This window comes from Streptomyces sp. NPDC047130 (assembly GCF_040643475.1).
In the GTDB taxonomy this organism is placed as follows: domain Bacteria; phylum Actinomycetota; class Actinomycetes; order Streptomycetales; family Streptomycetaceae; genus Streptomyces.
Genome location: NZ_JBEYUK010000040.1, coordinates 1 through 42,004 on the forward strand (window position 1 = coordinate 1; position 42,004 = coordinate 42,004).

Below are 42,004 nucleotides of genomic sequence, written 5' to 3' on the forward strand. Positions count from 1 at the left end.
CTCCCAGACGCTCGACCGGGGACTGCGTGTCCTCAAGCTGCTCGCCGACACCGACCACGGCCTGACCGTCACCGAGCTGTCCCAGCGGCTCGGCGCCGCTCGGGTCTTCTGGGGTGTTCCCGGGGCGCTGCTGGGCGCCGGGCCGGGTCAGAGCTCCCGGTGCACCTTGGTGTTGGACGCCTGGGCGCGGGGGCGGACCACCAGCAGGTCGACGTTGACGTGGCTGGGGCGGGTGACCGCCCAGGCGATGGTGTCGGCGACGTCGTCCGCGGTCAGCGGCTCGGCCACGCCCTGGTAGACCTTGGCGGCCTTCTCCTCGTCCCCGTGGAACCGGGTCAGGGCGAACTCCTCGGTCTTCACCATGCCGGGCGCGATCTCGATCACCCGGACCGGGGTGCCGACGATCTCCAGCCGGAGGGTCTCCGCGAGCACGTGCTCGGCGTGCTTGGCCGCCACGTAGCCGGCGCCGCCCTCGTAGGTGGCGTGACCGGCGGTGGAGGAGACCACCACGACCGTGCCGTCGCCGCTCGCGGTCAGGGCGGGCAGCAGCGCCTGGGTGACGTTGAGGGTGCCGATCACGTTCGTCTCGTACATGGTCCGCCACTCCTGCGGGTCGCCGGTGGCCACCGGGTCGGAGCCGAGGGCCCCGCCGGCGTTGTTGACCAGCACGCCGACGGCCCTGAAGGCGGTGGCGAACTCGTCAACGGCGGCGCGGTCGGTGACGTCCAGGGCGTACGCGGTGGCGGAGTGGCCGGCGGCGGTGATCTCCTCCGCGAGCGCCTCGATCCGGTCCTTGCGGCGGGCGGTCAGGACGACGCGGTAACCCGCCGCGGCGAGCTGCCGCGCGGTGGCGGCGCCGATGCCGCTGCTGGCGCCGGTGACGACGGCGATGCGGGAGGCGGGGGTGGGGGTGGCGGTGTAGGCGGCGGTCATACGGCGCGGCGCTCCCGTTCGAGTCGTGTCCACGGACCCCGCCACCTTAAGCACCGTCCCCCCGCCCCCGGCACCCCGTCTCACGACCGGCCCGGACGAGGTGCGGCGCGGGGGCCAGGGCGGCGGGGAGCGCGTCGGTCAGCGGCGAGGGGCGTACATGATCACCGCCATGCCCGCGAGGCAGATGAGCGCCCCGGCCACGTCCCACCGGTCAGGCCGGTACCCGTCCGCGACCGCCCCCCACGCGAGGGACCCGGCGACGAAGACGCCCCCGTACGCCGCCAGCACCCTCCCGAACTCCCCCTCCGGCTGGAACGTGGCGACGAACCCGTACGCCCCCAGCGCCAGCACCCCCGCCCCGATCCACGCCCAGCCCCGGCTCTCCCGGAAGCCCTGCCAGACCAGCCACGCGCCGCCGATCTCCAACACCGCGGCCAGCGCGAAGAGCACCGCGGACCTCACGATCACCATCGGGTCACCATGCCATGCCGCGGGCGGCGGAATACCTGTCGCCCCCGCCTGGTTCTCGGATATAGTTCAATGGTCAACAACATTGGAGTGAGCGACCATGACCATGGAGTTCGGGATCTTCTCGGTCGGCGACGTGACGCCCGACCCCACCACCGGCCGGACCCCCACCGAGCGCGAGCGCATCAAGGCCATGGTCGAGATCGCGCTGAAGGCGGAGGAGGTCGGCCTCGACGTCTTCGCGATGGGCGAGCACCACAACCCGCCCTTCGTGCCGTCCTCGCCCACCACCATGCTGGGCTGGATCGCGGCGCGGACGGAGACGCTCACCCTCTCGACCTCGACGACGCTGATCACCACCAACGACCCGGTGAAGATCGCCGAGGACTACGCGATGCTCCAGCACCTCGCGGACGGCCGCGTCGACCTGATGATGGGCCGCGGCAACACCGGCCCGGTCTACCCCTGGTTCGGGCAGGACATCCGCCAGGGCATCAACCTCGCCATCGAGAACTACGCCCTGCTCCACCGCCTGTGGCGCGAGGAGGTCGTGAACTGGGAGGGCAAGTTCCGCACCCCGCTGCAGGGCTTCACCTCCACCCCGCGTCCCATGGACGACGTGCCCCCGTTCGTCTGGCACGGCTCGATCCGGTCCCCCGAGATCGCCGAGCAGGCCGCGTACTACGGGGACGGGTTCTTCCACAACAACATCTTCTGGCCCGCCGACCACACCCGCCGGATGGTCGAGTTCTACCGGACCCGCTTCGCCCACTACGGCCACGGACGGCCGGAGCAGGCGATCGTCGGCCTCGGCGGCCAGGTGTTCATGCGGAAGAACTCCCAGGACGCCGTCCGCGAGTTCCGCCCCTACTTCGACAACGCGCCGGTCTACGGCCACGGCCCCTCCCTGGAGGAGTTCACCCGTGACACCCCGCTGACCGTCGGCTCCCCGCAGCAGGTCATCGAGCGCACCCTGTCGTTCCGCGAGGTGGCCGGCGACTACCAGCGCCAGCTCTTCCTCATGGACCACGCCGGGCTGCCCCTGAAGACCGTGCTCGAGCAGCTCGACATCCTCGGCGAGGAGGTCGTGCCGGTGCTCCGCGAGGAGTTCGCCAAGGGCCGCCCGGCCGACGTGCCCGACGCGCCGACCCACGCCTCCCTCGTCACCAGGGCGAAGGCCGAGGCCGAGGCGAAGACCGGGACCGGGGCCGGAACCGGGGCCGGGACGCCGCTGAACGACACCACGAAGGAGAAGGAGGCCGCACGATGAAGCTCGTCGTCGTCTCGGCGGGACTGAGCGTCCCGTCCTCCACCCGGCTGCTGGCCGACCGCCTCGGCCGCGCCACCGCCGACCGCACCGGCGCGGACGTCCAGGTGATCGAGGTGCGCGACCTCGCCGTCGAGATCGCGCACAACCTCACCAACGGCTTCCCCGGCCGCGAGCTGGCCGCCGCCCAGGAGGCGGTGACCGCCGCCGACGGACTGATCGTCGTCACCCCGGTCTTCTCCGCCTCCTACAGCGGGCTCTTCAAGGCCTTCTTCGACGTGCTCGACAAGGACGCCCTGGACGGCAAGCCGGTCCTGATCGCCGCGACCGGCGGGTCCGCCCGCCACTCCCTGGTCCTGGACCACGCCCTGCGGCCGCTCTTCTCCTACCTGCGCGCCGTGGTGGTGCCCACCGGCGTCTACGCGGCCTCCGAGGACTGGGGGGCGGAGGGGCTCCAGGAGCGGATCGACCGCGCGGCGGGCGGACTCGCCGCGCTGATGTCCGGCCCGGCGGCCGAGCTGCCCGCCGCCCGCTCCGCCCAGGAGGACGACCCCGGCGTCGTCCGGGTCGGCGACCTGGAGACCGTCCCCTTCGAACAGGCCCTCCAGGCGCTGCGCACCTCCTGAGCCGCACCGTGGGGCACGGAACCCGGAATGACAGGATGGGTCCGTGCCCCACACCGTGCTGCTCGCCGAGGACGACCGCGCCATCCGCAACGCCCTCGCCCGCGCCCTCACCCTCGAGGGCTACGCGGTCACCGCCGTGTCCGACGGCGCCGCCGCGCTCGAACAGGCCACCGCGGCCGCGCCCGACGTGCTGGTCCTCGACGTGATGATGCCCCGCGTCGACGGCCTCCAGGTCTGCCGCGAACTGCGCGCCCGCGGCGACCGCACCCCGATCCTGATGCTGACCGCGCTGGTGGAGACCGCCGACCGGATCGCCGGCCTGGACGCCGGCGCCGACGACTACGTGCCGAAGCCCTTCGAGGTCGAGGAGGTCTTCGCGCGCCTGCGCGCCCTGCTCCGCCGGGCCGGCAAGGAACCCGTCCGCGGCCCCGCCGCGCAGGGCCCCGGTACGGGGCGCGACCCGCGGACCCTCGACGCCGCCGGGCTGCGGATGGACCCCTCCGCCCGCCGCGTCTGGCGCGGCGACCGCGAGATCGAGCTCACCCGCACCGAGTTCGACCTGCTGGAACTGCTGCTCCGCCACGCCGGCGTGGTCCTCGAGCACGCCACCATCTACGACCGCATCTGGGGCTACGACTTCGGCCCCGGTTCCAAGAACCTCGCCGTCTACGTCGGCTACCTGCGCCGCAAGCTGGACGAGCCCGGCGCCCCGCAGCTGATCCACACCGTGCGGGGCATCGGGTACGTGCTGCGGGAGGGCTGAGCCGGTGCCCGGACTCCTCGGCCGGCTGGCCTCGCTGCGCACCGGCTTCGCCGTCTCCTTCGCCGCCGTCGCCGCCGCCGTCACCGTGGTGGTCGGCCTGCTCTCCTACAACGCCGCCGCGCGGATGGTCCGGGTGGACCAGCAGACGATATTCGCCGAGGTCGTCGGCGACCTGAAGGCCGAGGTCCGGCAGCGGCGGATGACGCCGGAGGACTTCTCCTCGCACGTCCCCGGGCACGACATCGTCCGCCCGAGCCGCACCGTGGTGCAGGTCCTCGGCCCCGACGGATCGGTGGACGACCCCGGCCGCCCCGCCCTGCCGGTCACCGACGAGGACCGCCGCACCGCACTGCGGCGCGCCGCAGGTCTCACCGTGGAGCACGCGGACATCGTGGCCGGCCACGACATCTACCGCATCGCCACCGTCTCCCTCGGCGACGGACGCGGCGCGGTCCAGGTCGCCCACGAGTTCAGCGACACCGAGGACCTGCTGAGCGAACTCCAGCGCCGCACCGCCTGGCAGATCGTCGCCGTGGTCTTCGCCGCCGGCCTCTTCGGCTGGTGGCTCGCCCACCGCATCACCCGCCGCCTGGTCGCCCTCACCGACGCCGCCGAGGCCGTGGCCCGCACCCGGCACCTGTCCATCCAGGTCCCGGTCACCGGCGCCGGCGAGGTGGGCCGCCTCGGCCGCTCCTTCGACCGCATGCTGGACCGGCTCGCCCGCTCCGAGGAGGACCAGCGCCGCCTGGTCCAGGACGCCGGCCACGAACTGCGCACCCCGCTGACCTCGCTGCGCACCAACATCTCGATGCTCCGCCGGATCGACGAACTGCCGCCCCGCGTCCGGGAGGAACTGGTCGAGGACCTGGCCACCGAGTCGCGCGAGCTGACCGACCTGGTGAACGAGCTGGTCGACCTCGCCGCCGGCCAGTCGGACGCCGAACCGGTCCGCCCGGTCGACCTCGCCGAACTCGCCGAGGACGTCGCCGTGCACGCCCGCCGCCGCACCGGCCGGGACATCCGCGTCTCCGCCACCGGCGACACCACGGTCGACGGCCGCGCCGCCGCCCTCCAGCGCGCCGTCTCCAGCCTGGTGGAGAACGCCGCCAAGTTCGACCAGGACGGCACCGCCCCCATCGACGTCCGGGTGGTCCGCCACCGCGGCGCCGGCCACCTCCGCGTGGAGGTCCTGGACCGCGGCCCGGGCATCGCCCCCGCCGACCTGACCCGCGTCTTCGACCGCTTCTACCGCACCCCCGCCGCCCGCAGCCTCCCCGGCTCCGGCCTCGGCCTCTCGATCGTCCGCGAGGTCGCCGCCTCCCACAACGGCTCCCCCTTCGCCTTCCGCCGCGAGGGCGGCGGCTCCGTCATCGGCTTCACGGTGGACGAGACCGCCGACTGACGGTCGGCCCGCTCCCGCCCCGTGAGAGTGAAGTCCCGTCGAAGGGATCTCCTGCCGGGGAACACCCGGCCTACGCTCGCCTCCTGGAGCACGTCACGGCCCTTGGCGGGTTGCCCCCGCAAGGGGCCAGAACCACGGGAAGGGCTGACTCCCCATGACCGACAGCGAGCCCGACGCCGGACGACCGGGCCTCGACGCATTCCCCGAGGACGCGGGCGCCGCCGCCTTCATGGACCTCACGGTCCCCGACTACGCCTACATGTTCGGCTTCCTTCAGGCCGACGGGCACCTGTCCGGCGCCCCCGGCAGGAAGGGACGCCTCACGGCCGAGCTCAGCGCACGGGACATCGGCATCCTGCGGCGCTTCCAGGAGCTGACTCCCTACCCCAGCAGCATCAGCGAACGGACCCGCCGGACGAATCTCTCCGACGGGCACCATTCCGCCACGTGGACGGTCTGCTCCCTCGCCGCAAGGACCAGGATCAACGAGCTGGGCCTGCCGTACGGAAAGAAGTCGAACCGCATCAAGCCGCCGCGAGTGGACTTCTCCCGCGCCGACTACCTGCGCGGCATCGTCGACGCCGACGGTTCCGTGGGCTTCACCGCGGCCGGTCTTCCGTTCGTGAGCCTCACCACGGAAAGCACTGCCGTCGTGACCTACCTGTGCTACTACGCGCACAAGGTGAGTGGCGTGCTGCGCATTCCGCGCCGCAACACCCGTGACGGCGTCTACAACGTGATGTTCGCGGTGGAGCATGCGCAGAAACTGGCCGCCCAGCTCTACTACCCGGGCTGTCTGGCGCTCGGGAGGAAGCGGGAAGCCGCCGACTCCCTTGCGGCCTGGACACGACCGGAAGGCATGAGGGCGGCACACACCCGACGCGTGTGGACCGCACGCGAGGACCGCCTGCTGCTACGGCTCGGTGACCCGGCGGCCGCCGCGACCGAACTCGGGCGCACACGGAAGAGCTGCACCATCAGATTGTGGCGACTGCGCCGAGGCGAAGCGCCCATGCCGGCGGCGGAGCAGTGAGGCATCCGGGTCACCCCTCCTCCGCGCTCCGAGGAGGAGGGGCAACCCTGTTCAGCCCTTGACGCAGATGAACTGCTTGAGCTTCGCCACGACCTCCACGAGGTCACGCTGCTGGTCCATCACCTGGTCGATCGGCTTGTAGGCCGCCGGGATCTCGTCGACCACACCTGAGTCCTTCCGGCATTCCACGCCCTGCGTCTGGCGCTCCAGGTCGGCCGTCGTGAAGCGCCGCTTGGCCGCGCTTCGACTCATCCGCCGGCCCGCGCCGTGCGAGGCCGAGTTGAAGGCCTTCTCGTTCCCGAGCCCCTTGACGATGTACGTCGACGTGCCCATGGACCCCGGAATGATGCCGTACTGGCCCGGGAGGGCACTGATCGCACCCTTTCGCGTGACCAGCAGGTCCATGCCCTCGTACCGCTCGAGATTCACGTAGTTGTGGTGACAGCTGATCTCCGGCGCGAAGGACACCTTGGCCTTCTTGAACTCCTTGCGGACCACGTCCTTCAGCAGCGCCATCATGATCGACCGGTTGAACCGGGCGTACTCCTGCGCCCAGTAGAGGTCGTTCTCGTAGGCGGCCATCTGCGGGGTGTCCGCGACGAAGACCGCCAGGTCGCGGTCGACCAGGCCCTGGTTGTGCGGCAGGCGCTGCGCCACACCGATGTGGTACTCGGCGAGTTCCTTGCCGATGTTCCGCGAGCCGGAATGGAGGGTGAGCCACACGACACCCTCGGAATCGAGCGTCAGTTCGATGTAGTGGTTGCCCGATCCAAGCGTTCCCGCCTGCTTCGCGGCCCTCTCCTCGCGGAACCTGACCGCCTCGGCGACCCCGTCGAACCGCGCCCACAGGTCGTCCCACGCCGCGGTGGCGAAGCCGTGCAGCCGGCCCGGGTCCACCGGGGAGTCGTGCATGCCGCGGCCCACCGGAATGGCCTGCTCGATCTTCGACCGCAGCCGCGACAGGTCCCCCGGCAGGTCGTTGGCGGTCAGCGAGGTCTTCACCGCGGACATCCCGCAGCCGATGTCGACGCCCACCGCCGCCGGGCACACCGCGCCCCGCATGGCGATCACGGAGCCCACGGTCGCGCCCTTGCCGTAGTGGACGTCCGGCATCACCGCGAGGCCCTTGATCCACGGCAGCGTCGCCACGTTCTGGAGCTGCCGCATGGCGCCGTCCTCCACCGCCGCCGGATCCGTCCACATCCGGATCGGCACCTGCGCCCCCGGCACCTCGACGTACGACACGACAGACCATCTCCCCCGAAAAGCGACAACAGAGAACAGCGAACAAGACCCGACAGGCCCAGCGGATCGACGCAAACGCAACATGCATGACCAACGTCACGAAAGGGACCGCAGACCGGCGTTCCCGGTGGCGTGTGCGATACACATTGTCTGCCGGGACCCCGTTCCCCCGGCAACCGATTAACCCCGAGAGGAGCCCGACCGTGCAGCGGAAGGCGTTCACCATCGGCACCGCCGCCCTGCTCGCGGCCGTGCTGGCCGGCTGCAGCGGCGGCCCCTCCGAGGGGGAGCAGGCCGACGACTCCAAGCCGGGCGCGCAGAACGCCACCACGGCCGAGGCGGAACCGGGCCGCTACCAGACGCTCCCCGAGCCCTGCGGCGTGGTCGGCGAGGAGCGGCTGGAGGAACTGCTCCCCGGCCTGCGGAAGATCGCGGACGCCAGGAAGCGCGAGGCCGCGTACGAGGGCAAGGCCTCGCTCACCTTCGACCTGGACCGCCAGGTCGGCTGCCGCTGGCAGGCCGAGTCCGCCGACGCCACCGCCTCGCTCGCGCTGGACTTCGAGCGGGTGGTCTCCTACGAGCCCGGCGTGAGCGACGAGGACAAGACCGGGGAGCTGTTCGCCGACCTCCGCGACGAGGCCGGGGTGCCCGCCCCCGGCGACGGGCCGTCCACCGGCTCCGACGGCCCGGCCGCGCCGTCCGCGTCCGCGTCCGCCTCCGGTTCCCCCGAGGCCGAGGCCGAGGCGGAGGCCGAGGCGGAGGCCGAAAACGAGGCCGAGGCATCCGCCACCGCCACCGCCACCGGCTCGGTGGACCTCGCCCCGCGCGTCCTGGAGGACCTCGGGGACGAGGCGTTCCTCGACGACGACCTCGGGACCGCCGGAACCACCGCTTCCGAGCGCACCGTGACTGTGGTGTTCCGCACGTCCAACGTCCTCGTGAAGATCGATTACACGAGCCGTCCGACGCGCGCCGGTGAGACCGCGGACAGCGAGGAAATGCAGGACAGGGCGCAGGAACTGGCCGCCGAGCTGGTCGAGGAACTGGTCGGCTGACACCTTGGCACAGCGCTCGCCCGCCCGTCCGGCGAACGCCTCGGCGCGGGCGGCGGGTCCCGCTCACCGCGTACCGTGACCTGTCGGACCGGGATCGAACACCACGCCTGACGTCATCCGCCGGGTCGGGGGTATCCGGGTCCCGCAGGAGCCGAAGCGAAGCCGTGAGTGAAGGAACCATGCAGCGAGCGCACCGAGCCAATCGTCCCGTTCAGCGAGTCGTCCGTGCCCTGACCGGCGCGGCAGTCGTCCCCGTGATGCTCGTCGCCGCGGCCTGTTCCTCGGACGCGGAGCCGAAGGCCGACGCCAAGCAGAGCGCGAGCAGCGACAAGCCCTCCGCGAAGGCGTCGCCGTCCGTCGAGCCGGCCGCCTACCAGGAGCTGCCCAAGGCGTGCGACACGCTCGGCAAGAAGACGCTGGGCGAGCTGGTGCCCAAGGGCTCGAAGACCGAGAAGGCCGGCCGCACCGACGACGCGGGCAACCGGTCGAGCTGCACCTGGAACAGCCTGGACGACAACGGCGTCGAGGGTTCCCAGTACCGCTGGCTGAGCGTCTCCCTGCTGCGCTTCGACTCCGACGCGGTCCGCGGCGCGGCCGCGACGCAGGCCGAGGAGCAGTACGAGGCCATGATCGAGGAGGCGCGGAACACCTCCGACGCCAAGAAGGTCGCCACCGAGCCGGTCGAGGGCGTCGGCACGGAGGCCACCCTGGTCACCTACGACCTGAAGAAGAAGGAGGGCCTCTTCAAGCAGCAGACCGTGGTCGCGCTGGTCGAGAACGTCGTGGTGACGGTCGACTACAACGGTGCCGGTCTGGCGGGCGAGGACGCCCCGAGCATGAAGAAGCTGAGCAAGCAGGCGGTGGACGCCGCCGAGGAGGCCGCCGCGAAGGTCGCCGCGGCGAACGGTGACGGCGGCGCCGGTTCCGGCTCCTCCGCCTCCCCGTCGGCCTCGCCCTCCTCCTCCGCCACCAAGTCCTGACGCCCGGACCGCAGCGCAGGCCGTGACGCCCGGACCGCAGCGCAGGCCGTGACGCCCGGGCCGCGCTCCAACTCCTGACACCTGGCCGGACTTCGCCCGGCGAGCAGCCCCCGCGCGGGTGGTGCGAGACGTCCCCTACGTCCGGCGCCGTCCGACTCGCGCGGCACATCGAGGGTGCTGGTGCGGTCGACCGACCGCCCGGCACCCGTACACATGTGCAACCCTGGTGCGCGCAACAGGACAGTCTGGAAGGGGAGTCGGGTGGCCGCGCCACAGCTCACACGGACGCATCGCATCCTCATCGGGGTGGTGATCGCGGGCGCCGTGGTCATCGCCGCGATCGGCTTCGCGGGGTCGTACGCGGCCGTGAAGGAACTCGCCTTCCAGAAGGGCTTCGGGAACTTCTCCTACGTCTTCCCGATCGGCATCGACGCCGGCATCTGCGTGCTGCTGGCGCTCGACCTGCTGCTGACGTGGATCCGCATCCCGTTCCCGATGCTCCGCCAGACGGCCTGGCTGCTGACGGCCGCGACGATCGCCTTCAACGGCGCCGCCGCCTGGCCGGACCCGCTGGGCGTCGGCATGCACGCGATCATCCCGGTGCTGTTCGTGGTCGCCGTCGAGGCCGCCCGGCACGCCATCGGCCGCATCGCCGACATCACGGCCGACAAGCACATGGAGGGCGTCCGCCTCACCCGGTGGCTGCTGTCGCCGGTCCCGACCTTCCTGCTGTGGCGCCGGATGAAGCTGTGGGAGCTGCGCTCCTACGACGAGGTGATCAAGCTGGAGCAGGAGCGGCTGGTCTACCGGACCCGGCTGCGGGCACGCTTCGGGCGCGGCTGGCGGCGCAAGGCCCCGGTGGAGTCGCTGATGCCGCTGCGGCTCGCCAAGTACGGCGTCCCGCTGGCCGACACCGCCGCGGAGGGCCTCGCGGCGGCGGGCATCGAGCCGGCGGTGGTCCCGGCCGCCGAGGTGGAGCGCGAGGACCGCCGCCGTCAGGTCGGTGCCGCCGCGGCCACCGCCGTCGAGCCGGCCCCGGAGCTGGAGAGCGCCGACCGCCGCCAGGCCCCCGCCCCGCGGGAACAGGACCCGTGGCAGCCGGACCGGCGCGGCCGGCAGCAGCAGCCGCAGCAGCAGCAGGGCGCACCAGGCGCGCTGGACGCGCAGGCGTACGCCGGGCCGCAGCAGATTCCCGCGGACCAGCGGATCCACTACGGCGAGGACGGCAGCGCCTGGTTCTACGACCCGCGCCTCGGCAGCTACAGCCCGGCCACCTACCAGCCGGACCCCGCCACCGAGCAGTGGTACGCCCAGCAGGACCCGCAGCAGCCCGGCCAGGGCACGCCGCAGTTCGCCCAGGACGGCGCGCAGCAGTCCGCGCAGGCCCCGCGGCCCCCGCAGCAGTCCACGCAGGACTTCCCGGCCCAGGACTACCCGGCCCAGGGCTACCCGGCCCAGGACTTCCCGGCCCAGGACTTCCCGCAGGACTACCCGCCCTCCCCCGAGGACACCGGCACCTTCCCGGTCCCCGTCGGCCAGCCCGGCGGCCGCACCCGGCAGCTCGGCGAGGGCGCCCAGCCCGACCCCGAGGCGGCGCCCCAGCCGGCGCCCCAGCCGGCGCCCGGCCCCGCGCCGGAGCCGGAGGTCAGCATCCCCGGCCAGCGCCGGGAGCAGCAGCCGGCCTCGACGCGGACCACCGCGGAGTTCGAGGACGAGAAGGAACGCGAGGACGCGTACTACCAGGTCTTCCGCCGCGCCATAGACGGCAGCCTGCCGACCCCGCGCCAGCTCGGCGAGATCCTCGAGGCCGAGTACGGCCACACCTTCACGCCCAACGAGCTGAAGGAGTACGTGGACCGCTTCGCCGTCCGCTACGACGTCGAACTGGCCCAGGACCACATCGCCTGAGCCTCGCCTGAGCCTCGCCCGAGCGGCCCGAGCGCCCGAGCGGCGCGCGCCACCCCGAACGCACCGGTGCCCCGGTGGTCGTCACGACCACCGGGGCACCGTCGTTCCGCGCCGGCCCGGTCAGGCGGCGCCAAGCAGGCGACGCACGCGGTCCGCGCCGACCGCCAGCAGCAGCGTGGGCAGCCGCGGGCCGGTGTCCTTGGAGACCAGCAGCTGGTAGAGCAGCGCGAAGAACTGCCGCTGCGCCGTCTTGATCTCCGGCGGCAGTTCCTTCGGCGTGGCGTCGGCCGAGAACCCGGCCTGCACCTTGGGCACGCCGTAGACGAGGTGGGTGAGGCCGTCCAGCGACCAGTGGTCGTCCAGCCCGTCCAGCAGGAGCCGCAGCGACTCCCGCGAGGTGTCGTCCAGCGAGCCCAGGAGGTCCGCGTCGGGCTCGTCGCGCACGATGGTGCGCTGGTCCGCCGGGACGTGCGTGTTGATCCACGCCTCGGCCTTGTCGTACCGCGGCCGCGCCTCGTCCAGCGAGGACAGCGGGTGGGCCGGGTCAAGGTCGCTGAGGATGCGCAGCGCCTGGTCCTGGTGGCCGCCGGTGATGTCGGCGACCGAGGCCAGCGTCCGGTACGGCAGCGGGCGCGGCGTGCCCGGCAGGTCACCGGCGGCGGTGGAGGCGGCGCGGGTGTGGGCGGCGATGTCGCCCGGCAGCGCGCTGCCGTCCTCGACCTTGGCCTCCAGCCGGTCCCACTCGTCGTAGAGCCGCTGGATCTCCTGGTCGAAGGCGACCTTGAACGACTGGTTGGGCTTGCGCCGCGCGTACAGCCACCGCAGGATCTGCGGCTCCATGATCCGCAGCGCGTCGGCCGGCGTGGGCACGCCGCCCTTGCTGGAGGACATCTTCGCCATGCCGCTGATGCCGACGAAGGCGTACATCGGGCCGATCGGCTGCTTGCCGCCGAAGATCTCGACGATCTGCCCGCCCACCTGGAAGCTGGACCCGGGCGAGGAGTGGTCCACGCCGGACGGCTCGAAGATCACGCCCTCGTACGCCCACCGCATCGGCCAGTCGACCTTCCAGACCAGCTTGCCGCGGTCGAACTCGCTGAGCAGCACCGTCTCGGTGAACCCGCAGGTCGTGCAGGCGTACGCCATCTCGGTCGACGCGTCGTCGTAGGAGGTGACGGTGGTGAAGTCCTTGCCGCAGTTCCCGCAGTACGGCTTGTACGGGAAGTAGCCGCCGGCCGCGGACGAGCCGTCGTCCTCGTCGGCCGCGCCGGAGCCCTCCGCGGCCTCCAGCTCGGCCTCGTCCACCGGCTTCTGCTGCTGCTTGAGCTGCTGCGCCGGGTCCTTCTTCCTGGTCCGGTACTGCGCCAGGACGGCGTCGATGTCGCCGCGGTGCTTCATCGCGTGCAGGATCTGCTCGCGGTAGACGCCCGTGGTGTACTGCTCGGTCTGGCTGATGCCGTCGAACTCGACGCCCAGCCGGCCCAGCGACTCGACCATCGCGGCCTTGAAGTGCTCCGCCCAGTTCGGGTGCTCGGAGCCCTTCGGCGCGGGGACGGAGGTCAGCGGCTTGCCGATGTGCTCGGCCCAGGACTCGTCGACGCCCTCGACGCCGTTCGGGACCTTGCGGTACCGGTCGTAGTCGTCCCAGGAGATCAGGTGCCGGACCTGGAACCCGCGGCGGCGGATCTCGTCGGCGACCAGGTGCGGGGTCATCACCTCGCGCAGGTTGCCCAGGTGGATCGGGCCGGAGGGCGACAGGCCGGACGCGACGACCACGGGTTTCCCAGGGGCCCGACGCTCCGACTCCTCGATGACCTCATCCGCGAAACGGGAGACCCAGTCGGTGGTCTCGGTGCTCTGAGCCACGATCGGCACGTCCTTCTTTCCTGAGGGGAGACGCCCGGCCGCCGCGACGCCCGCGCGGCCGTGTCGTCCATTCTCCCAGGTGCGGCCCCCACGGTGAAAACGCCTTTCCCTCCAGCCCCACCGCACGGCGAAACGGCGAGGCGGGCGCGGTGTCCAAGATGGGATACTGGCCGGGCCCACCCATCTTCGAGGAGAACGGCACCCACTCCATGACCTCGGTCAAGTCCCTCACCGCCTCCGTCCACGCGCGCCTCGCGGACGCCCTCTCGGCTGCCCTGCCGGAGGCCGCTCCCGCGGACCCGCTGCTGCGACGAAGCGACAGGGCTGACTACCAGGCCAACGGGATCCTCGCCCTGGCCAAGAAGGCCAAGGCCAACCCGCGCGAGCTGGCCACGCGGGTCGTGGAGCAGGTCGTCTCCGGTGACGTGATCAAGGACATCGAGGTCTCCGGCCCCGGCTTCCTCAACGTCACCGTCTCCGACAAGGCGATCACCGAGAACCTCGCCGCGCGCGCCGCGGACGCCTCGGGCCGCCTCGGCGTCCCGCCGCGCGAGGTGACCGGCACCACGGTCATCGACTACGCGCAGCCGAACGTCGCCAAGGAGATGCACGTCGGCCACCTGCGCTCCGCGGTGATCGGCGACGCGGTGCGCCGCATCCTGGACTTCACCGGGGAGAAGACGGTCGGCCGCCACCACATCGGCGACTGGGGCACCCAGTTCGGCATGCTCATCCAGTACCTGATCGAGCACCCGCACGAGCTGGACCACAAGGCCGACCCGCAGGCGGACGTCGAGGCGGCCGGCGAGGAGGCGATGTCCAACCTGAACCGCCTCTACAAGGCCTCCCGCGCGGTCTTCGACTCCGACGAGGAGTTCAAGACCCGTGCCCGCAAGCGCGTCGTCGCCCTGCAGTCCGGCGACGAGGAGACCCTCGCCCTCTGGCAGCGGTTCGTGGACGAGTCGAAGATCTACTTCTACTCCGTCTTCGACAAGCTGGACATGCCGGTGGCGGACGAGGAGATCGTCGGCGAGTCGGCGTACAACCCGATGATGGCCGAGACCGCCCGCCTCCTGGAGGAGTCCGGCGTCGCCGTCCGCTCCGAGGGCGCGCTGGTCGTCTTCTTCGACGAGATCCGCGGCAAGGACGACAAGCCGGTCCCGCTGATCGTGCAGAAGGCCGACGGCGGCTTCGGCTACGCCGCCTCCGACCTCTCCGCCATCCGCGACCGCGTGTTCACGCTCAAGGCCGACACGCTGCTGTACGTGGTGGACGCCCGGCAGGCGCTGCACTTCCGCATGGTCTTCGAGACGGCCCGCCGCGCCGGCTGGCTGAACGAGGACGTGAAGGCCGTCCACCTGGAGTTCGGCACGGTCCTCGGCAAGGACGGCAAGCCGTTCAAGACCCGTGAGGGCGAGACCGTCCGCCTCGAGGACCTTCTCGACGAGGCCTCCGAGCGGGCGGCGTCGGTCGTGCGCGAGAAGGCGGAGAACCTGCCGGAGGGCGAGCGCCTCACCGAGGAGGAGATCCTCGAGCGCGGCGCCCAGGTCGGCGTGGGCGCGGTCAAGTACGCGGACCTGTCCACCTCCGCGAACCGCGACTACAAGTTCGACCTCGACCAGATGGTCTCCCTCAACGGCGACACCTCGGTGTACCTCCAGTACGCGTACGCCCGTATCCGCTCCATCTTCCGCCAGGTCGGCGACCTCCAGCCGGTCGCCCACCCGGAGCTGGAGCTGCACGAGGCGGAGCGCGCCCTGGGCCTCCACCTGGACGCCTTCGGCGACCTGATCACCGAGGCCGCCGCCGAGTACGCCCCGCACAAGCTGACCGCCTACCTGTTCCAGCTGGCGTCCCTCTTCACGACCTTCTACGACAAGTGCCGGGTGAAGGACGCCCCCACGCAGGAGCTCCGGGAGAACCGCCTCCTGCTCTGCGACCTCACCGCCCGCACCCTCCACAAGGGCCTCGACCTCCTGGGCATCCGGACCCCGGAGCGCCTGTAGTCCCACCCGGTCCCGAGACCCCCGGAGGCCCGGCGCGTTCCTCGCGCCAGGCCTCCGGCCGTCGTTGTCGGCGCCGCCCCCTACAGTCCGGGCCCATGGCAAGCCTTCCCAACGCCCTCGCGAACCCGTCCTCCGTGCTCCGGCTGCCGCCGGGCCGGCTCGTCGACGCCACCGTCGACGGGCCGTGGCACGAACCGCTGCTCTGGTGCGGCGACAAGCCCGTGGCCCCCGGCGACTGGGCCTCGCTGCGGGCGGCCGGCCGCGACCTCGGGCTGCTGCCCGTCCTCCTCGACGTCGACACGCCGCGGGGCGGCCCCGAGGACTGGGACCTCGACCCCGCCCGCGTGTCGTACCCCGGCGACCACGACGCCCGCGAGGTCCTGGACTCCTACCGGTCCGACTTCGCGGAGGACGCGGTGGAGGACGGGCCCGAGGCCGAGGACGGGCACGGGGCCGGGTACGGGCACGGGGACGACCCGGTCGGGCGGAACGCCGCCCCCGACGCCTGGCAGGGCCTCGCCCCCGCCACCGAACCCCACCCCGACCCGGACCGCGACGCCGCCGACACCGCGGACATCCTCGCCGACGGCGTCCCGTGGCTCCACCAGCCGCGCCCCGCCCTCGTCCCGGCCCGCCGCAGCGCGGACATACCCGCCGCCATCGGCTGGACCGGCCCGGTGAACCACGACAACGACGTGGCCCGCCTCTGCGCCGTCCTGCGCTCCTGGGAGGACCGCTTCGGCGCCCGCGTCCTCGCCCTCACCTTCGACCAGCTGGTCCTCTCGGTCGCCGCCCCGCCCACCACCCTCCAGCACGCCGAGGCGGTCGCCGCCGAGCACTACGCCTTCTGCCCCGACAACATCGACCAGGGCATCCACCCGCTCCCCCGCTACGCGCGGGAGGCGGTCCTCGACACCCACCTGTGGCGCTTCTGGTGGGACTGAGCCGGCGCACCGCTCCGTGCCCGACGTGCGCCGGAAGCCCGCCCATGACGTCCGGTGCGGCGTGGTGCGGCGCCCACTCGCGGCACACCTCCTCGAAGCGCTCACCCGGCCTCGTCCCACTCGCACCACACCGCCTTCCCCGGCGCCCCCGGCCGCGGGTCGACGCCCCAGCGGTCGCCGAGCGCCGCCACCAGGGGCAGCCCGCGCCCGCCCTCGGCGTCGCCCGATCCCTCGCGGATCCGCGGGCGGCCGGGCCCGCTGTCGTGGACCTCCACCCGCAGCACGCCGTCCCCGTACCGCATCCGCAGCAGCAGGCCGCGGCCCGGCGGCACCCCGTGCAGCAGCGTGTTGGTCACCAACTCGCTCACGCAGAGCGCCACTTCCTCGGTCCGGCCGGCGAGCCCCCACTGCTCGAGCACGCCCACCGCGAACCGCCGCGCCGCCCGCGCCGATCGCCTGTCCCGCCGGTAGAACCGCTCCCGCAGCCCGGCGTGTTGCATCACCTCGTTCACGGGACGACTGTCACCCTGCGCGACTACAGTGCACAGTGCGTGAGCCCGTACTCGCTGCCGGTACGAGCACGACCAGGGAGGCGCCGCATGCCGACGTCGCGCAGGGCCAAGAACCCGTCCGCCATGCGCCTGCTCGGCGCGCAGATGCAGACGGCACGCCGCGCCGCGGGTCTCACCCAGCGGTCGCTGGCCGACGCCGTGCACGTGGACGCGGAGACCATCGCCTCCATCGAGCAGGGCCGACGCCGCCTGATGCCGGACCTCGCGGGGCGGCTGGACCAGGCCCTCGGCACGCGCGGCCTGCTGGCGGCGGGCGTGGAGAACCTGCCGGAGATCGACCAGTTCCCCATGTACGCCGAGCAGTACATGGTTCACGAGCGCGAGGCGATCGCGCTGTCCTGGTACGACGCACTGGTCGTCCCCGGCATCCTCCAGACCGAGGAGTACGCCCGCGCGGTCCTGCGCGAACGCGTGCCGGTCTACGACGAGGACGAGATCGAGGCCAAGACCGCCGCGCGCGTGGCCCGCCAGGAGATCCTCCGGCGCAGGACGCCGCCGATGCTGAGCTTCGTGGTGTGGGAGCCGGTACTGCACCTGGAGATCGGCGGACCCGCGGTGCGCCGCGAGCAGTTGCGGCGACTGCGCGAGTGCGCCGAACTCCCCGGCGTCAGCCTGCAGTTCCTGCCGATGCGGACCTCCTCGCACGCGGGGGTGAACGGGCCGTTCACACTCCTGGAAACGCCGGAGCACCAACTCCTCGCCTACGCCGAAGGACAGCGCGGCAGCCAGTGGGTATCCGACCCGGACGAGGTGTCCATCCTGGCCTGCAAGTATGCGATGCTGCGATCGCAGGCCCTGAGCCCGCGTCAGTCCAGGGACCTGCTCGACCAACTGCTGGGAGGCACACCGTGAGCACCGCACTCACCTGGTTCAAGTCGAGCCACAGCGGCAGCGAGGGCGGCCAATGCCTCGAAGTCGCCCACGAGTGGCGGAAGTCGAGCTACAGCGGGGACGAGGGCGGCCAGTGCGTCGAGGTCGCCGGCTGCCCGCACGCCGTGCACGTGCGGGACTCGAAGAACCCCGACGGCCCCACGTTCCACGTCGGGCCGGCGGCCTGGGCGGCGTTCACCGCCGGGGTCACGCCGCGACGGTGACGGCCGGGTACTTCGGGCTGTCGCCCCACTTGTTGGGGCCCGGCTTCCCGTCGCGCAGGGCGAGCCACCAGAGGACGAGCACGCCGAGCGGGATGAGCGCCCACAGGACCATCAGCCCGGAGTTGCCCGTGTCGTGCAGCCGCCGGATCAGCGTGGCCACGCCCAGGCCGGTGAGGTAACCCACGACGACCGTCAGGGCGAGGTCGAGGGCGCGGACGTCGGTGAGCCCCATGAGCACCAGCGCCAGCTGGTTGCCCGCCGTCATCACCACCGCGTACCGCCAGAACTCCGCCCGGCGGGCGCGCCCTCGGACGGACCCGCCCTTCCTGAACACCGTGGCGATGTGCTCGTGCACCATGCCGTCCCCCTTCTCCGGCGCGTACCCGCGCGACAGGTGACCGGCGAACCGCAGGACACGGTGCTGAAGCTACGACCCTTGTCCGAGGCCCGTCAACGATCTTTCAGCCGTCGCCGTCCCCGCCCGCGTCGGCCTGCCGCTCGGCGTACGCGGCGGCGGCCTCCTCCAGCAGGCTCCAGCCGTCGACCCACGCCTCGCCCCGGACGTCGGGGTCCCAGCCACGCGCCAGCGCCACGTCCAGCAGGGCCCGGACGGCGCCCGGCGTGTGCAGGTTGAGGTGGGCGCCGTGCACCAGGCCGACGTCCCCGCTGCCCGAGGGGAACCCGTCGGCGACGATCCGCCCCGGCCCTCCGTCGAACACGATCCGCAGCGGGCCGCCCGAGCCGGAGGGCTGCGGGGACAGGGTCAGCAGCTGGCTGCAGCGCACGCCGCCGCTGCCGTCCGGCACCCGGTGACGGTGGCGCTGGTTCCACAGGTACGTCCGCCCGTCGGCGGCCAGGCGGCGGGATGCGTTCTCTCGGCGCGGCACGGGGTCGACCGTACCGATCCGGTCAGGCCCGCGCCCGGCCGCTGTGGCGCAGCCGGAGCCGGCGGCGGGGGTGCGAGCGGGGTTGCAGGGTCCAGTTGCGCTCCTCCGCCATCCGCAGGACGTGGCCGGCGCCGACGCCGCGGAAGAAGCGCGCCCGGAGGACCAGTTCACGGTCCCAGGGGCGGAAGCCCGAGGACGTCTCCGCCCGCCGGGTCGCCTTCTCGACGCGCCGGTCCACCCTCGCCCGGTAGTACTCCGTGTCCCCCTCCCGCGTCAGCGAGACCGGGGTCACGCACCAGAGCGGAACGAACGGCATCCGGCCCAGCGTGGCGTCGAGCATCCGCACCGCCCCCCTCTCGGCACGCGGCACCAGGAGGACGAACAGCTCGGCGAACGGCGCCACGCAGTACAGGCAGAACGCCAGGAGGAGCCACACCACCCACCACAGCGGCAGGAACACCAGCGTCAGCGGAAGGAGCACCAGCCAGCGCAGCGCGGCCGAGCGGGCGGGCAGCGGTCCCCAGGCGGGGTCGTCGAGGCCCGGACGCGTGGGCGGGACCGCGGGTGCGGACGGCGCGGACGGCGGCGTGGACGGTGTGGACATGGACGGCGGCTCCCCGGATTCGCCCTCACTCGGGGCGGCACGCCCACGGGCGAGGGCGACTGTACCCAAGCGAGAACACCGCGGGGAGCCCACCCCGGCACCGGCTGCACCGGCTGCACCGGCTACCGCAGCATGCGCGCCGCCTCCACCGCCCAGTAGGTGAGGATGTTCTGCGCCCCGGCCCGCTTGATGCCGGTCAGCGTCTCCAGGATCGCCTTGTCGCGGTCGACCCAGCCCTTCTCCGCGGCGGCCTCGACCATCGAGTACTCGCCGGAGATCTGGTACGCCGCCACCGGCACGTCCACCGCTTCGGCGACCTTGGCCAGGATGTCGAGGTACGGGCCGGCCGGCTTGACCATGACCATGTCCGCGCCCTCCTCCAGGTCGAGGGCCAGCTCGCGCAGCGACTCGCGGACGTTGGCGGGGTCCTGCTGGTACGTCTTCCGGTCGCCCCGGAGCGAGGACCCGACGGCCTCGCGGAACGGGCCGTAGAAGGCGGAGGAGTACTTGGCGGTGTAGGCGAGGATCGAGACGTCCTCCCGCCCGATCTGGTCGAGCGCGTCGCGGATGACGCCGATCTGGCCGTCCATCATGCCGCTGGGGCCGACGACGTGGGCGCCGGCGTCCGCCTGGACCTGGGCCATCTCCGCGTACCGCTCCAGCGTCGCGTCGTTGTCCACCCGGCCCTCGTCGTCCAGGACGCCGCAGTGGCCGTGGTCGGTGAACTCGTCCAGGCACAGGTCGGACATGACGATCAGGTCGTCGCCGACCTCGGCCCGCACGTCGCGCAGCGCGACCTGGAGGATCCCGTCCGGGTCCGTGCCGCAGGTGCCGAGGGCGTCCTTCTTGTCGTCCTCCGGCACGCCGAACAGCATGATCCCGGAGACGCCGGCCTCGACCGCCTCGGCCGCCGTCTTCTTCAGCGTCTCCCGCGTGTGCTGGAAGACGCCCGGCATCGAACTGATCGGCACCGGCTCGCTCACGCCCTCCCGCACGAAGGCGGGAAGGATGAAGTCGGCGGGATGCAGCCGGGTCTCGGCCACCATGCGTCGCATCACGGGGGTCGTACGCAGCCGCCGCGGCCGCGTACCGGGGAAGGAACCGTACGTCGTCATGCCCTCCACGCTACGCCCGCGGGAGAGGACGTTTTGCCGACGCCTGGTCGGCCCGCGGCGGCCGTGCGGCGGTTCGTCGGCGTCCTGGCCCTGGTGATGCTCGCCGTCGCCTCGCTGATCGCGCGGCACGACGGAGGACGGACCGGGGCCCCCGCCCCTCGGCGCCGCCGCTGAGGGCCGCACCTCTTGGTCCGCCACGGGAGGCGGGCCCCCGGCCTCGACGTACGGGACGTCCGGAGGCCGAGGGCCCAGCTCCTCGCCGGCCGAGCCGGCCGAGCCGGCCGGGTCGACCGGCCGGGTCGACCGGCCGGGCGCCGCGTCACCAGGCCAGGGCCTGGTCCATCTCCTGCTGCCAGTAGGTGACCGTGTGGGTGCTGTCGACGTACACGCCGCCCGAGGGGAGGGTGACGGTGGAGGAGCCGGGCCCCGCGTCACCCGAGCGGGCCGCCAGGGTGACCGTCACCTTGCGGGCGGTGCGGCCGCCCTCGCCCTCACCGGTGGCCGCGGCGGTCATCACCCCCGCGTAGGCCGACTCTCCCGGCTCCAGCGTCACCACCGCCTGCGGCACGCTGGCGTCCACCACCGGCACGGCCGCCTGCGCGGCGTCGAACCGCAGGAACGGCGCGTGGTAGGCGAAGCAGGGGACCTTGCCGGTGTTGGTGGCGGTGACCAGCAGGTGGTTGATCGGGCGGGAGACGGAGGTGACGACGATCTTGGTGTTGGCGGCGGTGCAGGCCACCGGGGAGGCGTCGGAACCGGACCCGGAGCCGGAGCCCGAGGCGCCGGCCGAGCCGCCCTTGTCGCCGCCCCCGGTGCCGCCGGAGCCGCCGGTGCCGTTCGCGGATCCGGCGGTGTCCTTCCCGTTGCCGGAGGCGCCGTCGGTCGACCTGTCCGTGCCGGCCGGCTCGGTGTCCGAGCCGCTCTCCGTGTTCTCGGGGGCGGTGGAGGAGTGCGAGCCCTCCGAGGAGGGGGCGGAAGCGCCGGCGTCCGCGCCGCTCTCGCAGGCGGTCAGCGAGAAGGCGGCGAACGCGGCGGTGGCGACGGCGAGGACACGGACACGGGGGCGGCGGAAGGCGAGAACACGCATGGCGAAATACCTCTCAAGGCAGTGGAGTTCGGCAGGCCGCTCGACCTGTCGACCGGAGCGGCGTGCTTGGATGACCACAGCTTGTGGGCAGTTTCGTCCCACCGGCGCCGATGCCGGGGCGTACGGGACGCTGGAACGTTCCCGGCGCCCTGACCAGCCAGAACGCGGTCGCCTGGAACGCCCGGACGGGACGTCCCGGGCGACGGACGACGACGGACGAAGGGGAGAGGGACCGTGACGGGGGAAGAGCGCACCGCCGAGTTCGCCGAACGGCTGCGGGAACTGAAGGAGCGGTCGGGGCGCAGCTACGGCATGCTCGCCAAGCGGCTGCACATGAGCACGTCGACCCTGCACCGCTACTGCAACGGGGATGCGGTTCCGGCCGATTACGCGCCGGTCGAGCGCTTCGCCCGGGTGTGCGGGGCGTCGCCCGAGGAGCTGGTGAGCCTCCACCGGGCCTGGGTCCTCGCCGACGCCAACCGCCGCCGCGCCACGCCCACCGCGGACGACGCGCCGGGGGCCGCGGACGACGCGCCAGCCGCCGCGGGCACCGCTCCGGGGGCCGCGGAGAGCGCCCCGGCCGCAGCGGGCACCGCCGCTCCGGGGGCCGCGGAGAGCGCGAGCCGGCCCGCACCCGCCGACGGGGCCCCCACCGCTCCGGGGGCCGCGGAGAGCGCGAGCCGGCCCGCACCCGCCGACGGGGCCCCCACCGGGGAGCCGGACACCCCGGTGCACCGCCCCTCCGGCGTCCCGGCCGCCACCACGACCGGGGTCACGACCGGGGCCGTGGACGGCGGCGCGGCCGGGACCGCCGCCACGGCCGACCACCCCGTGGCCGGGCCCACGCCCACCTCGGACGCGCCCGCCGACGCCCACCCGCGCGCCCGCCGTCGCCTCCTCGTCGCCTCGGCGGTGGCCGCCGTCGCGTCGGTGGTGCTCGCCGGCACCCTGATCACCCGCCACGGCCCGGACGGCGGCGACGCACCCGACCGCACCGCGGCGGCGGGCGCGCAGGCGTCCCCCACCGGCGCCCGCGCCTCCGCCTCCCCGTCCGTCTCCGCCTCACCGGACGGGAGCCCGGACAAGGACAAGGACAAGGACAAGAACCGGGACGGGAGGAGCGCCGGCCCCGCCTCCCCGTCCGCCGCCCGGGACAAGGCCGACGCCCCCGCCGCCACCGGCACGCCCCTGACCGTCTCCACCCGGCCCCACGTGTGGGAGGGCCCCTGCAGCCAGCACTACCTGGTGAACCGCCCGCCCGCCGAGGTGCCCCCGCCGCCCGCCGAGCCGGACGCCGCCGGGTGGGTCGCCGCGCTGGGCGCGGTGCCCGCGGGCGACCAGATGATCGCGCTGACCGTCCAGGCCTCCGGGAAGGAGACCGTGGTCCTCGACGCGCTCCACGTCCGGGTCCTGTCGTCCTCCGCCCCGCTCGCCTGGAACGACTTCGCCATGGGCGTCGGCTGCGGCGGCAACGTCTCCACCCGGTCGTTCGACGTCCGCCTCGACGATCCGCGCCCCACCGCCCGGCCCCGGAACGGCCAGGGCGCCTTCCCCTACAAGGTCACCGCCTCCGAGCCCCTGGTCGTGTACGTCACCGCGCACGCCGCCGCCCGCGACGTGCGCTGGGCACTGGACCTGGAGTGGTCCAGCGGCGGCCGGTCCGGCACGATCCGCGTGGACGACAGCGGCAACCCCTTCCGCACCAGCGGCAACAAGGGCCGCCCCCGGTACGACTACCCGCTGGGCGGGACCTCCTGGAACGTTCCCCTGGAGTGACCCGCCCGCCCGGGACGACGAGGCCCGCAGGGCACAGGGGGCACGGGGGACGTGGGCGGCGTGGACAGCACGGGGGACACGGGGGACACGGAGGAGACGGACGGCGTGGACGACACGGGGAACGCGGGGAGCCTGGCGGCGACGGCGGAAGGCCGCGGCACCGAGGACCCGGAGCAGGACGCCGTCTGGGACGCCCTGTTCGACGGCACCCGGGGCGAACCGCCGCTGGACGCCTGGGCGGAGGCCTTCGCCTTCCACCCGGACGCCCCGCCCTCCCTGCTGCTCCGCGCCCTGGAGCCCCGCTCCCTGCTCTTCCACCGCCGCTTCCCGCCGCACGTCCTGGAGACCGTACTCGTCCACCGGGATCCCAGGATGCGGCTGGGCGCCTTCGAGCTCCAGCCGCTCACCCCGGAGCAGCGGTCACGGATGATCCTGGCCGAGACGGACGAGCGGACCCGGCGTCAGCTGGCCATGATCGCCGGGGAGTACCGCCACGAGCTCACCGAGGAGGCGTACGAGCGGCTCGCCTCCGACCCGTCCGCCCGCATCAGGTCGGAGGCCGTCGGCCTCACCGGCCTCCCGGTCCGGCTCGCCCTCCGACTCGCCGAGGACCCCGACCCCGGCGTCCGCGCGTACGCCCGCCGGACGGCCTGGGACCACCTGGGACCCGCCGCCCGCCGGGCCGTCCTCGACGACCCCCGCCCCGAGATCCGGCGGGCCGCCCTCCTCCTCCACCACCGGGACCACCCGCTCACCACCGCTGTCCTCGAGGCCGAAGGGCTGGACCGGGAGGCCGTCCGGAACTGCCTCCTCGCGGACGACCTGGTGGACCACGTGCTCCGCCACCCCGACGCCTCCTGGCGCGCCGCCCTGGCCGACAACGTCCGCGTCCGCGCGGAGGACGCGTTCCGCCTGCGCGACGACCCGGACCCGGCGGTGCGCGGATGCCTGGCCCTCCGCCCGGACCTCACCGAGGAGCAGCGCGCCGCGGTGGAGATCGACTTCACCCCCGAAGGGCGCCACTTCCTCCCCCTGTGGGTCTTCGACCTGCACGACGATCCCGGGGCGATGCGCCGCCTCGCCCGTTCCGCCCACCCGCTGGTCCGCCGCGCGGTGGCACGGGCCCGCCGCCTCCCGGCGGACGTCGTCGAGCGCCTCGCCCGGGACGAGGACCGCGTGGTCCAGCTCTTCCTGGCCGAGTCCTGCGACGACGCCCCCGCCGAGATGCTGCTCCGCGTCGCCGCGTGGTGGTCGGGCAGCCTCAGCTTCCCCGGCCGTCCCGGCAACCACCCCAACTTCCCCCGCGAGGGGCTGCTGCGGTTCGCCGACGACCCGAACCCGAACCTCCGCCGGCTGGCCCTTCACGACCCCGCCGCCACCCCGGACGTGGCCGAACGGCTCCTCGACGACCCGGACCCGGACGTGCGGTACCGGGCGGCCGCCGATCCCCGGCTGCCGGCCGCCACCGCGGTGCGGCTCCTGACGCACCCGGACGACCGGATACGGCACGCCGCCCACCACCACCCGGGGCTGCCCGCCGACGTCCTGGTCGGCCTGCTGCTGGATCCGGAAACCGCCGAGTGCGCCACCGACCACCCGGGAGTCCCGGAACGGGTCGTGCGCCGGATGCTGGACCTCGCCGTCCGCTGAGCCCTCGTGGCGGGGCACGCCCTCAGGCGGTTCCCCCGACCGCCGCCCGGTCCGCGCCGGCGAGGATCGCGTCCACCGTCCCGTCCGGGTCCTGCGCCGACGTGTCGAGCCACAGCCCGAGCCGCGGCGTGTCCTCCCGCAGCAGCCGGTCGAAGGCCTCCACCGTCCAGCCGCCGCCGTACCCGCTCTTGGGCCGTCCGGCCTCCCGCTCCCGCACCGCGGCCGCCGACGGGGCGAGCACCACCACGTACAGCGGCCGGGTCCGCACCCGCGCGACGAAGCGCGGCAGGTCGTCGCCGAGCAGGATGTCCTGCACCACGGCGGTGAACCCGGCCTCCGCGTACCCGTCCGCCACCGTCGCGGCGAGCCGTTGCCGCAGGTCGAGCTGGGCGAGCGCCTCGGCCGACCCCTCCGGTGACATCTCCGCGCGGCCGGAGACCACCATCCGGCGGAAGAGGTCGCCGCGGACGTGCGCCGCGCGCGGCAACCGCGCGGCCAGCCGCTCGGCCACGGTGGACTTCCCGGCGGCCATCACCCCCGTGATCAGCAGGACCGCGCCGCCCGGCAGGCCGCCGGTCACTCACGCACCAGGCAGAACGGGTGGCCCACCGGGTCCGCGTACACCCGGAAGGACCGCCCCGGTTCTCCCGCGTCGAGCAGCCGGGCGCCCAGCTCCAGCACCTCCGCCTCGGCGGCGTCGAGGTCGGGGACGCCCAGGTCGAGGTGGAACTGCTGGGGGCGCGACGGGTCGGGCCAGGCCGGCGCCCGGAGGTCAGGGGCCTGCTGGAAGGCGAGGACGGCGCCGCCCGGGGTGTGGAGCGTGGCCCAGGTCTCGTCCGTGGACCAGCGCGGGTCCTTCCTGTCCACCTCCCCGCCGAGCACCCGCTGGTAGAACGCCGCGAGCTCGCGCGGCCGGGGACAGTCGATGACGACGCACTGCAGGGTGGCGATCATGCGTCCGAGCCTAGGGACCGGGCCGTGGCGAAGGCGAGCGAAATGCCGAGGGCGACCACGGTCGTGCCGACCGCCCGGCGCAGCGGGACCTGAGGCCGCGGCGCCCGCGGACCAGCCACCGCGAGCGCGGGTGCGACGGCGGCGGCCGACGGCTCGGCCACCGGAAACCCCAGGTGGGAGGGGGAATGACCACGCGGGACGGGGGCAACCGGATGATCGTGCCGTCCCCCGTACCGCCCGTCCGGTGCCGCCCCGCCAACGGGACGTGCCCCCGTCCCGGGGTCCCGGGGACGGGGGCACGCGTGGCCGGTGCGGGCGGCGCCTCAGCTGGTGGTCGCCCGGCGGCGGCGGGCGCCGGGGCGGCGCTCGGAGGGCCGGGTGACCGGGTCGCCGGCCGCCAGCGCGGCCTCGCGCCGCTTGGCGCCGAAGTCCGCGAGCGCGGCCGCCAGCTTGGTGACCGACGGCTCGGGGGCCATCACGTCGACCCGCAGACCGTGCTCCTCGGCCGTCTTGGCGGTCGCCGGGCCGATGCAGGCGATCACCGTGACGTTGTGCGGCTTGCCGGCGATGCCGACCAGGTTCCGCACCGTCGACGACGAGGTGAAGAGCACCGCGTCGAAGCCGCCGCCCTTGATGGCCTCACGGGTCTCCGCCGGAGGCGGCGAGGCGCGCACGGTGCGGTACGCCGTGACGTCGTCGACCTCCCAGCCCAGCTCGATCAGCCCGGCGACCAGGGTCTCCGTGGCGATGTCGGCGCGCGGCAGGAAGACGCGGTCGATCGGGTCGAAGACCGGGTCGTACGGCGGCCAGTCCTCCAGCAGACCGGCGGCCGACTGCTCGCCGCTGGGCACCAGGTCCGGCTTCACGCCGAAGGCGATCAGCGCCTTGGCGGTCTGCTCTCCGACGGCCGCGACCTTGATGCCCGCGAAGGCGCGCGCGTCCAGGCCGTACTCCTCGAACTTCTCCCGGACCGCCTTGACGGCGTTGACCGAGGTGAAGGCGATCCACTCGTAGCGGCCGGTGACCAGGCCCTTGACCGCGCGCTCCATCTGCTGCGGGGTGCGCGGCGGCTCCACGGCGATGGTCGGCACCTCGTGCGGCACCGCGCCGTAGGAACGGAGCTGGTCGGAGAGCGAGACGGCCTGCTCCTTGGTCCGCGGCACGAGGACCTTCCAGCCGAACAGCGGCTTGGACTCGAACCAGGAGAGCTGGTCGCGCCGGTCGCCCGCGGCGGCGCGCTCACCGACCACGGCTATGACCGCGCGGCCGCCGTCCGCGGACGGCAGGACCTTGCCCTGCTTGAAGACCTGCGCGATGGTGCCCAGCGTCGCCGTCCAGCTGCGCTGGCGGGTCGTGGTGCCGGCCACCGTCACGGTGAGCGGGGTGTCCGGCTTCCGGCCGGCCGAGACCAGCTCGGCGGCGGTCGCCGCGACGCCGTCCAGGGTGGTGGAGACGACCACGGTGCCGTCGGAGGCGCCGAGCTCGGTCCAGCAGCGGGCGCTGGCGGTGCGGGCGTCGACGAAGCGCACGTCGGTGCCCTCGTCGTCGCGCAGCGGCACGCCGGCGTACGCGGGGACGCCGACGGCGGAGGCGATGCCGGGCACCACCTCGTACGTCACGCCCTCCGCGGCGCAGGCGAGCATCTCGCGGGCCGCGTCCGAGTCCAGGCCGGGGTCGCCCGTGACGGCACGGACCACCCGCCTGCCGGACCGTACGGCCGCCATGACAAGATGAACGGCATCGCGTTCCGCCGGAACGGCAACGGTTGTTGACGTGCCGTCAACCACCGTCAGCTGCGGCGCGTCCGCGTCCGTCCCGGTGCTCTCCAGGACGGCGCCCGGCCTGGCGTGTGCCCGCACCACGTCGAGCACGTCGGGCTCACCGACGAGGACGTCCGCGTTCGCCAGGGCCTCCACTGCGCGCAGTGTCAGCAGGCCCGGATCGCCGGGCCCGGCACCCAGGAAGGTGACGTGCCCGTGGTCGTGACCGGCGGGAAGGGTGGTGGGGCTCACTGTGCTCGCTCCCCCATCAGACCGGCCGCACCCCGGGCAAGCATCTCCTCCGCGAGTTCGCGGCCGAGGGCCATCGCCTGCTCGTGCGTCTGGGGTACGGGACCGGTGGTGGACATCTGCACCACGCGGGAGCCGTCGGTCGTGCCGACGACGCCCCGCAGGCGCATTTCCTTGACAATCTGCCCGTCCCCCAGAAGGCCGGCCAGGGCACCCACGGGTGCGCTGCAGCCGGCCTCCAGGGCGGCGAGCAGTGAACGCTCGGCGGTCACGGCGGCCCGCGTGAGCGGGTCGTCGAGCTGCGAGAGTGCGGCGACCAGCTCTGCTTCCGCCGGCGTCCGCGCCGTCCTGCACTCCACGGCCAGGGCTCCCTGGCCGGGGGCGGGCAGGACGGTGTCGACCGGCAGGAAGTCGGTGATCTCGTCCGCGCGGCCTATCCGGTTCAGTCCGGCGGCGGCGAGCACGACGGCGTCGAGCTCCCCGCTCTCCACGAACCCGATCCGGGTGTCGACGTTGCCGCGGATCGGCACCGTCTCCAGCTCCAGGCCGTGGGCCCGCGCGTACGCGTTGAGCTGCGCCATCCGGCGCGGCGACCCGGTGCCCACGCGGGCCCCGCGCGGCAGGTCGGCCAGCTTGGCGCCACCGGCCGCGACCAGCACGTCGCGCGGGTCCTCGCGGACCGGTATCGCGGCCGGCGTCAGGCCCTCGGCCGGCTGGGTCGGCAGGTCCTTCAGCGAGTGGACCGCGAAGTCCACCTCGCCGCGCAGCAGCGCCTCGCGCAGGGCGGCGACGAACACGCCGGTACCGCCGATCTGCGCCAGGTGCTCGCGCGAGACGTCGCCGTGGGTGGTGATCTCGACGAGCTCGACGGGCCGGCCGGTGACCCGGCTCACTGCCTCCGCCACGTGCCCGGACTGGGCCATGGCGAGCTTGCTCCGCCGGGTGCCGAGCCTCAAAGCCTTCTCTGTCATGCTCGCCCTCGGTTCTTGGCGTTGGCGTCGATCAGGGTGCTGCCGACCGGGCTGTCTCGGTCGGTGTCGGTCGCGGTGCGGCCGGCTGCCTTGTCGGCCCGGGAGACGGACGCCACCGTCTCCGGGTCGAGGTCGAACAGGGTGCGCAGGGCGTCCGCGTAACCGGCGCCACCCGGTTCCGCGGCGAGCTGCTTGACCCGCACGGTCGGCGCGTGGAGCAGCTTGTCCACCACCCGCCGGACGGTCTGGGTGATCTCCTGGCGCTGCTTGGCGTCGAGATCCGGCAGCCGGCCCTCCAGCCGGGCGATCTCGCCCGCCACCACCTCGGCGGCCATGGAGCGCAGCGCCACCACGGTCGGCGTGATGGTCGCGGCCCGCTGGGCGGCGCCGAACGCGGCGACCTCGTCGGCGACGATCCGCCGCACCTGGTCCACGTCGGCGGCCATCGGCGCGTCCGCGGAGGCGTCGGCCAGCGACTCGATGTCCACCAGGCGCACACCGGCGAGCCGGTGCACGGCGGAGTCCACGTCACGGGGCATCGCCAGGTCCAGGAGGGACAGGACGGGCTCGGGACGGACGGTCTCCACGGCCTCCGGACGGCGCCGCTCGGGGATCCGGCCCACGACGGCCGCGGTCGCGGCCAGCGCGGTGACCAGCTCCGGGTCGGGCTCCGGACGCACGTCCTGCCCGGCGCGCGCGGCCTCCAGGCGCTCCGCGTCACCGCGGTCCACCCAGGCGCCGTGCTGCTCCAGCGTGGCGGCGTCCATCCCGGCCACGGCCGCCTCGCCGGAGGCCGGGAAGTCGGCGGCGGGCGCGCCCTGCGGCAGCCCGGTGAGCTCGACGGCGTCGACCGGGCAGCCCTCGGCGGGCTTCGCCGCGCCGGTGCGGGCGCGGGAGTCCGTCCGGGGAGCGGCGCCCTCGGCGGCCCCGGTCGGACCGGCCGGGCCGACCCGGCCCTCGACGGCGGCGGCCACCGTCGCGGCGGTGAGCACCAGCCCGGTCGCGCCGGTGCAGGACACGGCGATGTCGGCGCGGGCCAGCTCCTCGGCGACGGCGTCCATCGTCACCGCGCGGGCGCGCACGGAGGACTCGCCGTTCTCGGTGAGGATCTGCGCGAGCCGCTCGGCCCGCTCCACGGTGCGGTTGGCGACCACGACCTCGGCGACCCCGCCCCGCGCCAGCGTGGCGGCGGCCAGCGAGGACATCGAGCCGGCGCCGATGACCAGCGCCCGCCTGCCCTCCAGCCAGGACGGCACGTCGGCGCCGTCCGCGAGCTGCTCCAGGCCGAAGGTGACCAGGGACTGCCCGGCGCGGTCGATGCCGGTCTCCGAGTGGGCGCGCTTGCCGACCCGCAGCGCCTGCTGGAACAGGTCGTTCAGCAGCCGCCCGGCGGTGTGCAGTTCCTGCGCCTGGGCCAGGGAGTCCTTGATCTGGGCGAGGATCTGGCCCTCGCCGACCACCATCGAGTCCAGCCCGCAGGCCACCGAGTACAGGTGGTGGACCGCGCGGTCCTCGTAGTGCACATAAAGATAAGGAGTGAGCTCCTCCAGCCCCACCCCGCTGTGCCGGGCCAGGAGCGTGGACAGCTCGGCGACACCGGCGTGGAACTTGTCCACGTCGGCGTAGAGCTCGATGCGGTTGCAGGTGGCCAGCACCGCGGCCTCGGCGGCCGGCTCGGCGGCCACCGTCTCCCGCACCAGCTTGGCCTTCGCCTCGGCGCCCAGCGCGGCGCGCTCCAGCGCGCTGACCGGCGCGCTGCGATGGCTCAGCCCGACGACGAGCAGACTCATGCCGGCATCACGGCGGGGGCTTCCCCGTCGGTGCCCTTCGGGTCGGCCGCGTCCATCGCCGCGGCCGCGGCGGCGCTCTTGGCGGCGGCCGGGGCCGGCATCGCGCCGGCGTCGCCGGACGCGTCCTCGCCGGCCTTCCGCTGCTCGTGGAAGGCCAGGATCTGCAGCTCGATGGAGAGGTCCACCTTGCGCACGTCGACGCCGTCCGGGACGGTCAGCATGGTCGGCGCGAAGTTCAGGATGGAGGTCACCCCGGCCCCGACCAGACGGTCGCAGACCTGCTGGGCGGCCCCCGCGGGGGTGGCGATGACGCCGATGGAGACGCCGTTGTCGCGGACGATGTCCTCGAGCGCGTCGGCGTGCTGGACGGGGATGCCGGCGACCGGCCGGCCCGTCATCGCCGGGTCGGCGTCGATCAGCGCCGCGACCCGGAAACCGCGGGAGGCGAAGCCGCCGTAGTTGGCGAGCGCCGCGCCGAGGTTTCCGATGCCGACGATGACCACGGGCCAGTCCTGGGTCAGGCCCAGCTCGCGGGAGATCTGGTAGACGAGGTACTCGACGTCGTATCCGACGCCGCGCGTTCCGTAGGAGCCCAGGTACGAGAAGTCCTTGCGCAGCTTCGCGGAGTTGACCCCGGCGGCGGCCGCGAGCTCCTCGGAGGAGACCGTCGGCACGGAGCGCTCCGACAGAGCGGTCAGCGCACGGAGGTACAGCGGAAGCCGGGCGACGGTGGCCTCGGGAATCCCTCGGCCACGGGTCGCCGGTCGGTGAGTTCGGCCAGTTGCCACGATGCTCCTGCGGGTAGAGCGGGGCTGGGGGCGGCCACACGTCCCCGGACCGCCTCGTCGGATGCAGGCTATGTCTTTGTGAACGTGTGCACAAAGATGGTGTCCGTTTTGCCCCACCGACGTGACCGGGGTCACGCGATGTTCGCGTACGCGCGCGGAACCACCGGCAGGACGCCCGGGTCCCTCACTCGACGGGGACAAAGCAGCACACGCTCCTCTTCAGATGCACGCCCCCGCAAGCAAATTCGTGGTAAATCCTATGCGACCGAAGGGAGTCGACCGCACGGTTACGGAGCGCGAAACCCCAGGTCAGCGGGTTTTTCCCGGTCCGGGTGAGAGCTATCTCTCCCCCCTCGGGCCTCTCCTGCCTCCTCAGCGGCGCCCCATTCGTGAAGACGATCACGACCTCGTCACGATCCGCGCGGTCGTCACGCCTGCGCGTGACCGCCCCGGGGGGCCGGTCCGGACGCCCCGGGGACGCGGGAGAATGGCGGGCATGAGTGGTCTGGTGACATTGATCGGCAAGCCCGGGTGCCACCTCTGCGAGGACGCGGAGAAGGTCGTGGCCAAGGTCTGCGACGAACTCGGCGTGCCCTGGGAGCAGAAGGACATCACCCAGGACGAGGAACTCCACCGCGCCTACTGGGAGCAGATCCCGGTGGTCCTGATCGACGGGCGCCAGCACACGTTCTGGCGGGTCGACGAGTCCCGCCTGCGCGCCGCCCTGACCTGACCCCGGGGGCTGCGGGGGCGGCGTAAGGGCGTGTTCACAGCACGACAACCTCACCGCCCCGAACCCGTCCCACGATGTGGATATGCTCACCGCATGGCCGCTCTTGGATGGCTCCTCCCTAGGAAGCGCTTCGCCACGGCGCGCAGCGTCCTGGCCGGCGAGGCCGCGGCGGAGGCCGCCCGCAAGTCCTCCCGCGCGCTCGAACAGCAGGACCGGTTCCCGGTCCTCGGCGACACCCGCGCCGCCGCCTTCTTCGACCTGGACAACACCGTGATGCAGGGCGCCGCCCTGTTCCACTTCGGCCGCGGCCTCTACAAGAGGAAGTTCTTCGACACCCGCGAGCTGCTCCGGTTCGCCTGGCAGCAGGCCTACTTCCGGCTGGCGGGCATCGAGGACCCGGCCCACATGCAGGAGGCCAGCGACGCCGCCCTGTCCATCGTGAAGGGCCACCGCGTCGAGGAACTCCGCGACATCGGCGAGGACATCTACGACGAGTACGTGGCCGGCCGCATCTGGAGCGGGACCCGCTCGCTGGCCCAGGCCCACCTGGACGCCGGCCAGAAGGTGTGGCTGGTGACCGCGGCCCCGGTGGAGATCGCCCAGACCATCGCCCGCCGCCTCGGCCTGACCGGCGCCCTCGGCACCGTCGCCGAGTCGGTCGACGGCGTCTACACCGGCCGCCTGGTCGGCGAGCCGCTGCACGGCCCCGCCAAGGCCGAGGCGGTCCGCGCCCTCGCCGCCGCCGAGGGCCTGGACCTCGACCGCTGCGCCGCCTACAGCGACTCGTACAACGACATCCCGATGCTCTCGCTGGTCGGCCACCCCTACGCGATCAATCCCGACACCCGGCTGCGCAAATACGCACGCGAACGCGAATGGCGACTGCGCGACTACCGCACCGGCCGCAAGGCGGCCATGGTCGGCATCCCGGCCGCCGCCGGAGTCGGCGCCGTGGCCGGCGGCACCGCCGCCGCGATAGCTCTGCACCGCCGCCGACGCCTGGTCTGACCGGCGCTTTTCCCGCCCCTCCCGGACACCCCGCGCCCGACGGCGCCCGGCCCCATCGGACCGGTCCCCCGTCGGGCGCCTCCGCGCGCACCCCGGCGGACTCCTGACGCTCCGCTCACATCGGCCGGACCCGGACAGCACGCGCTCGAATCATGGCCGAATGCGATCGCCAAACGGTCGCTCTGTGACACCGGATCCGACCCCAACCGGGCACGGAAGCAACGTAATCGACGATTTGAGCAACTCGGCGTAGCGGCGCCTGTACGAAGCGTTATTCTCCTCAGACGCAATCCGGTACCCCTCCGTCGCTACGACGGGTGAACGGTCCCGCACTGCACGTGATGGAAGCTCTGCCTCTGGGAGTCCCGTGTACCCACACGTCGGGGTTGACGCCTCGGGCCTGGCTGCGCTCCGCTCAGCGGCCCTGGAGCTGTTGCGCGGCTTCGTCCCCACCGCGTACGCCGTTCCCGCCCTCGCCGCCCCCGCCGGCCCGTGCTACGCCCTCGCCGAGGGCGCATCCACGGTCGCCCGGAGGGGCCGCGCGGGCGCCACCGCCGCACCCGCCCGCCGTCCGGCGGCGGACAGCGACAGCGCCCGCATGATGGACCTGGTCGAACGCGCCCAGGGAGGCGAGGCCGAGGCCTTCGGGCGGCTCTACGACCAGTACAGCGACACCGTCTACCGCTACATCTACTACCGCGTGAACAGCCGCGCGACCGCGGAGGACCTGACCAGCGAGACCTTCCTGCGCGCCCTGCGCCGCATCGGCACCTTCACCTGGCAGGGCAGGGACTTCGGCGCGTGGCTGGTCACCATCGCGCGCAACCTGGTCGCCGACCACTTCAAGTCCAGCCGTTTCCGTCTCGAGGTGACCACCGGCGAGATGCTCGACGCCAACGAGGTCGAACGCTCGCCCGAGGACTCCGTCCTGGAACATCTCTCCAACGCCGCCCTGCTCGACGCCGTCCGAAGGCTCAACCCCCAGCAGCAGGAATGCGTCACGCTCCGGTTCCTCCAGGGCCTCTCGGTCGCCGAGACGGCCCGGGTGATGGGCAAGAACGAGGGGGCCATCAAGACCCTCCAGTACCGCGCCGTCCGCACCCTGGCCCGGTTGCTCCCCGACGACGCCCGCTGACCGGGGGACGCCGCCCGGGCGGAGTCACCGGCCGGACACGCTCCGCCACCGTCAACTCACCATGGGTGAACGGCGGTTGATTCCTCATTCCATCCGCCTGATGTCCGTAACCGAAGTGCCCAGCCGCTCGTTGTCCGGGATACAGGCTCCCTGCGGACTCCCCGAGGTCCCCGCCGGGAGTCGTCCGTCATGACGAGAGGAGGTGCCGCCAGTGATCGCGAAGGTATCGGCGCACCGGCGGGCGAACGCCTTCGCCCAGGCCCTGGAGGAGCTGTCCGACCGGGGCACGGCGGCCGAGCAGCCACAGGGATCGGCACCGACCCCGGCTGCCGCGGAGGAGACCGGGCGGGCGGCCATGCTGGCCGTGGCCGCGGGTCTCGGCGAACTGCCCAAGCCGGAACTCGATCCGGAGGTGAAGGTCGTCCAGCGCGCCCAGTTGGTGGCGGCGATGGAGGCCATGGTTCAGGAGGGGGCCCTGGGCGGCGACGTGTCCGCGCAGGTCCCCGACCAGCGGTCGACCCGGGCGCGCGGCGCCCACCGGGCGAGCCCGCTGGGAAAGCTCAGGCCGCGCTCGCGCCTGACCAAGGGCCTGGCCGCCGGCGGACTCGGTGTCGGCGTGGCGGCGAGTGCCTTCGGCGGTGTTGCCGCGGCCAGTTCCGACGCCCTCCCCGGTGACTCGCTCTACGGCCTGAAGCGCGGCATCGAGGACTTCCGTCTGGGTTTCGCCGACGACGGCGCCGAGCGCGGCGGGATGCTGCTCGACCAGGCGTCGCGGCGGCTCGCGGAGACGCGGCGGCTGATGGAGCGGGGCCGCGGCGGTCATCTGGACCACGAGTCCCTGACCGAGATCCGCCGCACGCTGTCCGGGATGCACGAGGACGCGTCGGAGGGGCACCGCCTGCTCCACGACGCCTACCAGCGCGATCCGGACTCGCTCTCCCCGATCCAGACCCTCTCGGCGTTCTCCGAGCGGCACGGCCGGACGTGGAGCGAGCTGCGCGACCGGCTCCCCGTCCAGCTCGGTGACGTGAGCGAGGAGGTCTCCTCGGTCTTCGACGCCATGGAGCAGGACGTGGCGCCGCTGCGTCCGCTGCTGCCGAAGGCGCCGTCGGCCGGCGGGGAGGACGCCAGGCCGGGCGGGGCCGGCACCCGGTCCCCGGGTTCCTCGCCCTCCGGCGAGGCCGGCGAGTCCGGCAAGGAGGAGCGGGACAGCGGCTCCACCGGCACCGGCGGTTCGGGCAAGCCCGACGCGTCCCCGTCGTCGGAGCCGGACGGTCTCCTCGGCGGCGGCACGGGCGGCCTGTTCGACCCTCCGGCCCAGGAGGACCAGGACAGCGCCCAGCCGGAGGACAAGGACGAGGACGACCGCCGGGTCGTCCTGCCGCCGCTGCTGCCGGATCTGCTGCCGGGCCTCGGCCTGGGCGGGGACTCCGCGGAGTGAGCCCGGGCGCGAGGGGCGGCCCGTCCGGCCGCCCCTCGCGTCGGCGTGCCCGCTGCACGGCCGGCGGTCTCAGAAGAAGATCGACCGTCGCCGCACCAGCAGCTTGTAGAGGGTGTGCTGGATCTCCTCCCGCACCTGGTCGGTGAGGTTGAACATCAGCATCGGGTCGTCGGCCGCCTCCGGCGCGTACCCGTCGGTGGGGATCGGTTCCCCGAACTGGATGGTCCACTTGGTGGGCAGCGGCAGCGCGCCCAGCGGCCCCAGCCAGGGGAAGGTGGGCGTGATCGGGAAGTACGGCAGCCCGAGCAGCCTGGCCACGGTCCGGGCGTTGCCGACCATCGGGTAGATCTCCTCCGCGCCGACGACGGAGCACGGCACGATCGGCGCCCCCGCGCGCAACGCCGTGGAGACGAACCCGCCCCGGCCGAACCGCTGCAGCTTGTACCGCTCGCCGAACGGCTTCCCGATGCCCTTGAAGCCCTCCGGCATCACGCCGACCAGTTCGCCGCGGTCCAGGAGTTCCGCCGCGTCCTCGGCGCAGGCCAGCGTGTGCCCCAGCTTGCGGGCTATCTCGTTCACCACGGGCAGGGTGAAGACCAGGTCGGCGGCGAGCAGCCGCAGGTGACGCCCCGCCGGATGCCGGTCGTGGACGGCCACCTGCAGCATCAGGCCGTCCAGCGGGAGGGTCCCGGAGTGGTTGGCGACGATCAGCGCGCCGCCCTCGGCGGGGATGTTCTCGATGCCCTTCACCTCGACCCGGAAGTACTTCTCGTACAGCGGGCGGAGCATCGCCATCAGCACCTCGTCGGTGAGTTCGGCGTCGTAGCCGAAGTCGTCGACCTCGTACTCCCCGGTGACCCGGCGGCGCAGGAACGCCAGCCCTTTGGCCAGCCGCCGCTCCAGACCGCTCGGAGCGGCCTCCTCGGGCGCCTCAGCGGGCGCCTCAGCGGGCGCCTCCGCGCCGGAGTTCCGCCCGGAGGCGCCCTCGCCGCCCCGCGGGGTGTCCTGGTCCCTCGGGGCGTCCTCGGCCCGGGCGTCCTGGTCCTGCGCGGTGCCGTGGCCCTGGGCGGGCAGCGGGACGGCGCCGCCCGCGCCGGACCGGGCGCCGCGGGGCGCGGAACGCCGCCTGGCGCGGTCGTCGTCGAACGGGATGACCTTCGCGTCCGCCATGGTGACTGTGCTCCTCCGTCTACCGCGTGGCCTGCGGGCCGCTGCCGGCCTCGGTGCTGATGTGCGCCGCCCCGCCGCCGCGCACGGCGTTCCCGCGTACGGCGTTCCCGCGCACGGCGTCCTCCGGCGCGTCGTCCGGCGTCGCGGGTGCAGGCGTCGCGTCGGCCGGCTTCAGGGGGGCCGGCTTCACGGCCTCGGCGAGCCGGTCGACGGCCGCCGCGAGCAGCGCGGGCGGCAGCAGCCCGGGACCGGCGGCCTCGGCGAAGTCGGCGAACGTCTCCGCCGTGCCGTACCGGGGTGTGAAGCCGAGGACCTCGCGCATCTGGCCGGTGTCGACGACCCGTCCGTGGGTGAGCAGCCGGATCTGCTCCGGGGAGAAGTCGGAGAGCCCCAGCGTCCGCATCAGCGACCCGGTGAGGGTGACCGCGGGCAGCAGCACCGGGGCCGTGGGCCGCCCCATCCGCCGCGCGCACTGCGAGAGCGTCAGCACCCCGTCCCCGGCGACGTTGAACGTGCCGCTGTTGAGCGTCCCCCGCGCCGGCTCCCGCGAGGCCAGCAGCAGGACGTCGGTGACGTCGTCCTCGTGGACGAACTGCAGCCGCGGGTCGTACCCGAGCACCGTCGGCAGCACCGGCAGCCGGAAGTAGGAGGCGAGCGGGGTGTCCGCGCCCGGGCCGAGGATGTTGGCGAACCGCAGCACGCACACCGCCACGTCCGGCCGCCGCCGGGCGAACCCGCGGACGTAGCCCTCCACCTCGACGGCGTCCTTCGCGAAGCCACCGCTGGGCAGGGCCTTCGGCGCCGTGGTCTCGGCGAACACCGCCGGGTCCCGGGGCGCCGACCCGTACACCGTGGTGCTGGACTTCACCACCAGCCGCCGCAGCGTCGGCGACTTCTGGCAGGCGCCCAGCAGCTGCATGGTGCCGATGACGTTGGTCTCCTTCACGGAGGACCGGCCGCCGCCGGCCAGCGCGGTGCCCGTGACGTCCAGGTGGACCACCGTGTCCACGGAGTGCTCGGCCAGCACCCGGCCGATCACCGGCTGCCGGATGTCCGCCCGGACGAACACCGCCTCACCGAGGTCGTGCTCCGGCAGGACGGCGTCCACCGCCACCACCCGCTCGACGTCCGGGTCCTCGAGCAACCGGCGCACGTAGAGGCACCCCAGGCGCCGGGCCGCCCCGGTCACCAGCACGATCCTGCCCAAGATCAGCGCCTTCCCCTCGTCCGCCGGACTCCCTTGCGGCGGTACGCGACAACTTAGCCGCTCCGCGGAGCGCGGGCAGGCCCCTCACGTCCCTGACGCCCCCCGGCCACGCCACGTGCACGCCACCTCCGCGACGGCCCCGGAACACCACCACAAACGTCTGCGGCCCCCCACCGAACCGGTGGGGGGCCGCAGACGCACGCTTCGCGCGGCGTGTGCCGCGTCGCGCTACTTCTTGTTGCGACGCTGGACGCGCGTGCGCTTGAGCAGCTTGCGGTGCTTCTTCTTCGCCATCCGCTTGCGCCGCTTCTTGATAACAGAGCCCACGACTTACCCTCGCTCACTTCTCATCACTCGGTGTTGGGCGCCATGGGCCCATACGACCTTCGAGGGGAAAGCCTACCTTCCCCCGGCCGCAAGGTCGTAATCGAGGGGGCCCCGGGTTGATCCCGGGACCGTCGCGGGCGGCCCGTCAGGCCGTCTCCACCCCCACATAGCTCTCGCGAAGGTACTCGTGAACCGCTTGCTCCGGAACCCGGAACGACCGTCCGACCCGGATGGCGGGCAGATGACCGCTGTGCACCAGCCGGTACACGGTCATCTTGGACACGCGCATCACCGAGGCGACCTCCGCCACGGTAAGGAACTGAACCTCGTTCAGAGGCCTTTCGCTGCCAGCTGCCATGACACACCTGAACCCTTCGCACTCGACGGCCACCGGCTTCCCCTTCCGGTGACTCTTCGTCGCTGCGTGCTCACTCCCCAGGCTAGGGGCGGATGATGCGAGTGGGGAAGAGGAGCAGCCATCACCGGCCTACCGTGACAGACACCCGCGATTGAGCACGCAACGGATAAGCGGGGGACGCCGCCCGGGCCCCACACCCACCCCAACCGGAACGCCGGCCGCGCCCCGCGCTCCCCGCGCCGTCGACACCCCCCGGCACCTCGTCCATCCCGGCCGGCACGGCGGCCCGCACACCCGCTGACCTGCCCGCCGACCACGGAGCCGCCCGTTCGCCACGCCCACCGGGCCCGCCCCGGCACCGCCCGGCGCCCGCCGTGGAGCCCCGGCCGCCACCGGTCCCGCGGACGACGGCACGCCGGTGGTGCGCCCCCGGTCGCGGAACCGGCGGCGGCGTCGGAGCGGTGCCGTCCAGGGGCTGCCGGGGTTGCTGATGCGTAGGCGGAACCGGGTCGTTTTGTCGACACACCGACCCCGCAACGGGCGCAGGTCACCACCGCCGCCCGTCGAGCCGCCCCCACCACCGGGGCGGACGACACCTCACCCCGCTCCCACCCCCGGCCTCGCGGAGCCGGCGGCTCACGTCCCCCGCGGCCGGATTCCGCATTCCGGGCCGCGATCAGGCTCGATCACATACTGCCCGCCACCGGCCTCCAACAAGACCAGAACCAACCAACCCCCACACACTCGCCACGACACCCGCTGCCGTGCACCGGGCCCGCGGGACCGCTGCGCCGGTTCTCCTGGCAGGGCCTCGGCACGAGGTCCGCGGAAGGCGGCGGGGGGGGCGGGGGGGGAGGCCCGCCGTGCGGCCCCGACCGGGGCGGCGCGGGGACCGCTCACGGCATCAGCCCCCGCAGGGGGTACACCGCCTTACGCGTCGCCAGGATCGCCTGATCCAGCCGATCCGCCGGGTCGTACCCGTCCCCCCACTCCCGGAACGTCACCGGCCACCGCCCGTCCGTCATCCGCCGCGGCCCCGCCTGCCGCGTCGACGCGTACACCTCCTGCCGCCACCCCTCCGGCACCGCCGTCTCCGGCGCCACCGGCTTCCCCGCCGCGACCGCCACCAGGTGCGCCCACGACCGCGGCACGACGTCGACCACCTCGTACCCGCCCCCGCCGAGCGCGATCCACCGCCCCTCCGCGTGCGCGTGCGCCAGCCCGTGGCACGCCGCCTGCACCGCGTGCTGCGCGTCCAGCGACACCGCCAGGTGCGCCAGCGGGTCCTCGAAGTGCGTGTCCGCCCCGTGCTGCGAGACCAGCACCTGCGGCCGGAACTCCTCCAGCAACTCCGGCACCACCGAGTGGAACGCCCGCAGCCATCCCGCGTCCCCCGTGCCGGCCGGCAGCCCCACGTTCACCGCCGTGCCCTCGGCCCCGGGGCCGCCCGTCTCCTCGGGCCAGCCGGTCTGCGGGAACAGCGTGCGCGGGTGCTCGTGCAGGGAGATGGTCAGAACCCGCGGGTCCTCCCAGAACGCCGCCTGCACCCCGTCCCCGTGGTGCACGTCGACGTCCACGTAGGCGACCCGCTCCACACCGAGCTCCAGGAGGCGCGCGATGGCCAGCGCCGCGTCGTTGTAGACGCAGAACCCGGACGCCGCCCCCGGCATCGCGTGGTGCAGCCCGCCGGCGAAGTTCACCGCGTGCAGCGCGTCCCCCCGCCACACCGCCTCCGCGGCGCCCACCGACAGCCCCGCGATCAGCGCGGACACCTCGTGCATCCCCGCGAAGGCCGGGTCGTCCTCCGTACCCAGCCCGTACCGGGGATCGGCCACGGCGGGGTCGGCCGAGGCCGCCTTCACCGCGTCGATGTAGTCCTGCCGGTGCACCAGCCGCAACGTGGAGTCCCCGGCCGCCCTGCCACCGGCCACGGTGACCTCCCGGTCCAGCTCCAGCGCGGCCACCAGGCGGCGGGTCAGCGTCAACCGCACCGGATCCATCGGATGACCTCGCCCGAAGTCGTATCCGGTGACTGCCTCGTCCCACATCATCTGCGCGCGGCCGCTCATGCCCGCCACGGTAGCCGGTCACGCCAGCAGCGCCGCCAACTCCCCCATCGCCGAGAACACCGCCTTGGCCCCCGCCAGCTTCCCGGCCGGCGTCATCGCCGTGAACCCGTAGACGTCCATCCCCGCGGCCAGCCCCGCCCGGACGCCCAGCGGACTGTCCTCGACCACCGCACACCGCTCCGGAGGAACACCCATGGACCGGGCGGCGTGCAGGAACAGGTCCGGCGCCGGCTTGCCCCGCCCGACGTCCTGGGCACTGAAGATCCGCGCGTCGTCGAACCACCGGTCCAGCCCGGTCTTCCGGTGCCCGACCCGAATCCGCTCGTGACTCCCCGACGAGGCCACACAGAAGGGAACCCCGTCCTCAATCAGCCGCCGCAACACCTCGGCCACGCCGGGCACCGGTTGCAACTCCCGCTCGAAGGCGGCGAAGACACGGGCATGGAACACGTCGTCGAAGTCGGCCGGCAGCCGCTGCCCCGTCCGCTCGAGGATCAGGTCGTGGATGCGGTGCATCGCGGACCCCATGTAGTCGCGGATCGAGTCCTCGTAGGAGGTCTCGTGCCCGAGCTCGGTCAGGTAGCCGGCCAGGAGCCGGTTGGAGATTGGCTCACTGTCGACGAGCACACCGTCGTTGTCGAAGAGGACGAGGTCGTAGCGCATACCCCCGACGATAAACTCCCCGGAAATGCAGAAAGCCCCCGCACCATAACGGTGCGGGGGCTTTCCCAATAATTGTTCGGCGGCGTCCTACTCTCCCACA

41 protein-coding genes and 1 pseudogene are annotated in these 42,004 nt (G+C 73.4%); 20 read left to right on the forward strand and 22 right to left on the reverse strand.

The annotated features are described in order from the left end of the window. Positions 1–94, forward strand: a pseudogene (locus ABZ836_RS28705) (helix-turn-helix domain-containing protein); the annotation flags it as partial. A gap of 53 nt (positions 95–147) precedes the next feature. On the opposite strand, the gene ABZ836_RS28710 reads toward ABZ836_RS28705, so the two are convergent. Together ABZ836_RS28710 and ABZ836_RS28715 are read right to left on the reverse strand one after the other, a co-directional pair. Continuing rightward, positions 148–933 (reverse strand): SDR family NAD(P)-dependent oxidoreductase, encoded by a 786-nt coding sequence (locus ABZ836_RS28710; protein ID WP_361146990.1) that lies wholly within the window; start codon positions 931–933, stop codon positions 148–150. A 138-nt stretch (positions 934–1,071) separates the two neighbouring features. Beyond that, on the reverse strand, positions 1,072–1,404 hold the full coding sequence (locus ABZ836_RS28715; protein ID WP_361146993.1) for a YnfA family protein: 333 nt from the start codon (positions 1,402–1,404) through the stop codon (positions 1,072–1,074). A 103-nt stretch (positions 1,405–1,507) separates the two neighbouring features. Here ABZ836_RS28715 and ABZ836_RS28720 point away from each other — a divergent pair, with 103 nt between their 5' ends. From ABZ836_RS28720 to ABZ836_RS28740, 5 genes are all read left to right on the forward strand, one after another. Further along, positions 1,508–2,671, forward strand: coding sequence for an LLM class flavin-dependent oxidoreductase (locus ABZ836_RS28720; RefSeq protein WP_361147061.1), 1,164 nt, complete (start codon positions 1,508–1,510; stop codon positions 2,669–2,671). Next, the gene (locus ABZ836_RS28725; RefSeq protein WP_356137256.1) at positions 2,668–3,294 is read left to right on the forward strand and encodes an FMN reductase; all 627 of its coding nucleotides are present in this window, start codon (positions 2,668–2,670) and stop codon (positions 3,292–3,294) included. The genes ABZ836_RS28720 and ABZ836_RS28725 overlap by 4 nt, the downstream gene beginning before the upstream one ends. Positions 3,295–3,337: 43 nt before the next feature. Beyond that, positions 3,338–4,057: a response regulator transcription factor gene (locus ABZ836_RS28730; RefSeq protein ID WP_356137258.1), complete on the forward strand. Its 720-nt coding sequence runs from the start codon at positions 3,338–3,340 to the stop codon at positions 4,055–4,057. A 4-nt stretch (positions 4,058–4,061) separates the two neighbouring features. Next, on the forward strand, positions 4,062–5,459 hold the full coding sequence (locus ABZ836_RS28735) for a HAMP domain-containing sensor histidine kinase (protein WP_356137260.1): 1,398 nt from the start codon (positions 4,062–4,064) through the stop codon (positions 5,457–5,459). A gap of 229 nt (positions 5,460–5,688) precedes the next feature. Next, entirely contained in the window at positions 5,689–6,492 is an 804-nt protein-coding gene (locus tag ABZ836_RS28740; RefSeq protein WP_361147064.1) for a hypothetical protein, read from the forward strand. Between the two features lie 51 nt (positions 6,493–6,543). Here the strand turns inward: ABZ836_RS28740 and ABZ836_RS28745 are convergent, their stop codons facing one another. Further along, entirely contained in the window at positions 6,544–7,737 is a 1,194-nt protein-coding gene (locus ABZ836_RS28745) for an RtcB family protein (RefSeq protein WP_361146997.1), read from the reverse strand. Positions 7,738–7,940: 203 nt separating this feature from the next. Between ABZ836_RS28745 and ABZ836_RS28750 the strand changes: the two genes are divergently transcribed. The 3 genes from ABZ836_RS28750 (at position 7,941) to ABZ836_RS28760 (ending at position 11,680) form a co-directional block, all read left to right on the forward strand. Further along, the gene (locus ABZ836_RS28750) at positions 7,941–8,792 is read left to right on the forward strand and encodes a DUF3558 domain-containing protein (RefSeq protein WP_361147000.1); all 852 of its coding nucleotides are present in this window, start codon (positions 7,941–7,943) and stop codon (positions 8,790–8,792) included. A 257-nt stretch (positions 8,793–9,049) separates the two neighbouring features. Further along, positions 9,050–9,772, forward strand: coding sequence for a DUF3558 domain-containing protein (locus tag ABZ836_RS28755; protein WP_356137342.1), 723 nt, complete (start codon positions 9,050–9,052; stop codon positions 9,770–9,772). Positions 9,773–10,033: 261 nt separating this feature from the next. Beyond that, on the forward strand, positions 10,034–11,680 hold the full coding sequence (locus tag ABZ836_RS28760) for a DUF2637 domain-containing protein (protein ID WP_361147003.1): 1,647 nt from the start codon (positions 10,034–10,036) through the stop codon (positions 11,678–11,680). Between the two features lie 120 nt (positions 11,681–11,800). Here the strand turns inward: ABZ836_RS28760 and lysS are convergent, their stop codons facing one another. Then, a complete protein-coding gene (gene lysS / locus ABZ836_RS28765; protein ID WP_361147005.1) occupies positions 11,801–13,555 on the reverse strand; it encodes a lysine--tRNA ligase in 1,755 nt (584 codons plus the stop codon). Between the two features lie 200 nt (positions 13,556–13,755). On the opposite strand from lysS, the gene argS reads away from it, so the two are divergent. Together argS and ABZ836_RS28775 are read left to right on the forward strand one after the other, a co-directional pair. Then, the gene (argS, locus tag ABZ836_RS28770) at positions 13,756–15,552 is read left to right on the forward strand and encodes an arginine--tRNA ligase (protein WP_356137343.1); all 1,797 of its coding nucleotides are present in this window, start codon (positions 13,756–13,758) and stop codon (positions 15,550–15,552) included. Between the two features lie 95 nt (positions 15,553–15,647). After that, on the forward strand, positions 15,648–16,496 hold the full coding sequence (locus ABZ836_RS28775) for a DUF4253 domain-containing protein (RefSeq protein WP_361147008.1): 849 nt from the start codon (positions 15,648–15,650) through the stop codon (positions 16,494–16,496). 101 nt (positions 16,497–16,597) lie between these two features. Here the strand turns inward: ABZ836_RS28775 and ABZ836_RS28780 are convergent, their stop codons facing one another. Next, positions 16,598–16,996, reverse strand: coding sequence for an ATP-binding protein (locus ABZ836_RS28780; protein ID WP_361147068.1), 399 nt, complete (start codon positions 16,994–16,996; stop codon positions 16,598–16,600). Between the two features lie 99 nt (positions 16,997–17,095). Between ABZ836_RS28780 and ABZ836_RS28785 the strand changes: the two genes are divergently transcribed. Then, positions 17,096–17,920, forward strand: a complete 825-nt coding sequence (locus tag ABZ836_RS28785) for a helix-turn-helix transcriptional regulator (RefSeq protein WP_361147011.1) — start codon at positions 17,096–17,098, stop codon at positions 17,918–17,920. After that, positions 17,917–18,162 carry a DUF397 domain-containing protein gene (locus tag ABZ836_RS28790; protein ID WP_361147013.1) on the forward strand — a complete coding sequence of 82 codons (246 nt, stop codon included), beginning with the start codon at positions 17,917–17,919 and terminating at the stop codon, positions 18,160–18,162. Before ABZ836_RS28785 ends, ABZ836_RS28790 begins: the two co-directional genes overlap by 4 nt. Here ABZ836_RS28790 and ABZ836_RS28795 read toward each other — a convergent pair. From ABZ836_RS28795 to hemB, 4 genes are all read right to left on the reverse strand, one after another. Further along, a complete protein-coding gene (locus tag ABZ836_RS28795; protein ID WP_361147016.1) occupies positions 18,146–18,520 on the reverse strand; it encodes a DUF805 domain-containing protein in 375 nt (124 codons plus the stop codon). The two genes, ABZ836_RS28790 and ABZ836_RS28795, sit on opposite strands and share 17 nt — an antisense overlap. Before the next feature lie 103 nt (positions 18,521–18,623). Next, on the reverse strand, positions 18,624–19,049 hold the full coding sequence (locus ABZ836_RS28800) for a hypothetical protein (RefSeq protein WP_361147019.1): 426 nt from the start codon (positions 19,047–19,049) through the stop codon (positions 18,624–18,626). A gap of 22 nt (positions 19,050–19,071) precedes the next feature. Next, positions 19,072–19,653, reverse strand: a complete 582-nt coding sequence (locus tag ABZ836_RS28805; protein ID WP_361147022.1) for a hypothetical protein — start codon at positions 19,651–19,653, stop codon at positions 19,072–19,074. Positions 19,654–19,775: 122 nt separating this feature from the next. Further along, entirely contained in the window at positions 19,776–20,768 is a 993-nt protein-coding gene (gene hemB, locus ABZ836_RS28810; protein ID WP_356137296.1) for a porphobilinogen synthase, read from the reverse strand. A gap of 33 nt (positions 20,769–20,801) precedes the next feature. Between hemB and ABZ836_RS28815 the strand changes: the two genes are divergently transcribed. Further along, the gene (locus tag ABZ836_RS28815; protein ID WP_361147025.1) at positions 20,802–20,942 is read left to right on the forward strand and encodes a hypothetical protein; all 141 of its coding nucleotides are present in this window, start codon (positions 20,802–20,804) and stop codon (positions 20,940–20,942) included. A 145-nt stretch (positions 20,943–21,087) separates the two neighbouring features. Here ABZ836_RS28815 and ABZ836_RS28820 read toward each other — a convergent pair whose 3' ends face one another. Further along, complete coding sequence (locus ABZ836_RS28820) at positions 21,088–21,855, reverse strand: DUF4232 domain-containing protein (protein WP_361147028.1); 768 nt, start codon at positions 21,853–21,855, stop codon at positions 21,088–21,090. 234 nt (positions 21,856–22,089) lie between these two features. Here ABZ836_RS28820 and ABZ836_RS28825 point away from each other — a divergent pair, with 234 nt between their 5' ends. Together ABZ836_RS28825 and ABZ836_RS28830 are read left to right on the forward strand one after the other, a co-directional pair. Beyond that, positions 22,090–23,631, forward strand: coding sequence for a helix-turn-helix domain-containing protein (locus tag ABZ836_RS28825; RefSeq protein ID WP_361147031.1), 1,542 nt, complete (start codon positions 22,090–22,092; stop codon positions 23,629–23,631). Between the two features lie 105 nt (positions 23,632–23,736). Next, a complete protein-coding gene (locus ABZ836_RS28830; RefSeq protein WP_361147034.1) occupies positions 23,737–25,281 on the forward strand; it encodes a PE-PGRS family protein in 1,545 nt (514 codons plus the stop codon). Between the two features lie 22 nt (positions 25,282–25,303). Here ABZ836_RS28830 and ABZ836_RS28835 read toward each other — a convergent pair whose 3' ends face one another. The 6 genes from ABZ836_RS28835 to ABZ836_RS28860 all read right to left on the reverse strand — a co-directional run bounded on the left by ABZ836_RS28835 (position 25,304) and on the right by ABZ836_RS28860 (position 31,793). Further along, a complete protein-coding gene (locus ABZ836_RS28835) occupies positions 25,304–25,861 on the reverse strand; it encodes an AAA family ATPase (RefSeq protein ID WP_361147036.1) in 558 nt (185 codons plus the stop codon). After that, the gene (locus ABZ836_RS28840; protein WP_356137306.1) at positions 25,858–26,235 is read right to left on the reverse strand and encodes a VOC family protein; all 378 of its coding nucleotides are present in this window, start codon (positions 26,233–26,235) and stop codon (positions 25,858–25,860) included. Before ABZ836_RS28840 ends, ABZ836_RS28835 begins: the two co-directional genes overlap by 4 nt. 323 nt (positions 26,236–26,558) lie before the next feature. Continuing rightward, positions 26,559–28,247, reverse strand: a complete 1,689-nt coding sequence (locus ABZ836_RS28845; protein ID WP_356137308.1) for a bifunctional uroporphyrinogen-III C-methyltransferase/uroporphyrinogen-III synthase — start codon at positions 28,245–28,247, stop codon at positions 26,559–26,561. Next, a complete protein-coding gene (gene hemC, locus ABZ836_RS28850; RefSeq protein WP_361147040.1) occupies positions 28,244–29,215 on the reverse strand; it encodes a hydroxymethylbilane synthase in 972 nt (323 codons plus the stop codon). The genes ABZ836_RS28845 and hemC overlap by 4 nt, the downstream gene beginning before the upstream one ends. Further along, positions 29,212–31,005, reverse strand: a complete 1,794-nt coding sequence (locus tag ABZ836_RS28855) for a glutamyl-tRNA reductase (RefSeq protein ID WP_356137312.1) — start codon at positions 31,003–31,005, stop codon at positions 29,212–29,214. Before ABZ836_RS28855 ends, hemC begins: the two co-directional genes overlap by 4 nt. Then, entirely contained in the window at positions 31,002–31,793 is a 792-nt protein-coding gene (locus tag ABZ836_RS28860) for a redox-sensing transcriptional repressor Rex (RefSeq protein WP_356137314.1), read from the reverse strand. Before ABZ836_RS28860 ends, ABZ836_RS28855 begins: the two co-directional genes overlap by 4 nt. A 496-nt stretch (positions 31,794–32,289) precedes the next feature. Here ABZ836_RS28860 and ABZ836_RS28865 point away from each other — a divergent pair, with 496 nt between their 5' ends. The 4 genes from ABZ836_RS28865 (at position 32,290) to ABZ836_RS28880 (ending at position 36,110) form a co-directional block, all read left to right on the forward strand. Further along, complete coding sequence (locus ABZ836_RS28865) at positions 32,290–32,526, forward strand: glutaredoxin family protein (RefSeq protein ID WP_356137316.1); 237 nt, start codon at positions 32,290–32,292, stop codon at positions 32,524–32,526. Between the two features lie 93 nt (positions 32,527–32,619). Beyond that, positions 32,620–33,534, forward strand: a complete 915-nt coding sequence (locus ABZ836_RS28870; protein WP_356137318.1) for an HAD-IB family hydrolase — start codon at positions 32,620–32,622, stop codon at positions 33,532–33,534. Between the two features lie 367 nt (positions 33,535–33,901). After that, positions 33,902–34,669 carry an ECF subfamily RNA polymerase sigma factor, BldN family gene (locus ABZ836_RS28875; protein WP_356137320.1) on the forward strand — a complete coding sequence of 256 codons (768 nt, stop codon included), beginning with the start codon at positions 33,902–33,904 and terminating at the stop codon, positions 34,667–34,669. Between the two features lie 211 nt (positions 34,670–34,880). Further along, positions 34,881–36,110, forward strand: a complete 1,230-nt coding sequence (locus tag ABZ836_RS28880; RefSeq protein ID WP_361147046.1) for a DUF5667 domain-containing protein — start codon at positions 34,881–34,883, stop codon at positions 36,108–36,110. 69 nt (positions 36,111–36,179) lie between these two features. Here ABZ836_RS28880 and ABZ836_RS28885 read toward each other — a convergent pair whose 3' ends face one another. The 6 genes from ABZ836_RS28885 to ABZ836_RS28910 all read right to left on the reverse strand — a co-directional run bounded on the left by ABZ836_RS28885 (position 36,180) and on the right by ABZ836_RS28910 (position 41,904). After that, on the reverse strand, positions 36,180–37,280 hold the full coding sequence (locus ABZ836_RS28885) for a lysophospholipid acyltransferase family protein (RefSeq protein ID WP_361147049.1): 1,101 nt from the start codon (positions 37,278–37,280) through the stop codon (positions 36,180–36,182). A gap of 19 nt (positions 37,281–37,299) precedes the next feature. Beyond that, positions 37,300–38,487 (reverse strand): NAD-dependent epimerase/dehydratase family protein, encoded by a 1,188-nt coding sequence (locus tag ABZ836_RS28890; RefSeq protein ID WP_361147052.1) that lies wholly within the window; start codon positions 38,485–38,487, stop codon positions 37,300–37,302. Positions 38,488–38,715: 228 nt separating this feature from the next. After that, positions 38,716–38,814: an AURKAIP1/COX24 domain-containing protein gene (locus ABZ836_RS28895; RefSeq protein WP_003948845.1), complete on the reverse strand. Its 99-nt coding sequence runs from the start codon at positions 38,812–38,814 to the stop codon at positions 38,716–38,718. A 145-nt stretch (positions 38,815–38,959) separates the two neighbouring features. Continuing rightward, the gene (locus tag ABZ836_RS28900; protein ID WP_159105670.1) at positions 38,960–39,172 is read right to left on the reverse strand and encodes a helix-turn-helix domain-containing protein; all 213 of its coding nucleotides are present in this window, start codon (positions 39,170–39,172) and stop codon (positions 38,960–38,962) included. A gap of 896 nt (positions 39,173–40,068) precedes the next feature. Next, positions 40,069–41,241, reverse strand: a complete 1,173-nt coding sequence (locus tag ABZ836_RS28905) for an acetoin utilization protein AcuC (RefSeq protein WP_361147055.1) — start codon at positions 41,239–41,241, stop codon at positions 40,069–40,071. A gap of 18 nt (positions 41,242–41,259) precedes the next feature. Beyond that, positions 41,260–41,904, reverse strand: coding sequence for an HAD family hydrolase (locus ABZ836_RS28910; protein ID WP_361147058.1), 645 nt, complete (start codon positions 41,902–41,904; stop codon positions 41,260–41,262). Between the last annotated feature and the right edge of the window lie 100 nt (positions 41,905–42,004).

Excerpts from the sequence above, each read along its gene's own strand:
- ABZ836_RS28710 (WP_361146990.1), bottom strand. The coding sequence starts at position 933 with ATGACCGCCGCCTACACCGCCACCCCCACCCCCGCCTCCCGCATCGCC.
- ABZ836_RS28715 (WP_361146993.1), bottom strand. The coding sequence starts at position 1,404 with ATGGTGATCGTGAGGTCCGCGGTGCTCTTCGCGCTGGCCGCGGTGTTG.
- ABZ836_RS28720 (WP_361147061.1), top strand. The coding sequence starts at position 1,508 with ATGGAGTTCGGGATCTTCTCGGTCGGCGACGTGACGCCCGACCCCACC.
- ABZ836_RS28725 (WP_356137256.1), top strand. The coding sequence starts at position 2,668 with ATGAAGCTCGTCGTCGTCTCGGCGGGACTGAGCGTCCCGTCCTCCACC.
- ABZ836_RS28740 (WP_361147064.1), top strand. The coding sequence starts at position 5,689 with ATGGACCTCACGGTCCCCGACTACGCCTACATGTTCGGCTTCCTTCAG.
- ABZ836_RS28755 (WP_356137342.1), top strand. The coding sequence starts at position 9,050 with ATGCTCGTCGCCGCGGCCTGTTCCTCGGACGCGGAGCCGAAGGCCGAC.
- argS (WP_356137343.1), top strand. The coding sequence starts at position 13,756 with ATGACCTCGGTCAAGTCCCTCACCGCCTCCGTCCACGCGCGCCTCGCG.
- ABZ836_RS28775 (WP_361147008.1), top strand. The coding sequence starts at position 15,648 with ATGGCAAGCCTTCCCAACGCCCTCGCGAACCCGTCCTCCGTGCTCCGG.
- ABZ836_RS28780 (WP_361147068.1), bottom strand. The coding sequence starts at position 16,996 with ATGCAACACGCCGGGCTGCGGGAGCGGTTCTACCGGCGGGACAGGCGA.
- ABZ836_RS28785 (WP_361147011.1), top strand. The coding sequence starts at position 17,096 with ATGCCGACGTCGCGCAGGGCCAAGAACCCGTCCGCCATGCGCCTGCTC.
- ABZ836_RS28795 (WP_361147016.1), bottom strand. The coding sequence starts at position 18,520 with ATGGTGCACGAGCACATCGCCACGGTGTTCAGGAAGGGCGGGTCCGTC.
- ABZ836_RS28805 (WP_361147022.1), bottom strand. The coding sequence starts at position 19,653 with ATGTCCACACCGTCCACGCCGCCGTCCGCGCCGTCCGCACCCGCGGTC.
- hemB (WP_356137296.1), bottom strand. The coding sequence starts at position 20,768 with ATGACGACGTACGGTTCCTTCCCCGGTACGCGGCCGCGGCGGCTGCGT.
- ABZ836_RS28820 (WP_361147028.1), bottom strand. The coding sequence starts at position 21,855 with ATGCGTGTTCTCGCCTTCCGCCGCCCCCGTGTCCGTGTCCTCGCCGTC.
- ABZ836_RS28840 (WP_356137306.1), bottom strand. The coding sequence starts at position 26,235 with ATGATCGCCACCCTGCAGTGCGTCGTCATCGACTGTCCCCGGCCGCGC.
- hemC (WP_361147040.1), bottom strand. The coding sequence starts at position 29,215 with ATGACAGAGAAGGCTTTGAGGCTCGGCACCCGGCGGAGCAAGCTCGCC.
- ABZ836_RS28855 (WP_356137312.1), bottom strand. The coding sequence starts at position 31,005 with ATGAGTCTGCTCGTCGTCGGGCTGAGCCATCGCAGCGCGCCGGTCAGC.
- ABZ836_RS28865 (WP_356137316.1), top strand. The coding sequence starts at position 32,290 with ATGAGTGGTCTGGTGACATTGATCGGCAAGCCCGGGTGCCACCTCTGC.
- ABZ836_RS28870 (WP_356137318.1), top strand. The coding sequence starts at position 32,620 with ATGGCCGCTCTTGGATGGCTCCTCCCTAGGAAGCGCTTCGCCACGGCG.
- ABZ836_RS28885 (WP_361147049.1), bottom strand. The coding sequence starts at position 37,280 with ATGGCGGACGCGAAGGTCATCCCGTTCGACGACGACCGCGCCAGGCGG.
- ABZ836_RS28900 (WP_159105670.1), bottom strand. The coding sequence starts at position 39,172 with ATGGCAGCTGGCAGCGAAAGGCCTCTGAACGAGGTTCAGTTCCTTACC.
- ABZ836_RS28905 (WP_361147055.1), bottom strand. The coding sequence starts at position 41,241 with ATGAGCGGCCGCGCGCAGATGATGTGGGACGAGGCAGTCACCGGATAC.
- ABZ836_RS28910 (WP_361147058.1), bottom strand. The coding sequence starts at position 41,904 with ATGCGCTACGACCTCGTCCTCTTCGACAACGACGGTGTGCTCGTCGAC.